A 57671-nucleotide genomic window follows, 5' to 3' on the forward strand; every position below is an offset into this window, starting at 1 on the left:
ATTCATTTTTTTTGTCATAATCAAGTATTGCATATAATTGTACCGTACTCATGATAATGATTTAGGATTGCTATATGCAGCTCAAACATCTGAATCAGCCTTCACAAGAACTCTCTACCTCTTGCGAGCATAACATCAAAGAGACCCAGCCACCAAAGCCCAATTATTTCGCTCACATAGCCCGTTCCTTGGGCAACCTCAGTATTCACGACAAAATCTGCCGTGGGTACGCACTGGCTCTTTGTGTTGCGATTGGGGGAACGAGTGTCGGGATGTTGGTGGGCACTCATTACTATCGCAGAATTAACAATCAAGTACACCTCGATCGAGAAACTCAGCTTTTACATAAGTTGCAGGTGGCTTTAGTGCGGACGCAAAACAGCCAAGAGTGGCTGATTTACGGCATCGACAAGCCCCAAATATTTGACAGCAAATACAAACAGCTACAAAATAATATTTACCGCTTAAAAGAGTTACTATCTGAAGTCAAGAAACCTAAATACCTGAAACAAATAAAAGGAATAGGTAAATTTAGAAATACTTGCAATTCGCTACTGTCTAATTATATTTATCAACTAGAAATAGTTAATAAAAAAATTAGTCAGTTGCCCAATAACCCCGCTCAACAAAGCGTAAAACGTAAGTTGCTGTCGAATTTCGCTCGAAATAAAATAGGGTTGCAACTAAATACGGCTGTCAATGATATAGCAGCAATTATCGATCGCGCCCAACAGCAAGAAGATGCAGGACGGGAGGATCTGCTGCGAGCCCAGGCGCTGCGGGTGCAAATAATTTTGGGTAGCATGGCACTGTCGATCGTCGTTGCAGCAGTGCTGGCGGGCTTCACCAGTCGGGCGATCGCCAAACCCCTAGCCGCTGTAACTAAAATCGCTCAGCGAGTGACTGAAGAATCTAATTTTCAGTTGCAAGTACCAGTTACCAGCACCGATGAAGTGGGAGTATTAGCAGCTTCGCTGAATCAACTGATTCAGAAAGTAAATCAGTTGCTAGAAGAATTGAAATCTGAACAACAAAGCCAGATACTGCAAAATGAGAAAATGGCAACTTTGGGGCGGATGTTAGCCGGTGTTGCTCACGAAGTTAACAACCCAATCAATTTTATCTATGCCAATATCGACCCGGCCAGAAATTATGTTGAAGATATTTTAGATTTGCTCAAAACTTACGAAACAGAAATTTCCAACCCCCCGGTCGCAGTGGTCGCGAAAGGCGAAGAAATAGACATCGATTTTCTCAAAGAAGATTTGATCAAAATATTTGACTCAATGCAAGTAGGTGCTGAAAGAGCAAAAGCTATTATCTTAAGTTTGAAAGATTTTTCTCGCCTCGATGAGGCAGCCCCTCATCCCGTCGACTTGCACGCCTGCATAGACAGCAGTTTGCTGATTCTCAACAGCCGCATCAAACAGGGCATTGAAGTGGTATGCAATTACGGGAATATTCCGCCTGTTGAAGGCTATATGGGTTTGCTTTACCAAGTATTTGTGAATCTTCTGAACAATGCACTAGATGCTGTGGAAGAGAAAGCAAAAATTGAGAAAACCAGCTCTGAGGAGGGGAAAAAACAATCGGCTTCGGACTCAAGCCAACAAGAAGCACCGAGTTTTTCCCCGATAATTGTGATTGCTACAGAATACTTGGACGACGACTCAGTGGTAGTGCGAATTTCAGATAACGGTATGGGAATAGCGCCAGAGAGTCAAGAAAAAATGTTTGAAACATTCTTTACTACTAAACCGAGAGGTATAGGCACTGGTTTGGGATTGGCAATTGGTCGCGAAATTATCGTCAAGAAACACGGCGGGACGATTAACTTTTGGTCTGAGGTGGGAACGGGGACGGAATTTGCGATCGCCCTGCCGATTAAGCAGGAGGATTTAAGGCAAAATACGCTCTTACAACCTCCAATTGCTCGGGAATCAAATTCCATAGGCAACGAGAAAGTGCCAACCAAGGCTGAAAAAATAGGAACTGTAAAAACTTAAAAATTATCCGTTTTTATCCATGTTTGAAAAAAGAATGCAACTGCAAGCAAGCTCTCCACTCTGATGTCAGAATTCATTCCACCTCTAAAATCTCAAATCTCAAATCTCAAATGGTATGAGATTGCTTCTTGAATGGCTGTCGCTACGCCAATAGATGAGTTATAAGACCCACATCAAAACTATTTTCGGTAATCTTGAAAAACAGGATTTGCTATAATTTAAAGTTGAGCAATCACTGTACGGAGCGAAAATTATGGGACTATTTGACCAAATTTTGAGCGCGATCGACAATCCCAACCAACAAGCAAATCCCAATCAGTTGGGCAACATTCTCGGTGCGGTAGAACAGTTGAGCAGCAACCAGGGCGTCAATACGGGCACGACTCAGCTAGCAATGTCGGTTTTGGGCGGATACGTGCGATCGGCATTGCAAGACGTGCGATCGCAGTCAGGAGACGCACAAGCTCAACAACTTGTCAACCAATTTAGCGGCACAAATCCCAATCCGCAAGCGGTACAGAGTTTGTTCGGAGTCGGCCAACTGACGCAGATAGTGAACGATATCGCCCACAGAACTGGTTTGAATAACGCCACAGTGCAGGCGATGATACCTGTTTTGGTGCCGCTGGTGCTGAATTTGCTAAAAACCGGCAGCAACGCCCAAAACCCAGCCCAAGGCAGCAATCCCGTTTTGAATACATTTTTAGATTCAGATGGAGACGGCGACGTAGATATTACTGACGCCATGTCGATGGCAGGCCGCTTTTTGAATCAGCGCAGTTAATTTGGTAAATTTTTAACCGCAGATATCAGCGGATGAACACAGATGAACGCAGATAGGATTTTATCTGCGTTCATCTGCGTTTATCTGCCTTCATCTGCGGTTAAAAATTTCCTACTTTAACCCAAACCTAAATCAGTCACCGCACCAACACTGCTAGAAGAAACCAACTTAGCATATTTAGCCAAAACGCCCTTAGTATAGCGAGGTTTAGGAGGCTGCCAAAGAGCCCGCCGCTGCTCCAATTCTGCATCAGAAACATTGAGCTGCAACAAGCGATTGTTAGCATCAATCGTAATTGAATCGCCCTCTTTTACCAAAGCAATTGTCCCGCCAACTTGCGCCTCCGGTGCAACGTGACCAACAACCATGCCGTAAGTTCCGCCAGAGAAGCGACCGTCAGTAATTAACCCTACAGAATCTCCCAAACCAGCGCCAATAATTGCCGAAGTTGGTGCTAACATTTCGCGCATTCCCGGTCCGCCTTTGGGCCCTTCGTAGCGGATGATAATCACATCTCCGGCTTGAATTTTGCCCGCTAAAATTGCATCCAAACAATTTTCTTCAGATTCAAATACCCGCGCCGGGCCGGTAATTTGCGGTTTTTTAACGCCCGTAATTTTAGCAACGGCTCCTTCTGTTGCCAGATTTCCCCTGAGAATTGCTAAATGTCCTTGGGCGTAAAGTGGGTTGTTCCAAGGGCGGATGACATCTTGGTCGGTGCGGGGTTCGGCTGGAATATCTGCTAACACTTCAGCAACAGTTTGGCCGGTAATTGTCAGGGCGTCTCCGTGGAGCAAACCCTTTTCTAGCAGCATTTTCATTACTTGAGGAATGCCGCCGGCTTTGTGCAAATCGGTTGCTACGTATTTGCCGCTGGGTTTGAGGTCGCACAGCACTGGTACTTTTGCTCGAATAGTTTCAAAATCGTCGAGGGACAACTCAACGCCGATCGCATTGGAAATGGCTAATAAATGCAGCACAGCATTGGTTGAACCGCCGACTGCCATGATTACCGCGATCGCATTTTCAAAGGCCTTGCGCGTCAAAATTTGGCTCGGTAACAACTGTTTCCGGACAGCTTCCACCACAACTTTTGCAGATTCGGCAGCGCTGTCAGCTTTTTCGGCATCCTCAGCAGCCATTGTGGAAGAATAAGGCAAACTCATGCCCATCGCTTCAAAAGCGCTAGACATCGTATTTGCTGTGAACATTCCGCCACAGGAACCCGCACCCGGACAAGCTTGTTGTTCCACTGCATTGAGTTCTGTTTCGTCAATTTTGCCCGCGCTGAATTGACCAACTGCTTCAAAAGCGCTGACAACGGTTAAATCGCGTCCGTTGTGGTGTCCTGGTTTGATCGTGCCACCGTAAACAAAAATAGCAGGAATGTTCATGCGGGCGATCGCAATCATCGCCCCTGGCATATTTTTATCGCAACCGCCGACAGCCAGCACCCCGTCCATACTTTGGCCGTTGCAAACAGTTTCGATGGAATCAGCAATCACATCTCTCGACACCAGAGAATATTTCATCCCTTCAGTTCCCATCGAGATTCCGTCGCTGATAGTAATCGTACCGAACATCTGCGGCATCGCCCCGGCTTCCTTTGCACTCGCAATAGCCCGCAAAGCGAGGTCGTTCAATCCCATATTGCAGGGCGTAATCGTGCTGTACCCGTTGGCAATCCCCACAATCGGCTTAGTGAAATCGCCGTCACCAAAACCGACTGCCCGCAGCATTGCTCGGTTGGGCGCGCGCTGCACGCCTCCAGTCACAGCTTGGCTTCTCAAATTTTCAGGCATTTTAAAATTTCCTTTGTCTGTTGACAGTTGACAGTTGACAGTTGACAGTTGACAGTTGTTCAGTTGTCAACTGCCAGCTCGCCCAAAAACGAATACAAGTTTCCGATAATCGTCGTGGTGAGCCCATAATTTTAGACCAAAGTTCCGGCTCCCAGAGGAATCTGTGGAGCAAATCTAAAATCTAAAATCTAAAATCGACTGACTCAGTGCCGAGCGCCGAGAGTTTTACCCTATTGTTGATTTTCTCAGAAGCTTTGATATTTGTCAGACCTTTTAGGAGGCAGTGGCACACCAGTGTCCGGAAAGCAGTGCAAAGATTCTACAGATAGTACAGCGTGCAGAGTGAATACCGTATTTATCTGGGATGATGTGGTAACACCCATCACTCTAACGTTTAAAAAAAATTGCGAGGCGAATGACATGGAGGCCGATCGAATTCTGAGGCAATATGCGGCCGGAGAAAGAAATTTTCGAGAGATTAACCTCGTCGGGGCCGACTTAAAAGGGGTAAACCTCAGCGAGGCTAACTTTACCAGAGCGAATTTCCAAGACGCAAACCTCAAAGGCGCTAACCTGACGGGAGCGAACTTGCGCGAGGTGAAATTGGCAGGGGTGGACTTGACGGAAGCTAACCTGAGCGAAGCAAACCTCATCGGTACTGATTTGAGCCGCGCCAATCTCAGCGGGGCTAACCTGATGGGAGCCAACCTGCGCGGCTCAATGGCGAGAGAAGTCAATATGACCAAGGCTAATTTGACCGAAGCTAATTTGACCGAAGCCAACTTTACCGAAGCGAATTTGTTTGCGGCCAACTTAACCGACGCTAGCATGATTCGCATTAATTTGATGAAGGCAAATTTGAGTTGGTCAACTCTCAAAGCGGTAAACCTGACAAATGCCATCCTCAGCGAGTCGCTTTTAGAAAGAGCTAACCTGAATCAGGCAATTCTCAGCGGGGCGATGGTGAGCGGGGCCAACTTGGCTGGTGCAGACTTGCGCCAAGTAACGATGGTTGGAGCTAATCTCACGGACGCTAATCTGAGCAATGCTAATTTGAGAGTTGCTAATGTGAGTTGGTCAACGCTGGCAAGAGCTAATTTGAGCGGTGCTAATTTGTACCGGGCAAAGCTGTGCTGGTCTAATTTCAGCGGGGCTGTTTTGGTGGAAGCGGTTTTGATTGATGCTAATCTCAATCGAACTAACTTCCGCGATGCAGATTTGAGGCGGGCAATTATGCCGGACGGCACAACTAATGATTCTTAAAATTTGATTGTGGATTGTTGACTGTTGACTGTTAACTGTTGACTACTGACTACTGACTAATGACTAATGACTAATGAGTATCAGTGAATTATTGATGTTGGGTGCGGCGGGAATTTTTGCCGGAATTCTAGCTGGATTTTTGGGTATCGGTGGCGGTACGGTTCTCGTGCCTTTGTTGGTGGCTCTCAATTACGCCCCCGTGCAAGCGGTTGCTACTAGCGGTTTGTCGATCGTCATTACAGCTCTTTCTGGCAGCATCCAAAATTGGCGCATGGGCTACCTCAGCTTGAGCCAAGTCGCAGGCATCGGATTTCCCGCCGTCATCACAGCACAAATCGGTGCTTATTTGGCGGGTATATTTCCGCCTTACTTGCTGTTACTTACTTTTGGGTTGTTGCTGTGGCTCAATATTTATTTGATTGAAGTTCGCAAGCACCTGACAGCTCAGAAGAAAAGGGAAGCAGAACAAGGGGAAATAGGAGGAGCAGCGGGACAAGGAAAAAATGCTCAATTAGCAATTGCCAATCACCAATTGCCAAATAATTCTAATATTTTATTCAATCCAACTTTTGCTAAAATGGCCACCGGCAGTGCGGCGGGTTTATTAGCGGGTTTGTTTGGTGTAGGCGGCGGCGTAATTATGGTTCCCCTGCAAATTTTGCTATTAGGAGAAAGCATTAAAACCGCAATTCAAACCAGCTTGGGCGTCATAGTCATCACGGCAATTTCGGCGACGGCGGGACACGCGGCGCGCGGGAATGTTTTGTGGGTTGTGGGGTTAATTCTTGGCGGCGGCGGTTTGTTGGGCGCGCAGGTGAGCACGCGGTTTTTGCCGAGACTGCCCGATCGTATTGTTAGTTTAGCTTTTCGATCGCTCTTGGCAGTTTTATCGATTTATGTTTTCTGGCAAGCTTGGCAAAAATTTAGTAACGGGTAATGGGTAATTGGTAAGGTGCGCGGCCCGGCGCACCCTACGAAAGAATGCGGGAAGATGCCCGCGCTGCACCCTACGAAAAACGAATAAGTAAGACTAATTTGCTGATAGTTTCTTCACGGCGCGAGTCAGACGCTGCAAATAAGGCTTGACAATTTCTTGATTTTGTCTCTGCAACTCGGACACTTGCTGCTGCAAATGCTGAATCTCGGTTTGCAGCATCCCTGCATCTATTGTGGGTCGATCGAGCAAGTCCTGCAATTGCTTGAGAGAACCTTGGATGGTATCGAAGTCTACTTCGTTCGATCGCTCCTGTAACTGAGCCGTAATAGTTTTAACTTCAGTTAACTTTTCGCCCATCAATAAAAATCGGACGTTGACATTTTCCCAATCATGCTCTCTCAGGGCGCTAGTTTCCAAAATGCGGAGTTTTTGCTGCAAATCGGAGAGGATCGTGTAGAGTTCCTGAGAATCTGCAGGCAGCGCCTGGGCTTGGCGTTCGAGGGAGGCTACGGCAGCTTGTACCTCGGCGATGACGCCGGATTCCAAGCCCTGGAGTTTCTGCTGCAAGTCGGAGACGGCGGTGTAGAGTTCCGCAGGTTCTCCAGGTAGTATCTGAACTTGCTGCGATCGACGTTCTACTGCAGCCTGTACGTCCGTAATCGCAGAATTTGCCTTTTGTTGCATTTGTTGCTCGAAACGCTGGCGATTGGCGAGATTCAGCGAGAGTGCTGCGGTTAAGGGGGCGGCAGCGTAGACAATTTGGCCCGACAATCCTGCAGCAATCGTGCCAATAGCTGAACCAGCAACAGAGGCGTATTCTACCAATTCTAGCCAGTCCGGCTGGTTCGGGGCACTTCTCAAAACTGGGAATGATGCTTTTTCAATCTTCTGCATAGCCTTTTAGTCGTAGTCGGATAGATGGCGATACGGACATGATAAAAGCGATCGGCAAATAAATCAGGGCTATTTGTCAAAATTTCCTGATTGTGGTATTTTTATTGACCGAAAGCATCCAGGATACAAGCCCCCAGATTCATTCCTTCGCAGACTCAGGACCCAGAAATAAAAAACCTGTATCCGATGAAACTTGCCCCCGAATTTATCCGTGGGGTCAATGCTTCAATTTAAAATCTAAAATCTAAAATCTAAAATCTAAAATCGATTGACCTCCTGCCGAATACGTTCTGCCTTCAAAAGGGTCAATCTCAGGTAAAATTCAGGATTAAGTCGATCGCTCAACAGTTAACCAATAAGCGTTCACCGCCGTCTGTCAGGAGTATACAGAAAATGGGTCTTAAGATTATTGAAAGCTACGATAGCAGTTTTGTCCTCGAACCAGATGCTAAAACTGCACTGTTCGGTTTATTAACCGGTGAAAGCTTTGTCAAACAAGTAGCGCTACAATTGCACTGCTCGCGCATTGAGTTTGCCGAGTTACTGTTTCAGCCAGTCCCTTACAGCAGCGAGACGCCGAAGGGAATGCCTGCGGAATTTGAAAAGTATCATCAATCGAGCGATTTTGCGATCGTCAACGTCCCGCCTAATTTCATGTTCCAAGCCAAAATATTTAAACCCAGCCGCCTCTGTGCAATTTATCGAGTTTTCAATAGTTAGGTAAAGGCGGGTTAATCTGTGGTTTAATCTAAAATCTAAAATCTAAAATCTAAAATCGGATGACAGAAGACATTCAATCTCTAGCCAGCTTAGACTTCATTCCATACATAGACTCTGAGGGAAAATTGCCCGATTTTGTTCAGGGAAAAATCGGCGTTTACGCGATTTTTGACAGCGAGAAAGTCCTGCAATTTGTCGGCTATTCTCGCGACATTTACCTCAGCCTCAAACAGCATTTGGTGCGCCAAACCCAATATTGCTACTGGCTGAAAGTCCAAACTATTGACAAGCCCAGCCGCACTATCCTAGAAAGCATCCGATCAAGTTGGATTGCCGAAAACGGTTCCCAACCCCAGGGTAACGGTGCCGATGCTGGCAAGTGGAACGATCCCATCGACACCAAAACTGTAATGACTGCCCAAGAAACGGCAAATTATGAAGGTATCTTCGCCGATGAAATTGCCAAAGATAAATTGTTGAAAAATGTCGCGCGGCGCGTGGAAAATGAAATTTTCGTGCTGCTGAAAGCTCGCGGCGTAACAGAAGAAATCCGGTTTAATCCCAAGCTAAAAACTAGCGGATTGCTGGATTTAAAGTAAATACGCTCTCTGGTCACTTCCCCACAATCAGCCCCTGTTTGTAATGAGGACTTCTATCAAATCCGATACCATCGGCATTAATATTACCCACAGCTTTCGAGACGGCACCGTGCCCATGGGTCTCAACTTAAGCCTTTAGTCCGCCAGTCCTCCCGCTCACCCGGCACTCCGCCAGGGATTGAATTCCACGGGGCTTATAGCAAAAGTCCTCTAAAAGAAAACTAATAAATTATTCAGTCCTCTTTTAGAGGACTTTCGCTTTGAGGCAGGGGTTTCAACCCCTGACGGACTGACGAAATATCGGTTTTACCTTAAGTTGACACCAATAGCCCTTGCCGTTTCCATAATCCCCACGCCGGAAACGGTAATGCCGTTTCCCTACAGATGCTCGTGTACAATCTATGTGATATATTCTCTCGGTCTGTTAAATTTTAAAAGGTTGAAATTTATTAAAATTTAACAGATATCGGAATCTGCACAATTAACTTGGTTCCTCGGCCCGGAGCAGAAATACAACTGATTTGACCTCCATGTTTTTCCACTACAATATCGTGACTGATTGCCAACCCTAATCCAATACCGCGGCCTACAGGCTTCGTAGTAAAAAATGGGTCAAATATCTGGTGGCGCACTTCCTCACTCATCCCACAACCGTTATCAGAAATGTGAATAACAACGGATTTATAGTTGTGAGTGGCTAATTTTGAATCTTGATTCTGCAGGGCCGATTCTGACTCACAACTTACTGAAGTGCTGATGGTAATTTTTCGGGGAGATGGTTGAGTTTCCAGGGCATCAATAGCATTACTTAGCAGGTTCATGAACACCTGATTTAACTCACTGGCGTAACAGGTGACTCTTGGCAGTTGGCTGTAGTGTTTAATGACCTCTATCTCACCAGCTTTGTTTGCTCCCTTCAACCGGTGCTGCAAAATAACTAAAGTATTGTCAATGCTTTCATGAATATCCACTGGCTTGTACTTTTGTTCGCCAAGCCGGGAGAATTTCCGCAAAGACATCACAATTTCGCTAATCCGAGAAGCACCTTCTGTCATCGAATTCAGAAGTTTTGGATAATCCTCTGCGATGAATTCGGGTTGAATTTCGTCCAATTCGCCGATAATTTCTGCCACCGGGTGCGGGTAGTAATGTCGGTACAATTCGAGGAGGCGAAGTAAATCTCGTGCATAGTCCGCCGCTAGAGCAATGTTACCGTAGATAAAGCTGACGGGATTGTTGATTTCGTGAGCAATTCCTGCTGCTAGCTGACCTAAAGAAGCCATTTTTTCCTTCTGTATTAACTGAGCTTGAGTTTTCTTGAGTTCAGTTACGGTTTGTTCGAGTTGCTGGGCGTAGGATTGTGTTTGCTGGAACAACTGGCGCTGCACGAGTTGATTTGAGACGCGGGCGAGAACTTCTTGTTCGTGAAATGGTTTTGTGATATAATCTATACCACCAACTTCAAAGGCTTTGACTTTATCTAACACTTCATTCAAAGCACTGATAAAAATAACCGGAATGTCCTTGGTTGTGGGAGAAGCTTTCAATGCTTGGCAGACTTTGTAGCCGTCCATACCGGGCATCATGATGTCGAGCAAAATTAAGTCAGGAGGAGTTAACTCGATCGACCGCAGCGCTAGTTTCCCGTCGGGTGCGGTGCGTGTTTTGTACCCTTGCTGCGAGAGTATTTGAGCTAAAAGTTGCAAATTAGTCGGAATATCATCAACAATTAAAATATTCCCTTTTAAGAGGGGAGTTGCTTCGTAATTCATATCTAGTTCGGTAAAATAACCTTTATAGGCTTGTAGTGAGTACGATCGTCCTAGCGGGTTTTATGAGGACGGTCGTACTCACTACGAACCGGGTATAATATCATTTCTCTTTCGTTTCGGGATGGATGAGAGCTAGTATTTGATTGAACTGAAACTGGTTAGCAAATCCGGCTAGAGCACTAGCTAAAGCGTCATTGCGATCGCGAATTTGCTCAATTTGGATCAGAATTAACTCTAAATCGCACTCAATTGTGGCTTTCTCTAAAGCTGCCAGCCAATCTGCGGGTAAAGCTGCAAGAGTCTCTGGAGTCGGAGCCTCGATTTGAGTTGACTCGGGAACACTCTCCGGTTCACCGTAAATGTAACGCACTCCCAGATGTTTGTGGAGGGTGGCAAAAATTTCTGTATCTCGAAAGGGTTTGTGGATAAAGTCATCGCAATCATCTGATACAGTAACGCTTTGCGCTTCTTCAGCGTTACCGGCACTCACGGCAATAATTGCCGTAACTTGACCTTTAACGGTGGCTTTAATGCGTTTGGTTGCTTCATGTCCATCCATCACGGGCATCCACATATCCATAAAAATTAAGTGTGGCTCAAAACTCGACCACATTTCAATAGCTTCCATGCCGTTGCTGGCTTCTTCGAGTTCAAAGTTAAAGCCCGCGAGGAGTTTGATCAGCAGTTGGCGGTTGTCCGATTGATCGTCCACAATCAAAATACGATAGCGTGGCTGGTTGCGTTCCAGCGCTATCACCCGACGCGGTGGCTGTACGGGTTGAGTCGCCGGGGCATCAACGGCGCTGACGGGGATATCAAACGCGAAGGTGGTGCCGCGTCCTACTTCACTCCGTACAGTAATCACGCCGCCCATCAGCTTGACAAACTGTTGGCTGATAGCCAGCCCCAAGCCTGTTCCTTGCTGAGATTGGGTTCCTGTTTTGGTTTGCACAAAGGCTTGGAAAAGCTTATCTAACTCATCAGCAGCTATGCCGGAACCCGTGTCTTCTATTTCAAAATGTAATTGGTAATTACTGATGGGTAAGTGCTGATTTCCACTGTCGATAAATGCACTTACTCTTAACCTAATTACTCCGTGTTTGGTAAATTTAATGGCGTTAGAAAGCAGGTTAATTAAAACTTGGCGCAATTTCATTTGATCTGTTTGCACGTATTCGGGAGTTTCGCTAGAGCAGTAAAAAATTAACTGCAATTGTTGCTCCCTTGCCTGGAGTTGAAACATCTCTTCCAGATCGTTCAACAGGCTGCTTAATGGAAATTCGGTGGGGTTGAGTGTAATGCGTCCTGCCTCTATTTTGGCTAAATCTAATATTTGATTGATCAGAGCTAGCAAGTGTTCTCCGCTGCGGTTGATAATGCGGATATTTTCCTGTTGTTCGCGAGTGAGGTTGGTAGAGCGCTGCATCAATTGGGAGAATCCCAGAATTGCGTTGAGCGGGGTGCGGAGTTCGTGGCTCATATTTGCTAGGAAAGTGCTTTTGGCAAGGTTGGCAGCTTCTGCGGCCCAGGCGGCTTGTTGAAGCTGTACTGCTTGCTGTTGAGTGGCTTCGAGCAATTGAGCTTGTTGTAAGGCGACTCCTAGTTGAGTGCTAATTTGCAGCCCAATATTGATTTCTGCTTCGCGCCAAGTGCGGGGTGCAGAATTTTGATAGCTGGCGAGCAAACCCCAAAGTTGACTGCCGCAAAATATGGGGAAAATAACGTAGGCTCTAGCTTGAAATTTTTTTAAAAGTTCTAGGTAACAAGGACTCAACCCAGCGCTGTATATGTCTTCAATTATGCGGTAAGAAAGGCCTCTAGCATACATACCACCTTGATTTCTGTGTAGATAGGTATCCAGCACGGGTTCACCGGAGGCTTGCATAGTTTTCACGGTACAGCTAGAGTCTTCGACGAGATTTTTTGGCACATTACAATTGTCGGGTTGTCGCATCAGAGATATCCAGCCCGGAGCCATTGATTCGGCAACAAATTCCCCGCTCCAATCAGGATTAAAGCGATAGATACCGACACGATCGCATTTTAGGGTTTGTCGCAGTTCAGAGGTTGTGGTTTTGAATATTGTGTCAATATCTAAGGATTGACGGATGCGCTCGATCGATCGGGCGATGGCTTGTTCTCCCTGGGCGCTTTCTCGCAAAGCTGACTCGGCTTGTTTGCGATCGCTAATATCCAAAACAGTGCCGAACAAACGGATCAACTGCCCTTTTTCATCATAAACCGGTTTCCCTCGAACTTCTATGTAACTGAGCGAGCCATCTCTTCGGATCAGCCGCAGATCAATTTCAAAGCTTTGCCCGGACATAGCTCGAGCGCGCACCATTGTCAGATAGCGCGCTCGATCTTCTGGATGAAAACGCTCGATTAATTGTTCGGTTGGCAGCGGTTTTTGAGTAGGGTCGAGCTCATAAATGCGATATAGTTCTTCACTCCAAGTGGTTGTTGCTGTGGCGATATCGTATTCCCAACTGCCAATATGGGCAATTTTTTGGGCTTCCAGCAGTCGAGATTCGGCAAACTGGCGATCGCTAATGTCGCGCGCTACCCAAACCGCAGAGCTATCCGACAGCGGCGAAATTTTAGCAGCAAACCAAACTTCTTGGTTATTAATCTGCAGACTGTAATCCAAACTAATAGTTTGTTGGGTTTCCAATGCCTGTCGAACTTGAGCAAAATAAATCTCCTCGCTTTCCTCCTCAAAAAATTGTTCGATGATGGAGTCGATCTGATTCGTGTGATAGTTGTATTGAAAAATTCCCTTAGTAGGTATAATTTGGATGGTTTCTTCTTGAACATCAAAAATAAATACAATATCTGTAATTGACGCAAATATTTTCACAAATTGCTCTGTAGAAGAGTAAAGTTTTTGCTCAAGCAATTGGCGATCTGTAATTTCATATTGTAATAGTTCGTTAGCACGAGCTAAGGCGCCGCTACGTTCGGCCACTTCGGCAGCTAAAGTGTGATTGTAGTCAGTTAATATTTTTTCAGATTGTTTGCGCTGTGCGATGTTATAAAAAGCATTGATGGCATAAATAATGTTTCCGCCTTCGTCAAAAATTGGTGTGGCGCGCACCTCAAAAGGAATAAATTTCCCATCTCGATAAAGTTCTACATCTTCAAGGAATACCGTTTCACCGCGCAGTGCTCGGAATGCGGGCAGTTCTTCAGTGGGATAAAGCTGGTTTTGGCGGTAGATTTGATAAACTTCTACTGATTCTTCTAAAGTCGCATCGGGAATAGTTTCTACGCCGAGCCAATGCTTGGCAGTTTGGTTGAAGTACATGACTTTACCGGAGGCATCGTGGATAGATACTCCTGCTGGTATGGTTTCGAGAAAGTGCTTTAGTTGGCTCTCTCTTTGCGCTAAAGCTTCATTTAAAGATTTTTGGTCTGCAAAAGCCTGTTGCAGTTGCGCTGCCATAAAATTGAAGGAATTGGCGAGAGATCCGACTTCATCCAAGCGTGTAATTTCTAAAGGTTGATCCCATTTTCCTTTGGCAACATTTTTGGCGGCGGTATTCAAGCGCATAATTGGCTTTGTCACCCAACGGCAAGTCAACAATCCGATCGCGATCGCCAGCGGTAGTGTACCAGCCAATAACCACAATGTGTTGCGCGTATTTGCTTGAATCGGAGCCATGAAATCAGACTCTGGCACCACCACCACAATCAACCAATCCAAACCACGGAAATCTTGATAGGGGGTGACGCGGACAAACTGCCTATCGCCCTTGCTCGCCAGGGTCAATTTCTGAGTAGTTTGCAGCGTGCGGAAGTTGCCAAATCGGTTGGCGAGTTGTCGAGCAATATCTCGCGTTCGGGCATCCTTGCTGTTGGTGGCTAGCAATGGCGTCGGTTGCTTTTTTGCTGGCGTCACCAAGGGTGTTTCTAGTGTAGATGTGGCAATCAGATTGCCCGATCGATCCATAATAAAAGTTTGTCCTGAAGCCGAGAATTGCAGCCTACCCAGAGAGGTATTGATTGCCGACAGTCCATTATTATCGGTGAGGCGATCGCTAATTCGTCCTCCTACTTGTTCGATTAGCTGATGCGCTACATCCTCGACTGATTCCTGACCACTTTTGAAAGAAAGATAGCCCACTAGCCCAACTACACTTACCGTTTGCAAAACAAACGGAACAATTAGAACCGTTCGCAGCGGCAGCTTGCTGAAAAATTTGGCGGTTAGGCGGTTGAAGGGATAAATGGGCATGGGTGTAAACCAATTGCGCTGATAATCGTATTTTAACTGCTATAGCGTGCCTTTCCCGGCAATTGGCGCGCCCTACAGGCTCTGAAATTTTCCTCCGGCTTCAATATAGCCAACTACCAGCGAATATTGGGCCTTGCTGTCAAAATTTGCTTCTGTCAGTTCTGTTTCTAGCTGTTTGGCATTTGCTTGATTTTTACTGACAATAACTGTCATAAATTTTATATTTTTTTTCTGTGTCTGGGCAATTATATCCTTAATTAAAAGCTGTATAAATGGCTTATGAGTGGGCAGATAACAGCTAGAGTTTTCAATCTTATACCAATTATTAAAAGTCAAAGCGAACCGTAGGGACACGGCAATGCCGTGTCCTAACTCCCCGCACCGGACACGGCATTGCCGTGTCGCTACAGATGCTTGCTTTTCAGAATTGGTATAAGATCGTGTCGGGTCGAGGGAGCTCAGTAAAAAATGTTTGTAGTGAGGACTAAAGTCCTCTGATTATTGAGGACTTTAGTCCTCACTACAAACATTTTTTATTAAGGGTAATTGACCGGATATGATATCAAAGTTTGCAGTAATGCCCGATCGCCCTAATGCAACTTTGTTAACTTGGCTAAAACCGTGGCGAAGAAAGCGGGTTCGATTGGCTTTGTTAAATGTTCGTTGTAACCAGTGGCGATCGCCTGATGGCGGTCTTCTTCGCTAGCATAAGCTGTCAGCGCCACGGCCGGCAAGCGCTTGATTTTGTCTGATTCGGACGATCGCACTTTGCTGATCAGCGAGTAGCCGTCCTCAACGGGCATACCGATATCACTAACTAAAATATCCGGCGGCGACTGCTGTAAAATGTCGATCGCCTCCGCAGCCGAAGCAACCGCCGTCGCAGTCGCCCCGCACTGTTCGAGGGCAACCATCAAAAACTCGCGGTTTTCGGGTTCGTCGTCAACTACCAACACCTTTAAACCAGCCAAAATACCCGGAGGCATTGCATGGGATTTCCTTTCTCCTCTCAACTGGGACTGCTTACTCCGAGGCTGTTTGAGTGGCAGTGTCACCGTAAATGTCGCACCCTGGTCTTTACCGGGACTTTCCGCAGTCACAGTGCCCCCGTGGAGTTGCACCAAGTGCTCGACGATCGCCAATCCCAGTCCCAAACCGCCCTCAGCCTTAGTTTTCGAGGCGTCTGCTTGTCGGAAGCGATCGAACACGTAGGGCAGAAAATCAGCAGGAATGCCCTTTCCGGTATCGCTGACAGTAATTTGCACGTAATTGGGTGATGAGGAATCGCTAACAGCCACCGCAGACAAGCGCAGTTCGACATTTCCCCCCGAAGGCGTAAACTTCACGGCGTTAATCAGCAAATTCCACACTACCTGCTGCAACCTCTGGGCGTCGCCCCACATCAAGCCGACTGCGGGGTCAAGTTCTAACGAAACGGTGACAGACTTGGCCTCGGCTGCCAAACGAACTGAATTATGAGCCGCCTCGATCGTCTTTACCATATAGAACCAGCCGGGTTTCAGAGCCAGCTTGCCTTGAATAATCCGGGAAACGTCGAGCAAATCTTCCACTAGCTGGATCTGCACCTTCGACTGACGCTCGATGGCTTCCAAACCGCAAGCTAATTTATCTTGGTTGTAGGGGTGGGCGCGCAGGATCTGTGCCCACCCCTGAATCACATTTATAGGCGTTCGCAATTCGTGGGAAAGAGAGTCTAGAAACTCGTCTTTCCGGCGGCTGATAGCTTCTGCTTCCGCCCGCGCGGCCTGTTCGCGATCGAGCAACTGAGCGCGTTGGGCCTCGACTTGCTTGCGATCGCTGATGTCGGCGACGATCGACATACAGTTGATATTGCCGTTGCTGTCGCGGACTGGAGTTGCCCACAAACTGATGTCGATCGAGCTGCCGTCTTTCCTTTGGCGGTGGGTTTCCATGCCGGCGATCGCGTTTCCTTGGCGAATTTTTTTCAAATTAGCCGTGAATTCCTCCCGCTTGTCTGCGGGAACGCAGGGCACAAATTGACCAACCGCTTCTGATTCATGCCAGCCAAAAATCCTCTCGGCGGCTGGGTTCCACATTTTCACAGTCCCGTCGTCGCAGTCCAAAACGGTAATTGCTAGGGGACAAGCCTGAATCAAGGCTTCTAAAGTTTGATGGATGTGCGATCGCGCGGCTTCTGCTTGTTTGCGATCGCTGATATCGACGTTCACCCCGATCATCCGCAAAGGCAAACCCCCATCGTCCTGAAACACCTTAGCCCTGCAAGCAATCCAGCCCACGCTTTTGTCCGGGCGGCAGATGCGGAACTCTATGTTTAATTCCTCCCCGGAGGTCGCGGCAGCCTTTACCTGCTTTTGAGTAACAACGCGATCGTCTGGATGCACCCTTTCCACCCAACTTTGATAGCTGTCGATACCGCCGGCCGGCAGCCCGTACAAAGCCTCTAACTCCGGCGTACAGGCGATATCGCCGGTTTGGACGTTCCATTCAAAAGTTCCGATTTTGCCTGCTTGCTGAGCGATTTGCAGCCGTTCTTGATTCTTTTTGAGTTCTGCTTCCACCCGCGAGATCTCGGTCAAGTCGATGAAGAATGCGACGATCGTCTCTGGTTCGCGACCGTCCGGGGACAGAGTGGTTCCGCCCATCAGAATCGGCACGCGGCTGCCATCTTTGCGGATGTACTCTTTCTTGAAAGGAGTTGCGACTCCCTTAGCCCGCAGTTCTTGGACCGCTAAGGCGTCGAGGTGCAGGTATTCGGGGGGGGTCATCCTGTCCCACCGCATTTGACCCGAGAGCAACTCTGAGCGGGTGTAGCCGACCAGGTTGAGCAGGGATTGGTTGGCGTAGGCGATGCGGCCGCTAAAATCGCCGATCGCGACTCCAAAAATATTTGACTCGAACAGCCGCCGGAATATGGCTTCGCTTTGCTGCATTACCCGTTTTGCTTCTTTGCGATCGGTGATTTCGGCAACCACGGTGCTGACTCCCAGCAGTGTTCCTGATTCATCGCTTACTGGGTAAAAGCTGATTTGCCAATCCCGCAAAACTCCCGGCTGTTGCTTGGTTTCGGCCTTAATTTCCAAGTCTAGCACGGGGGTTTGCGTCGCCAGCACTTGACGGTAAATCCGCTCTACCATATCGGCCATTTCGGGAATTACTTCTCTAACGGTGCGCCCGAGGTGCTCTGCGATCGATCGGCCGTTGATCGCAGCGAGGCATTCGTTCAGGCGGATGTAGCGCAAATTGGTATCGATAAAGCACAGCCCGACTGGTGTAGTCTGGTACACTAAGTCGAGTTCTGCTAGTTGGCGGCGAATGCGTATTTCGTTTTCTCGAAGTTGATTTTGGGCTTGTTTGCGATCGGTGATATCGAGTACGAAGAATGCTCCTTTGTCTTTGCATCCTTGGAAGTTTCCGCCGCCGACTAAAACTGGGAACCGCGTGCCGTCTTTGCGGAGATATTCTTTTTCAAAAGGCGCGCAACTTCCTTCTGCTTCGACTTGCGCGAGGGCGATGCGATCGAGTTCTACATATTCCGGCGCCGTAAGTTCGAGCCAGCGGATCTTTCCCGAAGCTAAGTCTTCCCTCGTATATCCGATCATTTCCAGCAAGGCGTCGTTAGCGTCCGTAACTTCGCCGCTGACATCCCAGAAACCGATGCCGATTATGTTAGATTCTACCACGCTGCGGAAGCGCATTTCGCTTTCCCGCAAAGCTAATTCGGTTTGTTTTTCTGCGGTAATATCTGTGATAATTAGGCCGACTCCGATTATTTCTGCCCTTTCATTTTTTACTGGGTAGTAGTTGGCGAGCCAGTAGCCGAAATATCCCGGTTTCCCATCAGGTTCGCCGCTCATTTCTAAGTTTAAAACAGGCTGACCCGTTGCTAAAACTTGCTGAATTATCGGCGCAAATTTGGCTGCATGTTCTGGCAACAATTGCCGGAAGTCTTGGCCGAGATGCTGTTCTATAGGCAAACCGTTGAGTTCTGCTAAAACTTGATTGATACGAATGAAGCGCATTTCGCTATCCAGAAAGCAAATCGCTAGGGGAGATGCTTCTAATAGCGAGTCAATTAAGGCGAAGGATTCCGATGTTTGAGATAGTGCTTCCTGCGCTTCTGTGTAAAGTCTGGCGTTGTCTAGGGCGATCGCCACGCGGTATGCTAAATCTTCTAGCATTGCCATGTCTTCTGCACTGTAGCGGCGGCCAAACTTTGAGGTAAAGCAAGTGATGGAACCCATTACCCGCCCGCGGGCTTTCAGGGGTACGCAAGCGTGAGATCCGATATTGAGCGATCGCAATATTTCCAATTCTGCTGCATTTTCGGCTCCGGCTGCTAAAATTTCCTCATCCACTTCGGCAATTAGTTCGGATGTTCCGGTGCGGATTACCAGGGGATAGCCGTTAACAGCATTGTCGGCGCTCAAACTGCGGATTCTGAAGTTATTTATAGTATCAATCGTGGAGGGTTCTGCGTGAGCCACAGCGACCAGACGCACTTTTGAGTCGGTTTCGGTCAAATGAATGCAGCACCCGTCGGCGATCGAATTTATTGCTAATTCTGTTACCTTTTGCAGCACCGTTTCCCCGTCAAACGCATCAGCCACCATTTTGCTGACTTCTGCTAAAAATGCCGAGCGCTGCTGTTCTATTTCCGCTTTTTCCCTCGCTGTTTGCTCGATTGTTAACTGCAATCTTTGAGTTTCCGCAAGTTTTATTTCTGTAATATCGCGGGCGACAATTAAGGCAGATTTTGGTACGCCATTTTTGTCCAATTCGGGAACTACGCGGGATTGATAACTTCGGATGCCGTTAGTTGAGAAAGCCTGAAATTCGACAATTTCTTCTCGACCCGTTTCTAACACTTTGTGCAGGGTTTCATCCCACATTTGGCAAAGTTCCGGCGGCATTCCTATTTCTTGACTGGTTTTACCCAAAAAGAATGAAAGCGGTTTTCCTTGGCTTCTTTCCACTGCTTTATTGACATACATATAACGCAGTTCTTTGTCCGTGCGGATAATGATGTCTGGCGTATTTTCTAGCAGCGTTCTCAGTTGCTGTTCGCTGCTTGCTAAAGCTGCTTGCGCTTGTTGTCTTTCTGTGACATCTCTCACCGTACCCACGTATCCGATGAGTTCGCCGGAGTCGGAGAACATCGGCGAGGAACAAACGTTAATCCAGCGCACAATCCCCTGTGGTGTTTGCAGGCGATACTCGATCGCATATTCCCCACCTTTCCGAGTATAATCCAGCCATCGGGTCAATACGCGATCGCTGTCTTCCGGGTGAATGCAATTCTCCCAACCGTCTCCTAAAAGTTCTGTCAAACTTAAGCCGCAAATAGCCTGACAGCGTGGGTTTGCATAGGTGTAGCGCCCCTCAAAATCGGCTATAAAAATGCCGACTGGCGAACACGAACTTAAACAGCGAAATCGTTCTTCTTGAGCTTGCAGCGCTTCTGTAGCTACTGTTAGTTCTGCTGTGCGTTGTTTGACGCGACTTTCTAGGTTAGTGTAGGATAAAGCCAGCGCTATTTGTGCTTCTTGGCGGTCAGTAATATCAATGCCAGTGCCTATCACATATTCCACCAAACCCTCGCCATCTAGGGTCACAGTATTTGACCAAGAAATTAAGCGCTTCTCGCCATTTTTAGTGCGCCAATAGTTTTGATATTCGCTGTGAAAATTTTCGACCTTGAGCTTGGTAAAAACTGTTTTAACTGGCTCTATTTCTTCGGAAACTAAGAATAAATCCCAAACATATTTATTAATTACTTCTGCTGTCGAGTAGCCTGTAGTTTTTTCGCAAGCTTGGTTAAACTGGACAATCCGTCCTTGGCTGTCGAGAACTACAATCAAGCAAGCCGTCGTGTCAACTATTTTTGAAATAATATTACGTTCTATTTCTAGTTCTTGTTCTGCGGACTTTAAGCCAGCATACCAAGCGATAACCATTGCAGCGGCCAGAAGTAAGATTGCAGGAGCTGCTTGGAAGGAAAACAGTAACAGAGTTGTCAGCAGTAAAGCCGTGCCGGCACTAAATGTAGCAATTTTGTAAGATGTAATGGGTGAGGCCAAGACCTGAAACCGACTCATTTTTGTAGACCTGTAGCGATGGCGCGATCGCACTATTGCTGATGTCGATGAAACAACCTTGTTAAAACTCAGTTAAAACTAAGTATTTATTTTTTCTATACAAAACCACATTTGTCGGCTCTGTGCCATCTTCCCAGAGACAGATTGGCAGCAGGATTGGTGCTGAATCAACTGCTATCATAGATCCAGGGACAAATTAGATTATCTAATTTCTGGGAGCAATTTAAAGTGAATCACAAGCTGGCAAAAATTATCGGGTTATTTTTCGCAGCCGCCACCCTCTTTGGATTCGTCGGTTACGCGCTGCAAAATCCCAACTTCGCCAGCAACTCAGCGATATCGATCAACTTCCCCAATCTTACCATCGCCGCCGCCGGGGCGATCGACAACAAACGATCCCAAATCTATCTCAATGGAACTTGGCAATTTGTCCCCGCCGTTGGCAACCCCCAAAACCCCCCCGTCTCTCCAAGTTGGGGTTCCATCTCGGTGCCTGGAGACTGGCAAAAAGAAAACAACGAATCCGTACCCGGAATCATCACTCGCGGCAACGGCAAAGATTGGGAAAACTTCAACAGTAAACAACTATCAAAAGCTTGGTATCAGAGAAATATAGACCTTCCCGGCGACTGGACAAACAGCCGAATTTTTCTCGACTTAGCCAGAGTCAGCACCGATGCAGTCATCTTTGTCAACGGCATTAACTGCGGCCAAATCCCCTGGCCCTACGGCACTATTGAAATTACCAAAGCAGCAAAACCAGGTCAAAACACCATATCTATTTTAGTGGTGGCAGTATCCGATGAAAAGGAAAAAGCCGTCATCATGGGCCCCACAGAAATCTACACAGAAAAATCAAAGTTGCAATCGCGGGGAATAATCGGCGAAGTAAGGCTTCTGAGCCTTCCTCCAGGCCCGCTAATTAGGGACGTATTCGTCCAAACTTCCACCCGAAAAAAGCAAGTTAAATTAGATGTTGAACTCAAAGACGTTACCCAAAACGGTAAAGTAGAAATAATCGCGCAAATGCTCGACGAAAAAGGCAAATTACAACAAAAATTCACCGCCACTGCCAACGTTAAAGCTAAACCAATTCAAACCGTCCAAGTTCATTGGAATTGGCCAAATCCCCGTCTTTGGGATATCGGGCAACCAAACCTTTACACCCTGCAATTAGAAGTAAAAGGCAGCGGCATTGACACACAATACAACCAACCTTTTGGCTTCCGCGAATTTTGGATAGAAGGGCGCAAATTTTTCTTAAACGGAACTGAATTTCGACTGCGACCAATCTTGCACTCCGATACTTGGCAAGGCGGCACAGTAGAAGTTGCAGATAGCCTAATTGATGGTTACGTCAAAGCCGGGTTTAACATAACAGAAATGTGGCCTTGGAATCACGACGAACGGGGTAGATGGCACTTCCGAGAGTTGTTTTCCGAAAGAGCAGACCTCAAAGGTTTTCCCATTATGGCTCCCGCTTTAGACATTAGTCCTATCGCTTGGAATGGCAAGTGGAAGAACCCCCTGTGGAAAAACCGCTGGAAAGACCGAATGGTGACTGAAATGCGCCGCTACCGCAATCATCCATCAGTATTAATGTGGGCGACAAGTCCTAATTTTTTCGGCAACGCTGACGACCTAAATCCCCGTCGCATCGGCAAAAGCAAAGTAGAAGGAACTCTCAGTCCCCCGGAAAACCAGCGTTTGCGGGTCAACACTCCCCTAGGAAATGACGCTTTAGCTACTATTAAATCGGCAGACCCAACCAGACCTGTGATGGTACACCAAGGCGCCCACTTCGGCGATGTTTATGCGCTGAATTCTTATTTAAATATGATTCCCTTGCAAGAACGGGAAGAGTGGATTTCTGAGTGGAGCAAAACCGGGGAAAGGCCCTACATGGCAGTCGAGTTTGGGACTCCTCTGCACGCAACAATGATGCGGAATCGCAAAGGTTTTGGTCAGGTGATTCTCAGCGAACCTTGGATGACTGAGTTTGCGGCCATTTATTTTGGCAAGCAGGCTTACGAGTTGGAAACTGCCGCTTATAAAGCTAAAATTCGCGAGCAATTTGTCAAGGGTCAGGAGTATCAAAACTGGCATTTAAAAAAAGAGTTAGATTTTGCCCCAGCTTTTCAAAAGTTGCAGCACTTATTCAGTACAAATACTTGGAGGAGTTGGCGGACTTTTGGAATGTCTGGGGGGATGATTCCTTGGAATGACGGACATGGTTGGGAAGTTTCCGAAACAGGCAGAAAAAAGGTGGATATTGGGGCATTTCAACCGGGTCGGCGGGGAGTTTATTTGAAGCAAGTCTCGAATAATCTTTTGAATTATTTGCAGCCCGAAGCTTACACTGTTCATCCTGGGGGCGAGGCAATTATGAATAATAATAGCTCGACTTTGGCTTGGATTGCTGGTGCTAGCCCGGTTTTTACTGCCAAAGATCACAATTTGTTTGTGGGCGGAAAAGTAGCAAAGCAAGTAGTGTTAATTAACGATAGGCGGACGCCGCAAGAATTTACGTTTAATTGGCGAGTTTTGGTGAAGGGTAAAGAAGTAAAAAAAGGCGAGGGAAAAGGGATGATTGAGGCGGCAGGGACGCTGTTTTTCCCAATAGATGTAAATTTGCCAAGTACCATTTCTAGCAAGGCTGACGGCGAAATTCGATTGACCGCACGGGTGGGCGATCGATCGCATTCTGATACATTTGCTTTCCGCGTTTTTCCCAAACAATCCAACATCAAAGATTCGGTGACAATTTTCGATCCAGCCGGCAAAACATCGGCAATGTTAAAACAATTAGGTTATCAGCTTGTACCGTGGGATGGTTCGCAAGTTTCAGCGCTATTAATTATCGGTAGGGAAGCATTTTATAGCGGCGAAAATTTGCCGGGAAGTGTAGAAAGTTTTGTCCGAAACGGCGGCAAAGTAATTGTGTTTCCTCAGCGCAGGGAATGGCTGGAAAATACGGGTTTCCGGGTTGCTGCCCACGTCAGCCGCCGCGCTTATCCAGTTGACAGCAAACATCCGGCAATTAACGGTTTAGACAGTGAAGATTTGCGGGATTGGGTGGGGGAAAGCACGCTGCTTGAAGCTTATCCAGATACAATCCAAACTGGCCCTAATTTGAGTCCAGCAAATAAACCTTGGTACGGCTGGCGTTGGGGAAATCGCGGCGGTGTCAGTAGCGCTTCTATTGAGAAGCCGCACCGCAGCGGTTGGCGCCCAATTTTGGAATCTGAGTTTGATTTAGCTTATTCGCCGCTGATGGAATTGGATTACGGAAAAGGGCGGCTGATTTTAAACGAGTTGGATTTGGAAGACCATTATTCTGTAGATGCTGGGGCGGCGCAGTTAGTGCAACAAGTTGTGAGTTACGGGATCAATTCTCCGGTACTTGGAAAGCCGGATAAAGTTGTTTTAATTGGGGGAGATGGAGATGCCCAAAAGTTGGACAGTTTGGGGGTAATTTATCAGCGCGCTAGTTCGCTTTCTAATGATGTTGGTTTGGTCATTGTGGGGAGAGAAGCGAATCTGAAAGATGCCGATTTGCGCGGTTATTTGAATGCTGGCGGGAAGGCGTTTTTCTTGCCGCGTCAAGTGCCTGCTGCGGGTTTGGGCGTGGGTTTGCAGCAAGCGCAGGATTTTGGGGGTTCGCTGGCGGTTCCGAGTTGGGATGAGGTGAAGGGGGTTAGCGCCTCAGATTTGCGATCGCGCTCTTTTTATGATACTTGGTTGATTAAGTCTGGGGGTGAAATCGGCGCTGACGGTTTGTTAAGTCGGGTAAAAGTGGGCAAGGGTGTGGCGATTTTTTCTCAGATTGAACCGGACAGTTTGAATGCTGATACTAAGACTTATTTCCGTTTTACTCGCTGGCGGCAAACCCGGGCAAATGCTCAGATTTTGGCTAATTTAGGGGCGAGTTTTAAGGCGGATGGAGATATTTTTAACGGTGCGAGTCGGGAGTTTTATCACTGGGATTACAAGGCGGATTTTGAGAATGGGGACGATCCTTATCGGTATTATCGATGGTAGACTTACCACTCTATTTTTACGGGATAGTTCGCTAGTAGGGAATCGACACTCACCAGCACAGCGTCTTCTACAATCGCTTGAGAAATTAACAGGCGATCGAACGGATCTTTGTGATGGTTGGGTAGGCTATCCAAGGTGAAAAGATGAGTTAAATTAATAGGTAAGACTTCTATATTATTAGTCTGTTGCTGACTTTCTATAAGTTCTGGTAAAGGCAGATTGAGACTCAGCTTCCCCAGTTGGAGCTTGATTTGCATTTCCCAAATGCTGCCCATGCTTAAAAGCAAAATATTTTCTGGGTTTTGGCACAATGCCAAAGCCTTTAGTGAAAGCTTTTGGGGGGAACTATCCCACCAAATGAATGTATGAGTATCCAGCAGTAATTTCATAGATTCCCTGTCCAAAATTCGTCTGGTAATGGTTCATCAAAATCGTCGCTTGTCCAGATCGCTCCTGCGTGCAATCCCGCTGTACGCTGCTTAGTTGGGGAGGCGATCGGCGCTAAACGGACAAGGGGAATACCACCTTCTGTGAGAACCACCTCTATGCCTTTAAGTGCTAGAGATAATAACTCTTTTAAATTTGTCTGTGCTTCTTGCACGTCAACTGTTTTTGTCACCATTGCAGCTATCCAAACTAGGGATTAAAAGTGCTATCGAACAGAGGTTAGCAATTTCAAGCTTAAATTGCTGATTTTATTATACTGTTAAATATCAAAGGTCAAAGTGTCGCCTGAAGCGCGGGTCTAGTTTGTCTGTTTTCTTTTGGTTGCAGGTGCCGCAGAGGGTTTGCAAGTTGCTGATGTCGTTGCTGCCGCCGCGCGCTAGGGGGATGATATGATCGATCGTCAGTTGGGTTTCTAGTTTGGTTTGGCCGCAACTTTGGCACTGGTATTTATTGCGAGTGAATACGTATTTTCTAACTTCTGGAGGGATGGGAATTCTGGGGGTTTTCGACATGATGATTTTTAACCGCAGATGAACGCGAAGGAACGCAGATGTTGGATGGATTAGCTGGGTGACTTTTCTTGATTGAGAAGTTGGCGGCGCAAATCATCGAGGGGGGATTCGGGTTTGCTAGTTTCTGATTCTGATTCGTTGTTTTCTGGTGTTTGTTCGACTTCTGGTTCGTCTGGGCAAAATTCTATAGTGACATTGAGTTTGATCTTCATCTTTCCTTTCTTCCAGCCATCAGCACCGACTCTGAGAATTTCACAATCTATACCTTGACCAAACCAGTTCTCATATGACCAATTTTTTTGGGGATGATTGCAAGGTACATCGATATTTAAGTTCTGTTTTCTTAATAAATCATCAAGTGTTTCTCCTAAGTCCCACTCAGACACAAGTTTATTTACTGCTTTTTTGAGTTTTTCAATCTTCAGCATTGTCATACCGAAAGATACAGCATCATCATTACCGCAGTTGTGAAAGTCAACTTTATTTTTCATATTATTTTCTAAGTTCTTTAAACCGTCATCCTAACTATTTTAGAGTAGCATCTCTGTTTTTACAAGAATCCCGGCGAATAGAATTGGCGGCTATACAAAAGATGTCCGCCTCCGCGGACTAAGAATGTCTTCAACCCACGTCGGCGGGTTTTGTCTGTGTAGCTGCGATTTCCAATCGCCTGGTTTCCAATCGCCTGATTTCCAATCATTCACAATCCACCCCAACGCTATTATTTTCTCCGATTACCGGCAACAAATGCTCGTGCAACTTCATCGCTTGCAAACAACTATTAATCCCAGAAACTGCCCGATCGTACTCTTGAATCTTCTGCTCATTCTCAGCTTGCCGCCGCAGATTCCCAGCAATCTTTTCCTCCGCCTCCTGTGCCAAAGTTTGCTCTAAATAATCGCGGGCTTGACTGTATTTCTGCAAAATATCATCAGCTTGCTTTTGGGCCAGAGGCAACAAATGCTCTTTCAGGGTTTGGTTGACAGTTTGGCGGAAAGTTTGCCGAATAGTTCTAGATACTTTCGGCTCAAAATCCAGCCGCAATAATTGCCGAATTGCCGGTTGGGCGTCCACCATGTTTTCGCAGTCGTAACCTTGAGAAGTTTGCTGCAATGTTTCCCGGAATTGATAAATTGAAAACGTGCCTTCGTCGTAAAAACGGGGACTTTCTCGCACGTAGCGATCGCACTCAACGCCCGCCGCATTTACCAAAGCATCAGAAACCCGCTTTGATAACTCCTCTAACTGCTGTTCAATTCCCCCGTCGTTCCCCAACAACCGATAAAGTAATCGATAGTATTCAGACTTGCGAACGCTATCTTTCAAATACTGGAAATAATTATCAACCAGTGACTTAGTAGCCTCTACTAAAATATCTTCCAACTGATTCGCTAAATAGTAAAGTGCCTCAACTAAAACAGCAATTAAAGGTGCTGTCGCATTGCGGGGATGATTCCGCAAAGTGCGTCCGTAAGCCGCCTCAACAGAAAATCCGTCTAACAATTCATCCAAGCGCCGAATCATCCGAGATTGCAATTGCCGAAAGTCTATATCGAAAATATCGCATTTATTCATAATCATTTCATTGACTTCTTCGGCGATATGTTCCCGAAAATCCTGTCCGACTTGCTGCAATTCTTGATTTAGCCGCAAAAGTTCCTGTGCCTTCATTGCTTCAATTTCGCGGGGCTGGCTGTCCAAATTCCGCTGAATTGTTTGGTAATGTTTTCGTAGTTGAATGCACAAGTCTTCTAAGTCGTCAGCTAAATTTTTGAACAGTTGCGGGCGTTTTTCTTCGGTGAGGTAACGGGTGATGGCTGTGCGAAAATCTTCGATACCACTATCTTGAATTAATTGACCAATTAATGGTTGTCCTTGTTCTGCAAGAATCCGCACGTAATTTTCATTGGGTGTTTCGTAGCTGTTAACTGAAATGCGAAATTTGCTCGGAGATAGCTTGCCGGAATTCGCACAGTATCGGTTAAACTCGCTAACAAATTGCGGTGTTTCTTCACTATTACCGAAAAACTCTGAATCTAATTTATCATCTCCAGAAACTCGCCCTTGACTGCTGGCAAAGATTGTATTTAAACCAAAGCGATCGCGCCCTGTGGTCCCGCGAATCAAACTCCCGTAAAATCCCAACAATCCGCTAGTTTTGTAAACTCTCGCTGTATCGCGAAAGTCGGAATTAATCAGATTTTCTAACCGCTGTCGCAGTTGCGTGTTGTACCAAGTTTCGTCAATGCGGTTGAAAATGTAAAAAAGTCGATCGCGAATTCCCGGATTGCCCCGTGTTTTTTCCATCAACTCGGTTTCCTCCGTCGTCATTTCCCCTGACGAAGCTGCTTTCAAAACGCAGACAACCGCCGAAGTATCCGGGCTTTCAATCTTATCATAAGTCAATTCTGCATCCCGCTGCACCGGCGCATCAATTCCCGGCGTATCGATAATAATATTGCCATCTTCTAGCAAGGGATGATAACAGTAATATTCTACTCGCTTGAGTACAGCACTGTTGCTACCGCGACGAGCATAACTAGCAGCTTCCTTGAGATTGGAAAAGTTAAACTGTTCCATCGAGTAGGTAGCGTTTTCGAGAGTTTGGATGCGATCGCGATTTGCCTCAAAACCTTCTAACAGCAGCATCAAAGCCTTAGCTTTTTTGGCTAGTTCCGATTTATTTTCGCCGCCTTCCGTTTGAATAATTATGTTACATCCCTGAGACAACAGCGACACTACATCTGTTTGATTAATATTAAGTTCAGTAGTTAAACCTAACTGATGGCAAAGCACAGAAGCTTGCTGGCTAATCTCAAATTCGCTCAAAAAAGTGAGAACAACGCGCTCTTTTTCAGGCTCAGCAAAGGCGATATAACATTCCGTACCTGTCGCGTGTCCTTCAGCACTGTAGAGCAATTCCCGCTCCAGCAAAGCATTAATTAACATAGATTTTCCCGCACTGAAAGCGCCAGCAAACACAATTTCAAACTCAGGAGAAATTGCCTTTTTCAGAGAAGCTTGTACCGCCGTGATATCTTGTTGTCGCAAAGACGATTCCTGACGCAGCAGTTGCACTAAAGAATCAACTTGCTCTTGCAGACTGGTGCATTGAGGGGGCATTTGAGTCATGGCGGCAGACTGCTCCTGATTGTGGGAAAATTACCTTATTGTTAATTCTCTGCTAGTTCAGGAATAATCACAACAGTAATTTTACTTATGCGATTCAGGATTGCTGAAAGTGCGATCGGCTATTCTGGCGACAAATCATATGGTTTATGGTTGTTTCGGAATGATTAAACCGCAGACGCCGCAGAGGGCGCTGAGGAAGAGAAGAGAGAGATGAATAATTGCTATACCCACGGATTTGATATCATCTATTTACACCCAAGTGGCTAAATGTGATATGTCAGTAAAATTTAGCCAAGCATCTCCTAATTTTTCGTACACAATTAGTAGTAAGGCGCGCATTATTGCGCCGCCTACAAAATTAAACAGGCGCCTTGCTTACTCTACATTAAACCGATAAATCCTGACGCGGTTTAAAAGACTCAACCTGCCGCAACTTTTCGTATAATTCCCGTTCCTGCTCGCTAATTTCTTTGGGAATTAACACCTGAATTTCTACTAATTGATCGCCCCGATCGCCCTTTCCTGTCGGATAGCCCTTATTAGCCAGCCGCAACCGCTTTCCAGACGTTACTCCCGGTGGCAATTTCATCTTTACCAAACCATCCAGCGTCGGCACTTCAATATCTCCGCCTAACACCGCTTCGCTGGGAGTCAGTGGCAATTCGCAGCAAATATCTGACATTTCCAATCGAAAAAATGGATGGGGAGAAACCGTGATTTTCAAATATAAATCCCCGCCGGCAATACCTTGATTTCGCAAGCGAATCCGCTGACCTGATACCATAGCAGGAGGCAGATTTACCTCGATCGCTCGCCCATCTTCCAAACGAATTCGCTCAGTACCACCCGAATAAGCCCTTTCCAAAGGCAGAGTTAGCCTGGCCTCAATGTCTCTTCTCGTTTCGCGCTCGACTGTTTCCCTAATTTCCCGTCGCATTTCGCGATCGGCTATATCCCTTCTGATTTCGCGATCGACTATCTCCCGTCGCATTTCTCGATCGACTGTTTCTCGTCGCATTTCGCGATCTTCTGTTTCTCGTCGCATTTCGCGATCGTCTGTTTCTCGTCGCATTTCGCGATCGTCGAAATCCCTTCTAGGTGGGCGAGAATTAGCTACATAACTCGTTCTCTTAGAAGCCGTACTCCACGGTTCAGAGGAGGCTACTCCCGCTGTATCATTCGCTGTCGCCATCCTCACTTCCCTGCGCCTTCCGAGCACTTGGTCGAGAAATTTATTAAAATCCGAGTAATCGCTAAAATCGACATCCTCGGCCGGTTTTTTGCGGGTAGTTTTACTGTTTCCCCAAGTTTTGAAATTGGGAAGTCGCACCCCTTGTTTTCCTTGAAATCCCTTTTGTTTCCAGAATTTACTAAACTGATCGTATTGAGCGCGCTTGTCTAGGTCGGAAAGAATATCATAAGCTTCATTAATATCCTTAAACCTATCTTCAGCAGATTTATCACCTGGATTTACGTCAGGGTGCAACTGTCTGGCTAGCCGTCGATAGGCTTTTTTTATCTCATCAGCCGTGGCATCTTTGGGCACTCCCAAAATTAGATAGTAATTGCGAAAATTCTGCATAGTTAGTCATTAGTCATTAGTTATTAGTCATTAGTTATTAATTATTAGTCATTAGTCATTAGTCATCCTGCTTCCCTGGTTCAAACTAGGGACTAATGACTACGGACTAATGACTAACCACTAATTAGAGCCAATCGTCGTCATCATCCCAATCGTCGCTTTGATTTTGATAAGGGCGAGTGGGGCGATTAGCACTGCTTCTACGATCGCCCATACGATCGCCCATACGATCGCCCATACGATCGTTCATACGATCGCCCATACGATCGCCCATACGATCGCCGGTGCGATCATAGGGGCGATCGGGAATTGGATCGACAGTCGAGCGCCTGTACGGTTTAGCATTGGTATAATAGCTGCTATCATCGCTGCGCCGCTTGGTACCGTCGCCCGTAAAAGTCCGCTTCACAGACTCAAAGAAATCATCATCATCGTCATCATCAGCAAAAGCTGAAACTTCCCGGCTCAAATCGTAAAGAGCATCTTGCAAATCCGAACCAACTTGGTCAACTCCCCGCTCATCATTGCGTTCCAAACTGTCTCGCAATTCGCGAATTAAAGTTTCAATTCGCTGGCGACTTCTTTGAGCAAACTGCATTCCGCGATCTAGCGCCACCTCTCGCAACTGCCGCTCGGCTTGATAAGCTAAAGCTTCAGCGCGATTGCGTTTTTCTACCCTTTCCCGCTGCAACTTATCAGCTTGAGCAAACTGTTCCGCATCGCGAATCATTTGATTCACTTCCTGCTGAGTCAGCGTCGAAGCACCTTGCACAGTAATGCTTTGTTCCCTGCCGGTAGTTTTGTCCAAAGCAGTCACCAACAGCATCCCGTTAGCATCAATATCAAAAGCTACTTGCACCTGCGGAATCCCTCGCGGCGCCGGCGGAATTCCAGTTAGTTTAAACCGTCCCAAAGACTTATTATCTCTGCCTAATTCGCGTTCCCCTTGGATCACGTGAATTTCTACCACAGTTTGGTTGTTTTCAGCAGTCGAAAAAATGTCCGATCGCCTGACGGGAATAGTAGTATTCCGAGGAATCAGTTTTTTCATCACCCCGCCGATAGTTTCCAAACCCAGTGACAGCGGCGTCACGTCCAACAGCAGTACATCGCGGACCTCGCCTCCCAAAATCCCAGCCTGAATTGCTGCTCCCACTGCCACAACTTCATCGGGATTCACATTTTGATTCGGCTCTTTATCAATCAAGTTGCGAACAACTTCCTGCACCAAAGGAATGCGAGTCGAACCTCCAACTAGCACAACTTCATCAATGCGAGAAGGACTCAAACTTGCATCAGCCAAAGCTTGTTTCACCGGACGCCGCAGCCGCTGCACCAAATCAGTGCACAGCCCCTCAAATTGACCGCGAGTTAGTCGCGTTTCCAGATGCAAAGGTCCGTCTTCGTTCGCATCTATAAACGGCAAATTAATCTCTGTGACACCGACTCCCGACAGCTCAATCTTGGCTTTTTCTGCCGCTTCGATCAAGCGTTGCAAAGCTTGGCGGTTGCGTCGCAAATCAATTCCTTCTTTTTCTAAGAATTGTTCTGCCAACCAATCCACAATTTTGGAGTCAAAATCATTGCCCCCTAATTGAGTGTCGCCGCTAGTTGCTTTGACTTCAAATACTCCGTCTCCCACGTCTAAAATCGACACATCAAAAGTACCGCCACCCAAATCAAACACTAAAATAGTTTGACTTTCTCGCCTGTCCAAACCGTAAGCCAAAGAAGCCGCTGTCGGCTCATTTAAAATCCGTTTGACATCAAGTCCTGCAATTCGTCCCGCATCGCGCGTCGCCTGTCGCTGCGAGTCGTTGAAATAAGCGGGAACAGTAATTACAGCCCCCGTTACCTCTTGTCCGAGATAGCGACTGGCTTCATCGGCCAGTTTCCGCAAAACCATCGCCGAAATTTCCTCTGGGGCAAAATCTTTTTTCAGGCGGGGACACTTGATTTTGATGTTCCCGTTTTCGTCGCGGCGAGTTGTGTAAGGGACGCGCTTTGATTCTGGAGTCAGTTCGGTATATTTGCGTCCGATGTACCGCTTGACGGCGTAAAACGTGTTTTGCGGGTTGAGAACAGTCTGGCGTCTCGCCATCTGTCCGACAAGGCGTTCTCCTTCCTTGGTGAAAGCGACTACCGAGGGAGTTGTGCGCATCCCTTCTGCATTGGCAATCACAACCGGTTTGCCGCCTTCCATGACGGCTACTACTGAGTTTGTTGTTCCGAGGTCAATGCCAACTACTTTACCCATGCGTCAGTTGTCTCCTGTGGCGTTGTGTGTAGCCTTTTCAATATAAGCGTTAAGTATGATTGCATTTATTGTACCGCGTCGAGAAGCGGGGGCTGCGGGGGGATTGCCTCACTTTGGTCAACTGGCTGGGGTTGGCTGGGTGCGATCGCTCCGCTGGTGGATCTGCGATCGCCTTTAGGAGTAGGAGTGTCAACTTGGGAAAGCCGTGTATGTTCATCTTTAGAGAGCAAAAAAAAGTTGAGAATTGATTAACTACTGCCTTTTGCTAAACTAAAAGCAGCTAGCAGGATTGTTGAGCGAACAGGAACATAAAAATATGACTGTCAACTCTGTTCAAAATTCAGAAGCCTGTCAAGAACACTCGATCGTTGACGTGCAGCATACAAGCTGCTGCATTGTCGGAGGTGGGCCGGCAGGTGCTGTTTTAGCATTACTTTTAGCGCGGCAAAACATTCCAGTCATGCTGCTAGAAGTTCACAAAGATTTCGATCGAGAATTTCGCGGCGATACCCTGCATCCGTCAGTAATGGAAATTATGGATCAATTGGGCTTAGCAGAAAAATTGCTGGAATTGCCCCATACAAAAATGCGCCGCCTCACCATCCAAGCTGCGGGAAATACCGCCACACTCGTAGATTTAGCCTGTCTTAAAACCAAGTATCCTTATATCACTATCCTTCCCCAAGTCAAGTTTCTCGAATTCCTCACTGCCCAAGCGCAGCGCTACCCCTGTTTTCAGCTAGTAATGGGAGCTAACGTACAAGAAACGATCGTAGAAAATGGGGTTGTGTGCGGAATTCGATACCGGGGACGCGGGGGATGGCATGAAGTGCGATCGACCCTCACTGTCGGTGCAGACGGCCGCTTTTCCCGCCTGCGCCAATTAGCAGGTTTTGAACCGATTAAAACTTCCCCGCCGATGGATGTCCTTTGGTTTCGTTTGCCGCGCAGTCCCCATGATGTCCAAGATTTCGGCGTGGGAGGTCGAGCTGTTGGAGGTCATTTATTAGTCATGATTGACCGCTTGGATTATTGGCAACTCGGTTACATTATTCTGAAAGGCAGCTATCAGAAATTGCGCGAATCAGGAATAGAAGCTTTGCAAAAATCTGTGGCTGAATTAGCACCAGAATTTGCAGATAGGGTCGAGCAACTAAAAGATTGGTCGCAAATTTCTTTTCTGTCTGTTGAATCGAGTCGCCTTCCCCGCTGGTATCGTCCCGGTTTGCTCTTAATTGGGGATGCCGCTCACGTCATGTCGCCCGTAGGCGGTGTGGGAATTAACTATGCTATTCAAGATGCTGTCGTGGCGGCAACTGTACTCAGCGCCCCCCTGAAACACAATCACTTGCATCTGTGGGATTTGGCAGAGGTGCAGCGACAGCGCGAGTTACCCACACGCATCATTCAAGCATTTCAGTCGTTGGTACAGGAGCGAATTATTAAAGGGGCATTAGATACCAATCGACCGTTTACACCGCCACTTTTGTTGCAGTTACCAATTTTGCGAAATATTCCAGCGCGATTAATTGGTTTTGGATTAAACCGGGTTCGGGTGCGAAATTAATCAGATACCACACAAACTTAAGGAGGCCAGAGTTATGCAAAGTATTAAAGTACGATCGCGCGTCGGTGCAGACAGGATTACTTCTTGAGAAATATTGTTGGCCGACTTAGAGGAAAACGATGATCGAACAAGTGACCCCGCAACAACAAGCCCTGATTCCAGTTTATCGAGAAAAGTGGCGGAAAATTGCACTCTCCACTGAGCCTATCGACCGCAAAAAAGCCACACAATCAGTAAGATGTGCCTATGCAGCCCTCGGCTATAAAGAGCCGCAGATTGTTATCTGCGATAGCCCCTGTGCAGCTTTATATCACATATTTATTCCAATTTTTGAAACCTGCCAAAGTTCTCCATCTTGGAGGAAAATTAAACAGGAAATAACCGCCGTTTTAGGCCATAATCTGACCTACAAAATGCTGACTCAAATCGTGACAAGAAAAGAGGAGTATTTTTTATTTTCTCTACTGAATACAGAGGTATATATTCTAAGAGAATTGGTAGACTATTTTAATCTGCTGCTGGGGTCAGCATTTAACAGTTTAGAAAGAGCGATCGATTCTCGCAGACAAATCACCGGAGTTTATACATGGCACGAAAGATGGCGTAAATTCGATAGGTTTGCCAGACACCAATATCATGACATCAATAAATTTTTTTCTGCATCGATATCTCGCGGCGCGTTAAGTGATTTCTATATTTCAGTATTAAAGGGCGATCGCGATACCGTTAAATGGAGAGCATTTCAGTTGCTAGTTGCCAACTGCGGGTGGATTTATCCTTTGGAAAATACTTGTATTTTGTGCGATCGCCCCCGCATCCTCTCCTTCGACAGTCAACACCGCCTCCACGCCGAAGGAGGGCCCGCCATTCAATTTGCTGACGGATACAGCCTCTATGCTTATCACGGCGTCACCTTACCGGAACAATACGGCAAAATCCATCCGAACGAATGGCGCTCGGAATGGCTGTTATCAGAAGATAATACCAATTTGAAGAAATTCATAATTCAAACAATTGATGACAGGCGATTAAATGGGTAAATCAGAGAATTGATCGTGAGTAATTTTCAGTACAGACTTGAATAGCTAACGGAGCTATAGTTACTAATTAAACATTTTATATGAGTTATAATTTAAATTAAAAGCTCGATTGCTCTCCATCTCAAAAACACCTGCAATCAAATAAAACTATGAAATTCACCTTAGATGTAGAAAACAACCCTACAGGCTGGCCCGACCACACTCATCTACCCGAATCCGACGCTACTTTTGTGAAAAACTTTCAAGAACATCCCCAAAGCATTCTGTTAACCGATTCAATTACTCCCGTCTTCCAAAGCATTGATCCAGATGGTAACTATGCAGCAGGCGATCGCCCCCATCCCCAGCGATCGCACGTAAAAACTTTACAAGGGCGATCGGGAACTCCTATCGCTCCTCTTGAAGCTAAAATCAAACAACAACCCCAAATAAATCTATGGGACTCTTTGACAAGATTCGCGGCGAATTTGTCGATATCATCGAATGGTTGGACAATACCAGCGATACCATTGCCTATCGATTCGAGCGCCACCAAAACGAAATTAAACAAGGTGCTAAACTAACTGTACGACCAGGACAAATAGCAGTCTTTGTCAGCGAAGGTCAAGTTGCCGATGTCTTCAATCCGGGAATGCACGAACTGTACACCCGCAACTTACCCGTTCTGGGCACCTTAAAAGGTTGGCCCTACGGTTTCAACTCTCCCTTTAAAGCAGAAGTCTACTTTTTTAACACCAAAATATTTACCAACCTGAGATGGGGAACCTCTAACCCTGTAATTATCCGCGATCCAGAACTCGGCCCAGTGCGAATGCGGGCTTTTGGCACATACAACATTAAAGTTTCCCATCCCGAACAACTCTTAAAACAACTAATCAGCACTGACGGACTATTTCAAGTAGATGAAATCACCGATCAACTCCGCAATACAATAGTCAGTGCCTTTGCCAATTGGGTTGGCAGTTCTCGCGTTCCCCTGCTGGACTTTGCCGCCAACTACACCCACATGGGCGAACAGGTGCGAGTTGCCATACAGCCAAGTATCCAGCAGTTTGGGTTAGAGTTAACTCAGCTATTAATTGAAAATATCTCGATGCCGCCTGAAGTTGAAGAAGCTCTCGACAAACGAGCCTCAATCGGACTTCTGGGAAATATGCAGCAATATACCCAATATCAAGCTGCTAACGCCATAGAAGCATCAGCAAATAACCCTAGCGGCGGCAATCAAGCATTAGAATTTGGCATGGGAATGGCACTAGGTCAGCAAATGACAAATATGATGCAGCCGCCAGCATCGCAGACTCCGCCGCCACCTCCCCCGCCAATACAAACTCAGTGGTATATTGCCCAAAACGGTCAACAATCAGGCCCTTTTGAATTGCATCAACTTCTGCAAAATGGTTTGACACATCAGGTAATGGTGTGGCGTGCGGGTTTTGACGGCTGGAAGTTAGCATCGCAAGTGCCGGAATTAGCATCTTTGTTGGCGACAGTACCGCCGCCTCCCCCGCCAGCCGCCGCCTAAAATTTTGCATATTTTGTTAATTGGTAATTGGTAATTGGTATGGTTTCCCGATTACCGATTAGCAATTACATCACCAATTAACCATTATGAATACTTCTGAACCTGCTGTTAAACGTTTTCCGTGTCCTAGCTGCGGGGCATATTTAGAGTTCAACCCCCAAGCAGGAAAGCTCAAGTGTGCTTACTGCGGCTGGGAAGATGCAATTCCCCAAACTGCTGAAGAGGTAAAGGAGAACTCTTACGAACAATATCTCCAACTCGATCGCACGGCGCTGGCAACTTTATCAACAACAGCCTTAGAAGTAAAATGCAATGATTGCGGAGCAAGTGTTACTTTTGAACCGCCGAAAGTAGCGGGTAAATGTCCATTTTGTGCTTCTCCAATTGTGACGCAACCTGAAAAAGCTAGCCCTAGCGTGCATCCAGAGGGAATTGTTCCTTTTGAAGTTACTGATAAACAGGCCAGAGAAAGCATTCAGAAGTGGCTCAGCAATCGCTGGTTTGCTCCTTCTGCTTTGAAATCCCTAGCGCAACAGGAGAAACTTCAAGGCGTTTATTTGCCGTTTTGGACTTACGACACTTATACGGTTAGTTACTATCAGGGTTCTCGCGGAGAACACTACTACGTGACTGAAACTTATACAGAAACAAACTCGCAGGGCGAAACTGAAACTAAGACTCGCCAAGTACAACATACCAGGTGGTGGCCTGCTTCTGGCAGAGTCGATCGCTTTTTTGATGATATTCTGATTCCCGCTACAACTTCAGTCGATCGCCCGCGCCTAGATGCGTTGGAACCTTGGCATCTCAAGGAGTCGCTGCGCGCTTACAATTCATCTTATTTAGCTGGGTTTGAAGCGCAGCGATCGCAAGTTTCTCTCACTCAAGGATTTGAATCTGCTAAAAATGTCATGGCCTCTACTATTCACTTCGATGTTTGTAGGAATATTGGTGGCGACGAGCAGCGAGTTCACAGCATTTCTACTGATTACAATGCTATCACTTTTAAGCATATTTTGCTACCTGTGTGGCTGTGTGCCTATCGTTATCAAAACCAACGATATCAAGTAATGGTTAATGCACGCACCGCTGAAGTTCAAGGCGAGCGTCCCTACAGTGTTTGGAAGATTACTGCTGCTGTTGTTAGCGGTGTCGTGCTTGCGGGTGTTATGTACCTCTTGTTTACTGGTAATTGGAAATATATCCGTGTTCCCGGTCTCCCTCAACCCCAACCCCAACCAACTTCCTTACCTGTACCCAGCCAAAAATTACCGCCAGCGCCAGTTCCCTCTAGCGCACCTGTACCGAACAAAAAATTACCGCCAGCGCCTGTTCCCTCTTCACTCTAGTAATTCTGGATTGAGCAGTCACCGGAGGCCGCGGAGGCATCGTCGTCGGTGTAGTAGTCGCGATCGATGTCAGTAAAATTAACTCAATTATTATTTGCTCCGAATCAATAAATTTAATGTAAATCTGCCTTAAGGAGTACACAACAGGGTTTTTAAGTATCTTTTTTTAAACACCTAAATTAAAGAGAGTTTGTTCTCTTTAATTTAGGTGTTGCTTTAAGGATAGATTATGAGTACAGTCGATTTATCTGGTAGTGACTTAAGGAAAAAATAAAAACTACTACCCTAATGTCAGAAATAATATATAAAATACGAAGGAGTGACCTTTTAAAATACCTTCAATAACTGCACTTTATAGAATATCAAACCTACGGAGCCAGCGAAAGTTTGTAAAAAAGAATATTGTTAAAAAAAGGTAGAAAATTTTATGTAATTAGTAACTAAAACTAAATTTTACTAACAGAATTCTCAAATCAATTGTATGAATCAAAATCAAATTAAATGGTTTGCCGCCGCTCTCATGCTAATAGACCACATCGGATTGATGCTTGAAGCAGAACCCATGCGCATCATCGGTCGCCTCAGTTTTCCGTTGTTTAGTTGGGTGTTTGCTCAAAACTGGAAACGACCGGGGGACAAAAATCCTCTAATTACTCGACTGATATTATTTGGGGTACTTTCTCAAATACCTCATATGTTACTTTTTGGCAATTTACAGTTAAACATCATGTTTAGCTTTGCCGTAGCAGCACTAACTTTGAGCTACATCCGACGCTTCGATCGCAAAATTGCAGTTTTAAGCACAGGTCTAGTAAGTGCTCAAATTTTAGGAGTGAGTTACGGCTGGTATGCAGTGGCTTGCCCGCTATTGATGATTAGGTGGAAAGGAGGAGGATCTCGCCTTTGGTGGTTCGGCTGGACTATAGCAAATATCGGATATGCAATTAGTTGCAAAAGCTGGATTCAAATTTTCGCTATATTCACACCGCTAGTTCTGGCATACTACGATACCTCTAAAGACAAAAAACCAACGGCTCTAGAAAAAAGATTTTTCTATTATTTTTACCCGCTACACCTTGGGGGGCTAGCGGCACTGCGAACAATTGTTTAAATAAGACTGGGGATTCTAATTAGTTCATTGTTGATTTTTTATTGAAGCGAAGTACAACCGCGTCTCTGAGCGATCGCCCCCAGAAGAGCGCGATCGCTTTCCTGTAACTTGCCTTCACTCTGCCATCCAGGACTATCTGACAGAAGTCGGGGATCTTTTCTGGCTTACCCGTCTGTGAGATTTTTCCCTAGGCTGAGAATGACAAAATATTGTAACGAGTTGTAAAGTATAATTAAACCGAAGCGAACACAGAGGCCAAGTAGTATCAAATGCGAGTTGCGATCGCCGGAGCAGGCTTAGCAGGACTTTCCTGCGCTAAATATCTCACCGATGCGGGCCACACCCCCATAGTCCTAGAAAGTCGAGACGTACTCGGCGGCAAAGTAGCCGCCTGGAAAGATGCAGACGGCGACTGGTACGAAACCGGCCTCCACATATTCTTCGGCGCATACCCGAATATGCTCCAACTATTCAAAGAACTTGACATCGAAGACCGGCTGCAATGGAAAGAGCACTCGATGATTTTCAATCAGCCGGAAACCCCCGGAACCTATTCGCGCTTTGACTTTCCCGACCTTCCCGCCCCCTTCAACGGCGTCGCAGCCATCTTGAGCAACAACGATATGCTCACTTGGCCCGAAAAAATCCGCTTCGGTATAGGTTTGATTCCGGCGATGCTTCAGGGTCAAAACTATGTCGAAGCAATGGACAAATACTCGTTTTCCGACTGGCTGAAAAAGCAAAACGTCCCCCCCAGAGTCGAAAAAGAAGTATTCATTGCCATGTCCAAGGCGCTCAACTTCATCGACCCCCACGAAATATCTGCAACCATACTGCTGACAGCCCTCAACCGCTTCTTGCAAGAGAAAAACGGCTCGAAAATGGCCTTTTTAGACGGTTCCCCCACAGAGAGGTTGTGTCAGCCGATGGTAGACTACATAACTGAGCGCGGCGGTGAAGTACGGCTGAATGCACCCATTGGGGAGTTTTTGCTCAACGATGACAACACGGTGCGCGGCTTCCAGATTCGGGGAGTAAAAGGGGCAGAGTCAGAAATTCTGACGGCCGATATTTACGTTTCCGCGATGCCGGTTGACCCGCTGAAGTTGATGATGCCGAAACCTTGGGGCGAAATGGATTATTTCAAACAGCTCGAAGGCTTGGAGGGAGTACCCGTCATTAATGTACACTTGTGGTTCGATCGCAAGCTAACTGAAATCGACCATTTGCTGTTCTCGCGATCGCCCCTGCTGAGCGTCTACGCCGACATGAGCAACACCTGCCGCGAATATGCCAACCCAGACAAATCAATGCTGGAACTGGTTTTAGCACCGGCCAAAGACTGGATCGGCAAATCTGACGAAGATATCGTCGCAGCCACAATGGTCGAGTTAGAAAAACTCTTTCCCGATCAAATCCCAGAACCAGCCAAACTGCTCAAATATCACGTAGTCAAAACCCCTCGTTCCGTCTACAAAGCCACTCCCGGACGCCAGCAGTGCCGTCCCACACAAACAACTCCCATTAGAAATTTCTATCTAACGGGGGATTATACGATGCAGCGTTATCTTGCGAGTATGGAAGGTGCCGTGCTTTCTGGTAAGCTGACAGCGCAGGCTATTTCAACGGCCAATAACCAATGAAAAATTAAGAATTTTTCATAAAGACGTAAAAGAATCTCCCGTTTTCTAAACGGGGGAATGTCAGTTCTAATCTTTAAATTTCTTATTCTCGGATGCTGCAACTGTCAAAACTCCAGTGCATGAGAACTCTGGCTTCTGTGGATGACTCTTACGAACTGTGCCGCCAAGTCACCGCGAGTTATGCCAAAAATTTTTATTTAGGCACTCAACTCATGCCCGAAGCCAAGCGTCGGGCGATTTGGGCGATTTACGTCTGGTGCCGCCGCACCGACGAACTCGTAGACGGGCCGGGTTCTGATGCAACGACCCCTGAAACCCTCAATCTGTGGGAAAAACGCCTAGAATCTGTGTTTGCCGGCCATCCTCACGACGACTACGACGTAGCTTTGGTGGATACGCTGTCTCGTTTCCCGATCGACATTGGGCCGTTTCGAGAGATGATTGCGGGCCAGCAAATGGACTTGTACCGCAGCCGCTACGAAACTTTTGAAGAACTCAATCTTTACTGTTATCGAGTAGCCGGTACTGTAGGGCTGATGTCGATGTCTGTCATGGGTGTAGGCGAATCGAGCTCCGCTGCTAACTGGAATTGGCACTGGGGGAATAGAATTCCCAAAGAAGAAGCGATAGCCCTGGGTATTGCCAAGCAGTTGACTAATATTCTGCGCGATGTCGGAGAAGACGCCCGCCGCGGCCGCATTTACATTCCCTTAGAAGACTTAGCCTTGTTTAACTACACTGAAGAAGATTTATTCAACGGTGTAATTGACAACCGCTGGCGGGAATTGATGCGGTTTCAGATTCAGCGAGCTCGCAAATTATACGCCAGCGCCGAACCCGGAATTAAAGTGCTCAGTCCCGATATCCGCTGGACTGTTTGGGCGGCTACTATGCTGTACAGCAGAATCTTAAATGCGATCGAACGCAATCAGTACGATGTTTTCCAGAAGCGGGCTTATGTTAGCAATTCTCAGAAATTGCTGTGTCTCCCCGCCGCTTGGATGAAGTCAAAAGTGCTTTAGCCGCAGGCAATTGTGCTGGCGATTCGGCAACTGGTAAGGGGTATTTGTCAAGTTACACATTATATGATGTCCAGCAAATTGCATATGAGGTTTGTGGGGATGCGCTAGTGCCGTGTCCCTACGTTTGGTGTGTTAATTTAAGTCAAATTAGTGGAGTAGCTGGCGGAATTTGCAATTGGGCGATCGAACTTTCCAACAATTGCTTTTCCTGCTGGAGTTTTGCTTCTAAATTTTGAATTTGTTCTCGGCGGGCTTCAACTTCAATCAAGCGGCGAGACAATTCTTGACTTTGCAAAGTGAGAGATTGCCTCCAATCTTCTGCTTTCTGGGCTTCTTGCTGCAAAAAATCGGGAGTAAAGCCTGTTGTTAAATATTTCTCTACTAATTGTAGCACCCAGTTGGTCGCTGCTTGAATATGCAAAACCTGGCTCTTTTCGTCAACATTTGCTAATACTAAAACACCTTCATTTAAGAAATTAGCGGCGGAGTTATTTGGGTTTTTAACAAAATCTGTCGCTAATGTCAACACATTTTGTTCACCAATAATCGCCCAAGTACCATCAGCATTTTGACAAGCCAGCAATTGCAGGGAAGCTTCGCCTAAAACTTCCTGACTTTGGACTTTAGCTAAATATAACATAAGGGTTATTGGGAATTGGGAATTGTATAATTCGCCCGATAGCGCTCTGACAATTTATATTTTAACCTAGCGAATGGCGATCGCCCTTTGAGATTCGGGATGGGAGAGGGGCCATTGGTGTCAACAACCAGCTCAAACACCGTGACAGATTGCTGGCAAGACCATTAAACGCAAAATCCCCCCGCATTTTTGTCCTCTACTCCCCCTGATTGTTCGGGGGACAAGAACTTACTCTTTCGTTCCCCCAACAATCAAAGGGACTTAGGGGTATCTAGACTTGGCATAAAAACGATATTTCTCAAGGGTTTTAGGCTTAAGTTGATACAAATAATTGGTTTTAATAGGCATAGAAAACTTACTCGCACAGCCAGAAATTCTTTCACTCAATATCTGTCAACCGCAAATTTTCGCTAAAGGTGATATGACACTCCAAAATTCTGGGTAAGCTATCCGTAGGAATACGGTCATTGAAATTTAAGCACATATATAGAGTCAGTCATTGACTTTCGATCGACTTGTTTGAAATTTACTCAAACGCTCGATTCGCATTGCATAAATTTCTCAAAATCTGGGTTGCAAAAACCCAAATAGAAAATGTTTGTTGGTCCTCATCAACCCAGGATAATGCTATGGATATTATTGAACAAATTCCCCATAACTTAGTCAAACACTATCAAATTAAAAAGCTACTCGGAGAAGGCGGTAGTAGCACAACTTATGAAGCCGTTGACCTCAAAACAAACCAGCGAGTCGCACTCAAAGCTTTGTCTTTACAGAAGATGAATGACTGGAAAGTTCTGGAACTATTTGAACGAGAAGCCAATGTTTTATCAAAATTGAATCATCCGGGAATTCCGCGTTATTTGGATTATTTTTATGTCGATACTCCCGATAACCGTTGTTTTTATATAGTACAAGAACTGGCCCAAGGGCAATCTCTAGCAAGTTTAGTCGAAAATGGCTGGCACGCTAGCGAATCCGAAATTCAACGCATTGCTGCACAAATTTTGGAGATTTTAGTTTATCTCCATTCACAGACACCACCTGTTATCCACCGGGATATTAAACCCGAAAATATTGTTTTCAAATCGCCGATCGATTCCCATCAACAAAAAGACTGGGAAGTTTGCTTAGTAGATTTGGGAGCAGTGCAAAACACTTATTACAATACTTTAATGCGAGGAAGTACCGTAGTTGGAACCTATGGTTATATGGCTCCAGAACAATTTCTCGGACAAGCCGTACCTGCAACAGATTTATATGGTTTAGGAGCGACATTGTTGTATTTACTAACCCATCGTTCTCCCGCCGAATTACCAACAAATATACTAGAGAAAGATTTTCGCTCTCAAATTCAGATTTCAGCAGCATTTGCCGATTGGTTAGAAGAAGCGATCGCGCCAGATTTAGAAAACCGCTTTGAATCGGCACAAGAAGCGCTTGAATTGCTGCGCCATCCTCGAATAGTTAGCGTTAAATCCGATCGATCGATGCAATGGGAAAAACGCCTCAAAATAGGAATTGCTGCTATTGCTACTGTTGCTGTTTTAAATCACTTTAAATATCCCATCCTCAACCGGATTGGATTTACCCCCGATGCAGTTGTCGAGGCTGCCAGCCAGGGAGATACTAACACTATTAGGCATTATCTGGATCTTGGTATTAGTGCCAATAGCAGGATAGGCAGTGAGAATTTACTACACTTTGCTGGCTCAAAAGAGGTGGCAGAATTGTTAATTGCCAAAGGTGCAGATGTCAACGCTAAGGCTGCATATGGCTGGACCCCATTACACAGCGCTGCTTTGTCCGATCGCATAAAAGTAGCACAGACGCTAATTGCTAAAGGTGCAGATATTAACGCCAGGACAGGAAGTCAATATTTTGATGGAACTCCTCTGTTCTTTGCCCGATCGCCTGAAATGGCCAAGTTGCTGATTGCTAAAGGTGCGGATGTCAATGCCAAAAACACAAATGGCTTGACTCCTCTACATACGGCGCGATCGAAGGCGATCGCACAAATACTACTTGCTGCGGGCGCAAAAATTAACATCAAAGAAGACAATGCCCAATATGGCAAGAGTACAGCTTTATTACATAACGCAGCAAAAATAGGCTTTAAGGAGTTGGTACAACAGCTAATTAAAGACGGTGCAAATGTGGCGATCCGCGATGGCTATCGAAGAACTCCACTGCACTTTGCAACCACAAAAGAAGTTGCTGCTTTGCTAATGCTGGATGTCAATGCTAGGGACAAATCTGGAAATACTCCGTTACACCTAGCTGTCGAGCGAGGATCTCAAGATATCGCTGAACTGCTAATTGCTAATGGTGCAAGGGTTAACGTTAGAAATGAGAACGGTCAAACTCCATTGTATCGAGCGATCGCGATCGGACACAATGAGATTGCTGCACTGCTAATTAACAACGGTACAGATGTCAATAATATAGATGGATCTGGCACAACTCCACTGCACAAAGCCGCACATTATGGCACTGTAGAAATCTTAAAATTGCTGATTGCTAAAGGTGCAGAAATTAATATCCAGGATAATCAAATAAAAACTCCACTGGATATCGCCGTAGACCTGAAACTTCAGGATACAGTGGCGCTGCTGATTAGTAAACACCCAGATGTTAATAGTGAAGATGAATATGGCAGAACTTTACTGCATATCGCTGTCGATTTCAAACTTAAGGATGCAGCCAAACAACTCATTGCCAAAGGTGCATTCGTTAATGCCAAAAATAACTTGCTTCAAACTCCCCTGCATCTTGCTGTTGCTCAAGGCTCTCAAGATATCGCTGAACTGCTAATTGCTAATGGCGCAAGGGTTAACGCTAGAAATGCGAACGGTCAAACTCCATTGTATCAAGCGATCGCGATCGGACACAATGATATTGCTGCACTGCTAATTAAAAACGGTGCCGATGTTAATAATAGAGATATGTGTAACACAACTCCACTCCACAAAGCCGCACATTATGACACTGTAGAAATCTTAGAGTTACTGATTGCTAAAGGTGCAAGACTTGACACTAAAAACTGCTATGGCGAAACCCCGCTCAAGATAGCAGAAACTAACTTGAACCCAGACCAAAAACCAACAGTTAAAATACTCAGATCTCGCGGTGCAACCTATTAATTATCCACAATCAACCCAGGCAGAAAAATATGGAAACACTACAACGATCGGAAAAAATCATTGCTGAAAGATATCGCATAATCGGTAAATTAGGACAGGGTGGAGTTGGAATCACCTATGCTGCTGTAGATTTAAACAGCAATCAAAAAGTTGCACTCAAAGCTTTATCCCTGCGCCTGACAACTGAATGGAAGAAAATCGAGTTATTTGAACGAGAAGCAAAAACTTTATCGGGATTGAATCATCCGGGAATTCCTCGCTACATTGACTACTTTCAAGTGGATACTTCCCAAGATCGTTGTTTTTATATCGCCCAACAACTCGCACCGGGAAAATCTCTCGCACAGTGGATAGAAAATGGCTGGAAACCAAATGAAGCTCAAGTTCGTCATATCGCCTATCAATTGCTAGAAATTCTAGCTTACCTGCAATCGCTGTTACCTCCTGCAATCCACCGAGATATTAAACCCCAAAATATTATTCTGCAAAAAAATGGGCGAGTCTTCCTAGTTGATTTTGGCGCAGTTCAAAATACTTACCATCATACCGTTACTGGAGGCAGTACCGTTGTCGGGACCTACGGTTACATGGCACCAGAACAATTCCGAGGAAAAGCTGTATTATCAACAGATTTGTATGGATTAGGAACAACGCTGCTTTTCCTGTTAACCCAGAAATTTCCATCGGATTTACCCAGACAAAAGCTGAAGGTAAAATTCCGCGATCGCGTCTCTATTTCTACAGAGTTTGCCGAGTGGTTAGATCAGATAATTGAACCCGCAGTTGAAGATCGATTTCAATCAGCAAAAGATGCTTTATTAGCGCTGCGAGGGGAACAGCCAAGCGGGATTAATCCCGAAAAAATGTTTAAGCGCTCGCCACAATCCCGAATTACTTTAATTGACGCGAAACGGTGGTTATTCATCCATATACACCCCGATCGTTCACCTAGCAGACTCAAAGGGTTTTTCCACTTCATTCATCTGACTTGTAAAGTTTTAGTTCCCTGCTCTTTGCTCCTTCCAATTTTCCACTTATTACTAGGGGTGAGACCCGTACCGCTGGGCTCGACAGTTAGCTTGTTTAAATACACTGTAGCCGACTGGCTAGGTAAATTATTTCCGCTATTTGTATTTATATCAATCATAGCTGTAATAATATTTACCGTATTTTATGCTTTGATGTGCTTGTGTTGGATAGATTATTATCTATTCACTAGACCAAGACCAATTCAAATCAGCCCTCAAGATATCCAGCGGGTAAAGTTGAGCGGAATTCATCTGCCATTGCTCAAAAAATCGATGACTTTTTGCGGGATTCGCGCCAAGTCGCGTAACTATTGTTTTGGCTTATTTTTGCCGCAAGCTGAGAAAGAATGGTTGGTAGGGGAATTGAATGATTGTTTAAGTAAACTAAAGTAAATTATTTCAGAGGGCGCTTGTCGCTCCCTAAAGTAAGTCTGTTAAATGACTATAATCTATTAAACCATTGCTAGACAGGGATTTCAGACTAGGTTGTGTTGAAACATAAGGATTGCGAGATCATTAATCCTATAGCCAAAAACAATTTTATCAGATCGGGTACGCCTTGATGCAGTGCTGGAAACACTGCACCAATCCACAATCACCTCATGAGTTGGGTCGTATACCCACATATTCAAATCATATTCCGCGATCGCTAGTCAACCATTAAAACACCTTTAGCCGATCGCGCAAAATCTCCGCTTGTTTTTCGGCTTCCGCCAAAGCATCCCTCGCCCCCTGAACCACATCAGGAGTAGCCTTATCCACAAACTTCTGATTAGTCAAGCGCGCCGCAGTATGCTTAATTTCAGCTTCCACCTTGCTCAACTTCTTCTCTAACTTAGCACGTAAAGCCGCCAAATCGACCACCCCAGCCAGAGGAATCAATACTTGCACAGTACCGACAACCCCAGCAATTGTCTGTCCCAAATCTGCATCCACACTAGCAGTAACTGTCAGATTTTCGACTTTTGCCAAATCCTGAATATAAACGCCTCCATCTGAGATGATTTGGCGTTCTTTTTCGCTTTCGCTTTGCAAAATCGCCGTCACCTTCACACTGGGTTTGATATCAGCATCGGCCCGCAAATTACGAATAGTGCGAATTGTACCGAACAACAACTCAAACTGCTGTTCTAATTCAGCATCAATTAGCGAGATATCGGCTTCAGGATAAGCTTGCAAAGCCAAACATTTATCGTCACCTGTTTGAGTCAGAGTGTGCCAAATTTCCTCAGTAATGTGCGGCATAAAAGGATGCAGCAGTTTCAGAATCCCTTCCAACACAAAAGCAAAAGTTTGCTGTGCAACTTTCTTAGAATTTGGTTCAGCATCCTGTTGCAAGCGAGACTTGACTAACTCAATATACCAGTCACAGAAATCGCCCCAAATAAACTCATAAAGTCCCTTCGCCGCTTCCCCCAAACCGTAATTTTCCAAACAATTGCGACTTTGTTGCACAACTTGATAATAGCGAGAAAGAATCCAGCGATCGCACAATTCCAAACCACCTCCCCCAGAAGGACTTCCCAACTGTTGCGGAGTCTGTCCCTCCAAATTCATCATCACAAACCTGGCCGCATTCCACAACTTATTCGTGAAGTTCCGCGAAGCTTCCACCGATTTCGATTCATCAGTTTTGCGATCGTACTCCATGCGAATATTTTGACCGGCCCCAACCACTTCCTTAACCAAAGTGTAGCGCAAAGCATCAGTACCGTACTTGCCAATCAACAGCAGCGGGTCGATACCGTTGTTTTTACTCTTAGACATTTTTTGACCGTTTTCATCCAACACCAAACCGTGAATGTAAACAGTATCAAAAGGCATCTTTCCAGTAAAATGTCCTGCCATCATCGTCATTCTAGCAACCCAGAAAAAGATGATATCAAAACCAGTAACCAAAGTAGCTGTCGGATAGTAAAACTCCAAATCTTTAGTTTCGTCCGGCCATCCCATAGTTGAGAAAGGCCACAACCCGGACGAAAACCAAGTATCCAATACGTCTGGATCTCTTGCTAACTGCACGTCCTTACCAAATTTAGCCGTAGCTTTTTCCTGAGCTTCAGCTTCAGTTTTCGCCACCACAAACGGCGTTGTATCAGTAATTTCTCCTTGAGTTTCGCTAACAGCATACCAAGCCGGGATTTGGTGTCCCCACCACAATTGTCGGGAGATACACCAATCCTTCAGCTTCACCAACCAATCGCGATAAACCTTTGTCCATCTGTCAGGAACAAAGACTGGTGAGTTACTTTGATCTAATGCTTCTAAAGCGCGTTGAGAAAGAGGATCGATCTTCACAAACCATTGCGTAGATAGCAACGGTTCGACCGGGACTTTGCCGCGTTCGCTGTAGGGAACTGTATGCTTGTAATCTTCTATTTTAACCAAAACCCCGTCAGTTTCTAACCGCTGCACCACATTTTTCCGGGCAACAAATCGGTCTTGTCCCTGGAACTCTCCGGCATTTTCATTTAAAGTGCCGTCTTTATTCATAATGTTAATAAACGGCAAATTATGACGCTTACCCATCTCGAAGTCATTCGGATCGTGGGCGGGAGTCACCTTGACACAACCAGTTCCGAAAGTTGGATCGACAAACTCATCAGCAATGATTGGGATTTCGCGATTTACGATCGGCAAAGTGACAGTTTTACCGATAAGATGTTTGTAGCGATCGTCCTGTGGATTCACCGCCACCCCAGTATCGCCCAACATCGTTTCCGGCCGAGTCGTCGCCACCTCCAAATAACCAGAACCGTCCGTCAAAGGATAGCGGAAATGCCACAAATGGCCCTCAACTTCCTGCTGGTCTACCTCCAAATCCGACACAGCAGACTGACTCGCCGGACACCAATTCACCAGGTAATTGCCGCGATAAATCAGCCCCTCATCGTACAGGCGGACAAACGCTTCTAAAACCGCAGCGGATAAGCCTTCATCCATCGTAAAGCGTTCGCGCGACCAATCAACAGACACGCCCAAACTGCGTAATTGATTAGTAATAGTATTGCCCGATTCAGCTTTCCACTCCCAGGCCCGTTCCAAGAATTTTTCTCGACCTAAATCGTGGCGAGTTTTGCCTTCTGCTTTGAGTTGCTTTTCGAGAATAGTTTGAACTGCGATGCTAGCATGATCCGTTCCCGGCAACCACAGGGTATTGCGTCCAGTCATGCGGTGATAGCGGACGAGGACATCAATCAGCGTCTCTTCAAAAGCGTGTCCCATGTGGAGGCTGCCGGTCACGTTGGGCGGCGGGATGACGACGCAGTAGGGTTCGCCGCCGGCTTCTGGGTCAGCTTTGAAGGTTTGGTTGTCTTCCCAGTATTTTTGCCATTTGGCTTCGGTGGCTTTGGGGTCGTATTGGGGTGGTAGGTTTGCGGTCATTGGCCAGAGGGTGCAGGTTTTATATATAAGATTGTGCCACAGCGGGGGGAAGAGAAGAGTTTTGAACCGCAGAGGGCGCAGAGGGCGCAGAGGGAAGAGTGTTGGGAGGGTTTGAGATTATGATTGTGATGATTGGTTTGAGAAGAGGAGAGAAGAGAGTTGGAAGATGATCTGAATGAGTTGACTTATGCTGTGATTGGGGCAGCAATGGAGGTTCATAAGGAGTTGGAGCCGGGGTTTTTGGAAGCGGTATATGAGAATTCGTTGCGTGAAGAACTCTCGCGCCGGGGAATTACTTTTCAACCTCAACCTACAGTAAATGTAACTTATAAAGGTGTTGTGGTTGGGGAAGGCAGATACGATATGCTGGTTGCCAACACTCTTGTAGTTGAATTAAAGTCAGTCCCAACTATACTTCCTATCCATGAGGCTCAAGTTATATCATATCTGAAAATGACTGGTTATCCTCTCGGTCTTCTCATCAACTTCAATGTCCGCTTTTTAAAAGAAGGAATCCGCCGCCTCATCCTCTCCTAAATAAACCTCTCATCCCTCCCCTCTCTGCGCCCTCTGCGCCCTCTGCGGTTAAATCCTCTTAATATCTTTAATTACTTCACCTCCTTATAATCAACTCCATAACTCGTATCTCTCCCCGACAAATACGTAGTTTTCCCGGTTAAAGTCTCCAGAGTTTTTTTCGTCTCAGCCGAAGTAATCGAATTCAGAGGTACGCCGAACTTGCTAGCCAAGGCAGCCGCCACGCCCACACCTTGTCCTTGATAAATATTCACCGTCGCAATTCGCCCGACGGATACAGCCATACCGACATAACCGGACGATCGCCCGACAATTGCTAAATTCTTGACTTTGCTAGCCAAAGCGCTTTCTATCCCGAAATTATAGACTGGCAGCGGCGGAATTCTCGCAGATAAATTCTTGACTCCGCCCCGCATATCGAAATCGTAGGAAAAACTGCCGATCGACTTTTCGGGTACTGTTCCTCCTTTGATAATCTCCTTCCCCGTCAGCGGATCTATCACATCGCGAACGTTCAAAGTTTGCCTGATATAAATCTCGTCGGGAATAAATACTCTCACATCTTTACCAGACTTCTTTTGTAGCCAGTGTTGGAGATGTGACATTTCTTTAATCATTTCAGGAGTCGGTTTTCTGCCGTTAGCTTCCATCTTCATGATTTGGTGAACTTGGTATTTAAACAGAAACCCGTTCCAGGAGAGCACATTTTTGTTATAAACGCAGACATTGCCTTTATCAAAAAAGAATCCTTTATTTTGACTAAATGGCAGATTTCTGTCTATGTGATACGCTGCGCCTATGGCTACGCTTCTGATATCGTAGCCGTCTGTATATGGCTGATAAATCGTACTCCAGAAATTCCTCAGCCAGAATTTGGTACTGGCCGGATCTTTAGATTTTGTAATGCTTTCTTTAATCTTTTTTACTAAAGATCTGTTGTAAAGAATTTCATCTTCTATTCTGCGGAATTCGGACATCGTTATACCTGTAATTCTCGGAACTACAGAGACTGCTAAAGTTTCATTTTTTGATTTGATATTTTGAGATTCATATCCTGTATAATAAGATAATCCTGCTTTTCTAGCCAATTCTGCGTCTTGAGTTACGTCAATAAAAGAGTTGGCTTTAATTTTTAGATTGCTGCCTTTTACTTCGGCATATTCGATTTTTTTATCTACGACGTGGGGAGTAAGGGTTGAGTTGGAAATAACTCTGACTTTTGCTGCTGAAAGCATTTGCCTGAGAGCTTGATCTGCCTTTTTTGGATCTAAGCAAGATTCGCGCGCATTGGCTTTATCTAAGAACTCCTTAAAACATTGGGCGTAGGGTTGGCGATACCAACCGGGGATTTTATCTAAATCGATGTAAGCTAAACCGCCGCGGGTGAGTAAGCCGCCCAAAGGATCTCTTCCGTAGTTCGATCGCACGATCGCAACTTTGCCCTTTGCGCCTAAAGTTTTCTTAGCCCATATCGCCGCACATATCCCCGGTACTTCATCACCATATACTACTACATCAAACTTTTGCTCCGGTGATTTTTTGGGAGGTACCGGAGGCGGGCTGCTGGATTTTTGCGGCTGATTTCCAGTGTCTAAGGTAGCACTTGCTGGGTCTCTATTTGCGATATAATTTTCTATTTCTCTGAAAACCGGATAATTAAGTAAAAGTTTTAGGGCGGCAAAGATGATTGCAATTGAAGCTAATTTCTTAAAAGTAGAGAGCATTCAGTTGACTCGTGTGTAAATTTGCATTACCTGAAAGCACAGTTCAGGGTTGACGGAATTGAATATAGCACGTTTAGATAATTTCGACACAAGTTTAAATTTTCCGGCAACTGTTGTTAGAGGTTTTGCCAGTGTTACTGGTTTGGCAGAGCAATTGATGAGGGTAAGGATGGGGGATGCGATCGCATCTCAGATATCTGGTGTCGGGAAGGGCGATCGGCTACAATAAGTTAATTAATTAGGACTAAGGCAAAAAAAAACTGGTTTCTCCGAAAAATCGTGGATTTATCCGAGAGATATTGACGCATAAACCTGGTTTTTGACCAGACATACATAAGTCCTGTTAATATTATCTACAGAAAAAAGTACAATAATTAAGGGTTAGCACTGATTGTTTTAAAAATTGCTTTTTGACGGTGTTAACTTTAAAATTATAGGTACTTGTAGAGGTTGGAAGTGGAGGGGGGTTAAAGAAAAAGACGACATTAATGAAATAAGTCGTTTTTGATACAGCAGCTTTATTTTGTTTTTAGGGTATCGATCATGAATTACACAAATATTATTACCTGGTCTGAGATAGAAGATAGCATGGAATCTATGATATGCGAATTCCTGGATTTCTATGAAGTATTTTATAAATTTATTCCCGAATATAAATGGGGATTAATTGATGAATATACCGAAGAACGAGCCAAGTTTAGAGTCTTAGAATGGCTGGAGAATGCGTGGAAATCATTTGTCAAATCAGGAATTGTTAATTATCGCACTCAAATTGAATACTTTCAGGCATCACTTTACTGTATAGCTCTTTTTTATGTATACGCTGAATATAGCGGATTAGGAATGGTTGGTTATGAAAAATTTTGGGATGTTGCTGATTTTTTGGGAATCAATATTGGCAATTTAAAACAAGTAATAGATGACGATTATAAAAATAGAATTCCTAAAAATAAAATTTATGCCTATGATTTAGACAGAGAAATAATCGACTTGATCAACAATGTGCGTCGAGATGTAGTAGCAATCCTCATAGAAAATTTTGGGAGTACATTAAAGTTGTCTGAATCTATCCAAAAAAGTATTCAAAGTATTCAGCCCGACTACGATTTATGTGAGGAAGATGACACATTTGACCGGGCTGAGACTGAAACTCTAAATGAGCTAATGGAAATAGATATGATTGCTGAAAGATGGGAAGAAATAGAAGGTGATGAGGTTAGACAAGCTGCTCTCAAATTAGCTCATTACTTTCAAGGTGAAATTATTGATCTAGAAGAAGAAATAAAACCTATGATTAATCTGGGCGACAATGATTTTCAAACAAATAGATTTAGAAATATGAAATATGATACCATATCTCCTAAATACCTCTTCTCACTGTATACTTTTGAATTGATAGGCTATTGGGAAAATAAACGTCAATTCTCGCTTTCTCTACTTTATAGAAATTACGCTAAATTAGTTGAATATGTAGAGGAACCCTTTAATAGGCTGTGCTATTTAGTGTCGGCTAAACTACCATCACAGCTTTCTGCCTTGCCGGGAGATGCAAAATGGAATGAAGGTGAATTAGAGAAGGAATTTGGCTATTTTAAACTTTGCTATATCCGCCTTAATCGTAATTATATTACCTTTGGCTATTCCCAAGAAATCTATCGTTCCATTTTTATTAATATTTTGCAAACTAAAGCTGATAAGCTCGAAAAAGTTATTATTAAAAACAGAAATAAATATGATATGCTCGATGTGTCAAACAATGAGGTTTTCATTACTAAAAATGAATTAATTAACCTATCTACCAGTCAGTTAAGCCATCAAATAGCACAATTTTTTCTCAATCACATCGATCTGATTTTGCTGGCAACTTTAGATGATAAAAAGACAGCTATCAATGACCACTTGTATTCCTTAGTCAATGAATCTAAGCTAAATCCCAAATATACTCTATCCAAGTGTGCCGAAGAAACTGGCTTTGACGAAACAGAACTAAACCGCTATATACGCGCCATCCACCGCAAAGGCCAAACCATCATCCAAGGCCCACCCGGAACCGGAAAAACCTTTATAGCCGAAAAACTAGCCAAACATTTAATCGGTGACGGCGGCGGTAATGGTTTCTCAGACATTATCCAATTTCATCCCGCCTACACCTACGAAGACTTTATCGAAGGCCTCCGCCCAACAACTCAAAACGAACAATTAACCTACTCAATAGTTCCCGGTAAATTCCTAGAATTCTGCGAAAAAGCCAAAGCCTATAAAGACACTTGCGTTCTCATTATTGATGAAATTAATCGCGCCAATCTCTCTCAAGTCTTTGGCGAGTTAATGTATCTTCTAGATGACCGACAAGACACAAAACGCTCTATTATACTAGCCAGCGGTACACCATTTAAAATCCCTACAAATGTCCGCATTATTGGCACAATGAACACCGCAGACCGTTCTATTGCCTTAGTCGATAACGCACTCCGCCGCCGCTTCGCATTCATTCCCGTCTATCCAAACTATGAAGTGCTGCGACAGTATCACCACAGAGAGAAAACAGGTTTTCCAGTTGATAAATTAACTACCATTCTAGAAGATGTCAATCAGGCCATTAACAACAAACATTATGAACTAGGAATCTCCTTCTTTTTGACCAACCCATTAAATGAAGATATTATAAAAGACATTTGGCAAATGGAAATTGAGCCATACCTCGAAGAATACTTCTTTGATAACCAGGCAAAAAGGGATGAGTTTATCTGGGATAAAATCAAGAAAAGGTTGGGCTATTGACAATCTAACGCCGTCATTAACGCCGAGACAGTGGCGTTACTGGATCCACCACAATTATGAAACCAGAATCCCGCCGAATTATCGAACTTACAGAATATCAATTAGCAACTTTTGAACAATACTCCATCCCCGAATCTGTAGGGCAAAAAATACACCATAATTATGGCAAGGAAATCGATATAGAATTTCCCAACTTTAAAACAAAATATCAATGGCACTTAAAATCTAAAGGCAGAGTGGGCAACATTCCAATCACTCCAGAATGTCACATCGCCATCCGCCCCAAGGTTTCCATAAACAACCTCTTCGGAATGCTTGAGTATGCCTACAAACTTAAGATAAAATTTCCCCAAGGAGCGATTCAGTGCCAATTTTTAGAACAAAGTTACGAGAGATTAGCTAACCTTCTTGCCCAAAAAATTCTAGAACGCTGTCGCAAAGGATTATATCGCGATTACTTATCCAAAACAGAAAGACTCGCCTACATTCGCGGTCGCGTCGATTTGCGGTCAGCCCTGCAAAAACCTTGGGATGTTAAACTAAAATGCCACTATAACGAACAAACAGGCGATATCGACGACAATCAAATACTCGCTTGGACTCTTTTCATCATTGGCCGCAGCGGTTTGTGCCGTGAATCTGTTTCATCCACTGTGCGAAAAGCCTTTCACGCACTCCAAGGATTTGTTACATTAAAACCTTTTAAATCAGAAGCTTGTATTGATAGAAATTATCACCGTTTGAATGAAGATTATCAACTTTTACACGCTTTATGTCGATTTTTTTTAGATAACACAGGGCCTAGTCACGAAACTGGCGATCGCGAAATGCTCCCTTTTCTCATAGACATGGCTAATTTATATGAACAATTTGTCGCTGAATGGCTCAAAGCAAATACACCAAAAGGCTTTTTTGTCAAACAACAACACCGAGTCACCCATGACCAAAACTATTTCGATCGCATTGACTTACTCCTAGGCGATAGTGAAACAAAAAAAGTCCAATACGTCCTCGATACAAAATACAAAGCTCCCGATAAAGTAGCCAATAATGACTATCATCAAATAGTTGCTTACGCAAATGCCTTAAATTGCCAAAATGCAATTCTCGTTTACCCGCAAAACCTCACAAAGCCACTAGACATAAAACATGGCGCTATCCGAGTTCGCAGTCTAACTTTTTCCCTAGATAGCGACCTCAATCAAGCCGGGAAAACCTTCTTAACCTCTCTACTTCCAAACACACTCCCCTAACTCTACTCTGCGCCCTCTGCGCCCTCTGCGGTTCATTTTTCCACAAAAAAAGAGGCGCAATTGCGCCTCTCAAATCTTTCATGTCTGCGTTTTAAACACTAACAGCCACTTTCGCTTCCTTCGCAGTCAACTTCTCGTAAGTCGCCCGCATCTTCAATCCGACTAACACTTGGAACAAACCAGTTCCATTGTTGGAACCAGGATATTCGCGGTGCTGGAGCAACAGGTGAGTTAACTCGCCTTCATACTTCGTAGAAGTCTTGCTCAAATGGCTTTCGATGTAAATAACTTCTTCGAGATTCTCGAATTGACCATCTACTTCCAAAATCGAGACTTCGTGGCCGTAGAAAGCATCAGGCCCGTAGTACATCTTAATTCCGGGATAAGAACAAGTCAGCTTGCGGCCGCAAGGAACCCAGTTAATTGTTGAACCTTCGTCAAACAAATACGCAGGCTCAAAATTGGCGATGCCTTCGCGCTGGATCATCTGCACGCGCAGAACCTTCCGCTCCTTGTCTTCTTTGATCAAGTTGGTCGGCAACACTTGAATTACCACATCAGCATATTGCTTTTGCGGGTCGATGTAGGCGGTAAAATCCGGTTTGCGAGCATTGATCGCAAACAGCACGTCTTCGTAACGGTGGCCCCGTTCCGCCATGTCGCGCTGGATTTTCCAAGCAATTTTTACCTCGTCGCTGATGTCGAGGTAGACGCTGAAGTCGATGAGCGATCGAACTCGCTCGTCGTACAGCGGATGCAGCCCCTCAATCACAATCACGTGATTCGGCTCTACCCTTTCGGGCGGGTCGATCATACCGGTTTCGTGGTTGTAGATCGGCTT

General features: G+C 45.4%; 38 protein-coding genes and 1 pseudogene (1 of these 39 running past the window's edge). 22 read left to right on the forward strand and 17 right to left on the reverse strand.

Annotated features, from left to right (window positions below; genetic code table 11):
* The first annotated feature begins 74 nt into the window (after positions 1-74).
* Positions 75-2006 carry an ATP-binding protein gene (locus QUA42_RS16175; RefSeq protein WP_333138165.1) on the forward strand — a complete coding sequence of 644 codons (1932 nt, stop codon included), beginning with the start codon at positions 75-77 and terminating at the stop codon, positions 2004-2006.
* A 253-nt stretch (positions 2007-2259) separates the two neighbouring features.
* Entirely contained in the window at positions 2260-2790 is a 531-nt protein-coding gene (locus QUA42_RS16180; RefSeq protein WP_333138167.1) for a hypothetical protein, read from the forward strand.
* Between the two features lie 116 nt (positions 2791-2906).
* Here QUA42_RS16180 and ilvD read toward each other — a convergent pair whose 3' ends face one another.
* Positions 2907-4592, reverse strand: a complete 1686-nt coding sequence (gene ilvD, locus QUA42_RS16185; protein ID WP_333138169.1) for a dihydroxy-acid dehydratase — start codon at positions 4590-4592, stop codon at positions 2907-2909.
* Positions 4593-5012: 420 nt separating this feature from the next.
* Here ilvD and QUA42_RS16190 point away from each other — a divergent pair, with 420 nt between their 5' ends.
* Together QUA42_RS16190 and QUA42_RS16195 are read left to right on the forward strand one after the other, a co-directional pair.
* Positions 5013-5855, forward strand: coding sequence for a pentapeptide repeat-containing protein (locus QUA42_RS16190; protein ID WP_333035969.1), 843 nt, complete (start codon positions 5013-5015; stop codon positions 5853-5855).
* A 73-nt stretch (positions 5856-5928) separates the two neighbouring features.
* Positions 5929-6792, forward strand: a complete 864-nt coding sequence (locus QUA42_RS16195; protein ID WP_333138171.1) for a sulfite exporter TauE/SafE family protein — start codon at positions 5929-5931, stop codon at positions 6790-6792.
* Positions 6793-6885: 93 nt separating this feature from the next.
* Here the strand turns inward: QUA42_RS16195 and QUA42_RS16200 are convergent, their stop codons facing one another.
* Positions 6886-7686, reverse strand: a complete 801-nt coding sequence (locus QUA42_RS16200) for a hypothetical protein (RefSeq protein WP_333138173.1) — start codon at positions 7684-7686, stop codon at positions 6886-6888.
* Positions 7687-8079: 393 nt separating this feature from the next.
* Here QUA42_RS16200 and QUA42_RS16205 point away from each other — a divergent pair, with 393 nt between their 5' ends.
* On the forward strand, positions 8080-8406 hold the full coding sequence (locus QUA42_RS16205; protein ID WP_333138175.1) for a hypothetical protein: 327 nt from the start codon (positions 8080-8082) through the stop codon (positions 8404-8406).
* 59 nt (positions 8407-8465) lie between these two features.
* Entirely contained in the window at positions 8466-9005 is a 540-nt protein-coding gene (locus QUA42_RS16210) for a GIY-YIG nuclease family protein (RefSeq protein WP_333138177.1), read from the forward strand.
* 449 nt (positions 9006-9454) lie between these two features.
* On the opposite strand, the gene QUA42_RS16215 is transcribed toward QUA42_RS16210, so the two are convergent.
* From QUA42_RS16215 to QUA42_RS16230, 4 genes are all read right to left on the reverse strand, one after another.
* Positions 9455-10777: a response regulator gene (locus QUA42_RS16215; protein WP_333138178.1), complete on the reverse strand. Its 1323-nt coding sequence runs from the start codon at positions 10775-10777 to the stop codon at positions 9455-9457.
* 100 nt (positions 10778-10877) lie between these two features.
* Positions 10878-15014, reverse strand: coding sequence for an ATP-binding protein (locus tag QUA42_RS16220; protein ID WP_333138180.1), 4137 nt, complete (start codon positions 15012-15014; stop codon positions 10878-10880).
* Between the two features lie 72 nt (positions 15015-15086).
* Positions 15087-15227: a hypothetical protein gene (locus QUA42_RS16225; RefSeq protein ID WP_333138182.1), complete on the reverse strand. Its 141-nt coding sequence runs from the start codon at positions 15225-15227 to the stop codon at positions 15087-15089.
* A 377-nt stretch (positions 15228-15604) separates the two neighbouring features.
* On the reverse strand, positions 15605-21112 hold the full coding sequence (locus QUA42_RS16230) for a PAS domain S-box protein (protein WP_333138184.1): 5508 nt from the start codon (positions 21110-21112) through the stop codon (positions 15605-15607).
* A gap of 228 nt (positions 21113-21340) precedes the next feature.
* Here QUA42_RS16230 and QUA42_RS16235 point away from each other — a divergent pair, with 228 nt between their 5' ends.
* Entirely contained in the window at positions 21341-25153 is a 3813-nt protein-coding gene (locus QUA42_RS16235; RefSeq protein WP_333138186.1) for a glycoside hydrolase family 2 TIM barrel-domain containing protein, read from the forward strand.
* A gap of 2 nt (positions 25154-25155) precedes the next feature.
* Here QUA42_RS16235 and QUA42_RS16240 read toward each other — a convergent pair whose 3' ends face one another.
* From QUA42_RS16240 to dnaK, 7 genes are all read right to left on the reverse strand, one after another.
* Positions 25156-25542, reverse strand: coding sequence for a type II toxin-antitoxin system VapC family toxin (locus tag QUA42_RS16240; RefSeq protein WP_333138188.1), 387 nt, complete (start codon positions 25540-25542; stop codon positions 25156-25158).
* On the reverse strand, positions 25539-25775 hold the full coding sequence (locus tag QUA42_RS16245; protein ID WP_333138190.1) for a toxin-antitoxin (TA) system antitoxin: 237 nt from the start codon (positions 25773-25775) through the stop codon (positions 25539-25541). Before QUA42_RS16245 ends, QUA42_RS16240 begins: the two co-directional genes overlap by 4 nt.
* 91 nt (positions 25776-25866) lie before the next feature.
* On the reverse strand, positions 25867-26112 hold the full coding sequence (locus tag QUA42_RS16250; RefSeq protein ID WP_015179287.1) for an HNH endonuclease: 246 nt from the start codon (positions 26110-26112) through the stop codon (positions 25867-25869).
* Between the two features lie 50 nt (positions 26113-26162).
* Positions 26163-26603, reverse strand: a complete 441-nt coding sequence (locus tag QUA42_RS16255) for a KGK domain-containing protein (RefSeq protein WP_333138192.1) — start codon at positions 26601-26603, stop codon at positions 26163-26165.
* 205 nt (positions 26604-26808) lie between these two features.
* Positions 26809-29244: a dynamin-like GTPase family protein gene (locus QUA42_RS16260; protein ID WP_333138194.1), complete on the reverse strand. Its 2436-nt coding sequence runs from the start codon at positions 29242-29244 to the stop codon at positions 26809-26811.
* A gap of 385 nt (positions 29245-29629) precedes the next feature.
* The gene (locus QUA42_RS16265) at positions 29630-30826 is read right to left on the reverse strand and encodes a DnaJ C-terminal domain-containing protein (RefSeq protein ID WP_333138195.1); all 1197 of its coding nucleotides are present in this window, start codon (positions 30824-30826) and stop codon (positions 29630-29632) included.
* A 124-nt stretch (positions 30827-30950) separates the two neighbouring features.
* Positions 30951-33083 carry a molecular chaperone DnaK gene (dnaK, locus tag QUA42_RS16270; protein WP_333138197.1) on the reverse strand — a complete coding sequence of 711 codons (2133 nt, stop codon included), beginning with the start codon at positions 33081-33083 and terminating at the stop codon, positions 30951-30953.
* 55 nt (positions 33084-33138) lie between these two features.
* Between dnaK and QUA42_RS16275 the strand changes: the two genes are divergently transcribed.
* From QUA42_RS16275 to crtB, 9 genes and pseudogenes are all read left to right on the forward strand, one after another.
* Entirely contained in the window at positions 33139-33261 is a 123-nt protein-coding gene (locus tag QUA42_RS16275) for a hypothetical protein (protein WP_333138199.1), read from the forward strand.
* Between the two features lie 138 nt (positions 33262-33399).
* A complete protein-coding gene (locus QUA42_RS16280; RefSeq protein ID WP_333138201.1) occupies positions 33400-34650 on the forward strand; it encodes an FAD-dependent oxidoreductase in 1251 nt (416 codons plus the stop codon).
* A 119-nt stretch (positions 34651-34769) separates the two neighbouring features.
* Positions 34770-35690: a DUF6745 domain-containing protein gene (locus QUA42_RS16285; RefSeq protein WP_333138203.1), complete on the forward strand. Its 921-nt coding sequence runs from the start codon at positions 34770-34772 to the stop codon at positions 35688-35690.
* Positions 35691-35839: 149 nt separating this feature from the next.
* Positions 35840-36019, forward strand: a pseudogene (locus QUA42_RS16290) (Uma2 family endonuclease); the annotation flags it as partial.
* 107 nt (positions 36020-36126) lie between these two features.
* Complete coding sequence (locus tag QUA42_RS16295) at positions 36127-37215, forward strand: SPFH domain-containing protein (RefSeq protein WP_333138205.1); 1089 nt, start codon at positions 36127-36129, stop codon at positions 37213-37215.
* 86 nt (positions 37216-37301) lie between these two features.
* Entirely contained in the window at positions 37302-38564 is a 1263-nt protein-coding gene (locus QUA42_RS16300; protein WP_333138207.1) for a hypothetical protein, read from the forward strand.
* A gap of 481 nt (positions 38565-39045) precedes the next feature.
* Entirely contained in the window at positions 39046-39675 is a 630-nt protein-coding gene (locus QUA42_RS16305; RefSeq protein ID WP_333138211.1) for a TraX family protein, read from the forward strand.
* A 269-nt stretch (positions 39676-39944) separates the two neighbouring features.
* Positions 39945-41318: a 15-cis-phytoene desaturase gene (pds, locus tag QUA42_RS16310; RefSeq protein ID WP_333138213.1), complete on the forward strand. Its 1374-nt coding sequence runs from the start codon at positions 39945-39947 to the stop codon at positions 41316-41318.
* A gap of 92 nt (positions 41319-41410) precedes the next feature.
* On the forward strand, positions 41411-42340 hold the full coding sequence (gene crtB, locus QUA42_RS16315; RefSeq protein ID WP_242722403.1) for a 15-cis-phytoene synthase CrtB: 930 nt from the start codon (positions 41411-41413) through the stop codon (positions 42338-42340).
* A gap of 142 nt (positions 42341-42482) precedes the next feature.
* On the opposite strand, the gene QUA42_RS16320 is transcribed toward crtB, so the two are convergent.
* Positions 42483-42980 carry a hypothetical protein gene (locus QUA42_RS16320; protein WP_333068159.1) on the reverse strand — a complete coding sequence of 166 codons (498 nt, stop codon included), beginning with the start codon at positions 42978-42980 and terminating at the stop codon, positions 42483-42485.
* A gap of 629 nt (positions 42981-43609) precedes the next feature.
* Here QUA42_RS16320 and QUA42_RS16325 point away from each other — a divergent pair.
* The gene (locus QUA42_RS16325; protein ID WP_333138215.1) at positions 43610-46123 is read left to right on the forward strand and encodes an ankyrin repeat domain-containing protein; all 2514 of its coding nucleotides are present in this window, start codon (positions 43610-43612) and stop codon (positions 46121-46123) included.
* A 29-nt stretch (positions 46124-46152) separates the two neighbouring features.
* The gene (locus tag QUA42_RS16330) at positions 46153-47544 is read left to right on the forward strand and encodes a serine/threonine-protein kinase (RefSeq protein ID WP_333138217.1); all 1392 of its coding nucleotides are present in this window, start codon (positions 46153-46155) and stop codon (positions 47542-47544) included.
* A gap of 267 nt (positions 47545-47811) precedes the next feature.
* Here QUA42_RS16330 and QUA42_RS16335 read toward each other — a convergent pair whose 3' ends face one another.
* Positions 47812-50535: a valine--tRNA ligase gene (locus tag QUA42_RS16335; protein WP_333138218.1), complete on the reverse strand. Its 2724-nt coding sequence runs from the start codon at positions 50533-50535 to the stop codon at positions 47812-47814.
* Positions 50536-50694: 159 nt separating this feature from the next.
* Between QUA42_RS16335 and QUA42_RS16340 the strand changes: the two genes are divergently transcribed.
* On the forward strand, positions 50695-51072 hold the full coding sequence (locus tag QUA42_RS16340) for a GxxExxY protein (RefSeq protein WP_333138220.1): 378 nt from the start codon (positions 50695-50697) through the stop codon (positions 51070-51072).
* A gap of 71 nt (positions 51073-51143) precedes the next feature.
* On the opposite strand, the gene QUA42_RS16345 is transcribed toward QUA42_RS16340, so the two are convergent.
* Positions 51144-52796, reverse strand: a complete 1653-nt coding sequence (locus tag QUA42_RS16345; RefSeq protein WP_333138222.1) for an FAD-dependent oxidoreductase — start codon at positions 52794-52796, stop codon at positions 51144-51146.
* Positions 52797-52854: 58 nt separating this feature from the next.
* Here QUA42_RS16345 and QUA42_RS16350 point away from each other — a divergent pair, with 58 nt between their 5' ends.
* The 3 genes from QUA42_RS16350 (at position 52855) to QUA42_RS16360 (ending at position 56830) form a co-directional block, all read left to right on the forward strand.
* Positions 52855-53025 (forward strand): hypothetical protein, encoded by a 171-nt coding sequence (locus QUA42_RS16350; RefSeq protein WP_333138224.1) that lies wholly within the window; start codon positions 52855-52857, stop codon positions 53023-53025.
* A gap of 314 nt (positions 53026-53339) precedes the next feature.
* Positions 53340-55577 carry an AAA family ATPase gene (locus QUA42_RS16355; RefSeq protein WP_333138226.1) on the forward strand — a complete coding sequence of 746 codons (2238 nt, stop codon included), beginning with the start codon at positions 53340-53342 and terminating at the stop codon, positions 55575-55577.
* 56 nt (positions 55578-55633) lie between these two features.
* The gene (locus QUA42_RS16360) at positions 55634-56830 is read left to right on the forward strand and encodes a 5-methylcytosine restriction system specificity protein McrC (RefSeq protein ID WP_333138228.1); all 1197 of its coding nucleotides are present in this window, start codon (positions 55634-55636) and stop codon (positions 56828-56830) included.
* Between the two features lie 91 nt (positions 56831-56921).
* Here QUA42_RS16360 and QUA42_RS16365 read toward each other — a convergent pair whose 3' ends face one another.
* Positions 56922-57671 carry the 3' portion of a phosphoribulokinase gene (locus QUA42_RS16365; RefSeq protein ID WP_333138230.1) on the reverse strand. 255 nt of this gene lie beyond the right edge of the window, so 750 of the gene's 1005 nt are visible here — the last part of the coding sequence; its start codon lies off the right edge, out of view; its stop codon occupies positions 56922-56924.

Origin of the sequence: Microcoleus sp. Pol11C2, from assembly GCF_036701505.1 — a bacterium.
GTDB lineage: Bacteria > Cyanobacteriota > Cyanobacteriia > Cyanobacteriales > Microcoleaceae > Microcoleus.

What these genes read in the sequence shown, in the direction of transcription:
- QUA42_RS16175 (WP_333138165.1), top strand. Translation starts at nt 75, where the DNA reads ATGCAGCTCAAACATCTGAATCAGCCTTCACAAGAACTCTCTACCTCT.
- QUA42_RS16180 (WP_333138167.1), top strand. Translation starts at nt 2,260, where the DNA reads ATGGGACTATTTGACCAAATTTTGAGCGCGATCGACAATCCCAACCAA.
- ilvD (WP_333138169.1), bottom strand. Translation starts at nt 4,592, where the DNA reads ATGCCTGAAAATTTGAGAAGCCAAGCTGTGACTGGAGGCGTGCAGCGC.
- QUA42_RS16190 (WP_333035969.1), top strand. Translation starts at nt 5,013, where the DNA reads ATGGAGGCCGATCGAATTCTGAGGCAATATGCGGCCGGAGAAAGAAAT.
- QUA42_RS16195 (WP_333138171.1), top strand. Translation starts at nt 5,929, where the DNA reads ATGAGTATCAGTGAATTATTGATGTTGGGTGCGGCGGGAATTTTTGCC.
- QUA42_RS16200 (WP_333138173.1), bottom strand. Translation starts at nt 7,686, where the DNA reads ATGCAGAAGATTGAAAAAGCATCATTCCCAGTTTTGAGAAGTGCCCCG.
- QUA42_RS16205 (WP_333138175.1), top strand. Translation starts at nt 8,080, where the DNA reads ATGGGTCTTAAGATTATTGAAAGCTACGATAGCAGTTTTGTCCTCGAA.
- QUA42_RS16210 (WP_333138177.1), top strand. Translation starts at nt 8,466, where the DNA reads ATGACAGAAGACATTCAATCTCTAGCCAGCTTAGACTTCATTCCATAC.
- QUA42_RS16215 (WP_333138178.1), bottom strand. Translation starts at nt 10,777, where the DNA reads ATGAATTACGAAGCAACTCCCCTCTTAAAAGGGAATATTTTAATTGTT.
- QUA42_RS16220 (WP_333138180.1), bottom strand. Translation starts at nt 15,014, where the DNA reads ATGCCCATTTATCCCTTCAACCGCCTAACCGCCAAATTTTTCAGCAAG.
- QUA42_RS16225 (WP_333138182.1), bottom strand. Translation starts at nt 15,227, where the DNA reads ATGACAGTTATTGTCAGTAAAAATCAAGCAAATGCCAAACAGCTAGAA.
- QUA42_RS16230 (WP_333138184.1), bottom strand. Translation starts at nt 21,112, where the DNA reads ATGAGTCGGTTTCAGGTCTTGGCCTCACCCATTACATCTTACAAAATT.
- QUA42_RS16240 (WP_333138188.1), bottom strand. Translation starts at nt 25,542, where the DNA reads ATGAAATTACTGCTGGATACTCATACATTCATTTGGTGGGATAGTTCC.
- QUA42_RS16245 (WP_333138190.1), bottom strand. Translation starts at nt 25,775, where the DNA reads ATGGTGACAAAAACAGTTGACGTGCAAGAAGCACAGACAAATTTAAAA.
- QUA42_RS16250 (WP_015179287.1), bottom strand. Translation starts at nt 26,112, where the DNA reads ATGTCGAAAACCCCCAGAATTCCCATCCCTCCAGAAGTTAGAAAATAC.
- QUA42_RS16255 (WP_333138192.1), bottom strand. Translation starts at nt 26,603, where the DNA reads ATGAAAAATAAAGTTGACTTTCACAACTGCGGTAATGATGATGCTGTA.
- QUA42_RS16260 (WP_333138194.1), bottom strand. Translation starts at nt 29,244, where the DNA reads ATGACTCAAATGCCCCCTCAATGCACCAGTCTGCAAGAGCAAGTTGAT.
- QUA42_RS16265 (WP_333138195.1), bottom strand. Translation starts at nt 30,826, where the DNA reads ATGCAGAATTTTCGCAATTACTATCTAATTTTGGGAGTGCCCAAAGAT.
- dnaK (WP_333138197.1), bottom strand. Translation starts at nt 33,083, where the DNA reads ATGGGTAAAGTAGTTGGCATTGACCTCGGAACAACAAACTCAGTAGTA.
- QUA42_RS16275 (WP_333138199.1), top strand. Translation starts at nt 33,139, where the DNA reads ATGATTGCATTTATTGTACCGCGTCGAGAAGCGGGGGCTGCGGGGGGA.
- QUA42_RS16280 (WP_333138201.1), top strand. Translation starts at nt 33,400, where the DNA reads ATGACTGTCAACTCTGTTCAAAATTCAGAAGCCTGTCAAGAACACTCG.
- QUA42_RS16285 (WP_333138203.1), top strand. Translation starts at nt 34,770, where the DNA reads ATGATCGAACAAGTGACCCCGCAACAACAAGCCCTGATTCCAGTTTAT.
- QUA42_RS16295 (WP_333138205.1), top strand. Translation starts at nt 36,127, where the DNA reads ATGGGACTCTTTGACAAGATTCGCGGCGAATTTGTCGATATCATCGAA.
- QUA42_RS16300 (WP_333138207.1), top strand. Translation starts at nt 37,302, where the DNA reads ATGAATACTTCTGAACCTGCTGTTAAACGTTTTCCGTGTCCTAGCTGC.
- QUA42_RS16305 (WP_333138211.1), top strand. Translation starts at nt 39,046, where the DNA reads ATGAATCAAAATCAAATTAAATGGTTTGCCGCCGCTCTCATGCTAATA.
- pds (WP_333138213.1), top strand. Translation starts at nt 39,945, where the DNA reads ATGCGAGTTGCGATCGCCGGAGCAGGCTTAGCAGGACTTTCCTGCGCT.
- crtB (WP_242722403.1), top strand. Translation starts at nt 41,411, where the DNA reads ATGCTGCAACTGTCAAAACTCCAGTGCATGAGAACTCTGGCTTCTGTG.
- QUA42_RS16320 (WP_333068159.1), bottom strand. Translation starts at nt 42,980, where the DNA reads ATGTTATATTTAGCTAAAGTCCAAAGTCAGGAAGTTTTAGGCGAAGCT.
- QUA42_RS16325 (WP_333138215.1), top strand. Translation starts at nt 43,610, where the DNA reads ATGGATATTATTGAACAAATTCCCCATAACTTAGTCAAACACTATCAA.
- QUA42_RS16330 (WP_333138217.1), top strand. Translation starts at nt 46,153, where the DNA reads ATGGAAACACTACAACGATCGGAAAAAATCATTGCTGAAAGATATCGC.
- QUA42_RS16335 (WP_333138218.1), bottom strand. Translation starts at nt 50,535, where the DNA reads ATGACCGCAAACCTACCACCCCAATACGACCCCAAAGCCACCGAAGCC.
- QUA42_RS16345 (WP_333138222.1), bottom strand. Translation starts at nt 52,796, where the DNA reads ATGCTCTCTACTTTTAAGAAATTAGCTTCAATTGCAATCATCTTTGCC.
- QUA42_RS16355 (WP_333138226.1), top strand. Translation starts at nt 53,340, where the DNA reads ATGAATTACACAAATATTATTACCTGGTCTGAGATAGAAGATAGCATG.
- QUA42_RS16360 (WP_333138228.1), top strand. Translation starts at nt 55,634, where the DNA reads ATGAAACCAGAATCCCGCCGAATTATCGAACTTACAGAATATCAATTA.